Genomic DNA, 54,604 nt, shown 5'->3' on the forward strand with positions numbered 1-54,604 from the left:
ATTCGCCATCCTGCTCGAGCCCGGCCTCTCCGAACAGGAGGTGATGCTGGCCTTCCGCCGGGTGCTGCAGGGGCTGACCCAGCGCTTCGTCATCCGCGATGCGGCCTTCTCCCTGACCGCGAGCATCGGCGTCGCCTTCGCCCCGCCCGGCACCGATTTCGAGACGATGATGCGCAATTCCGACTTCGCCATGTATCAGGCGAAACAGGCGGGCGGCGGGCGCATCGCCCTGTTCGACGCGGCGATGCATCACGAGGCCGAGCAGGATTTCAAGCTGACGCAGGATCTCGCCCGCGCGGTCGAGCGCGGCGAGATCAGCGTCCTCTTCCAGCCGATCGTCGACATCCGCTCCGGCCGCGTCGTCGGCGCCGAGGCGCTGGCGCGCTGGCGGCATGCGGAGCACGGCGCGGTTCCGCCGAATCTGTTCATTCCGCTCGCCGAGAAATCCGGCGCCATCGAGCCGATCGGCGCCTATGTCATGGAAACCGCCTGCCGCGAGGCCGCCGCCTGGCCGGCAGCCCTGTCGGTCTCGGTCAACCTGTCGCCCGCGCAGCTCGGGCGGCCGGGCCTGGCCGAGCGGATCATGGATACGCTGTCCCGCACCGGGCTGCCGGCATCGCGGCTGGAGATCGAGCTCACCGAGACGGCGCTGTTGAAACGCGACGCCCCCACCCTCGCCTTCATGGACGCCATGCGCGCAGCAGGCGTCCGGCTGGCGCTGGATGATTTCGGCACCGGCTATTCCTCGCTCGCCCAGCTCAACCAGTTCCCGATCGACAAGCTCAAGATCGACCGCGCCTTCGTCAGCGGCGACGGCCCCCTGAAGCAGCGCACCGCCATCGTCCAGTCGATCGTCGCCGTCGCGCGCAGCTTCGACATGGAGACCACGGCGGAAGGGGTGGAGGATCGCGCGACGCTCTCCTGGCTCAGCCTGCAGGGCTGCGACCTCGCGCAGGGCTACCTGTTCTCGCGGCCGCTGGCGGCACCGGATTTCGTGAAATGCCTGGGCGACGGCATGGCGCGGCCCCTGGCCGATCCGGACGCCGGGCGCACTGAGGCTCCGGCCGGCGCGAGGCAGGCGCGAAGCGGCGCGAAGAGCTGAGGCGCGACGCCCGTCAGACCTGGATCAGCCGCTGCACCTGTCCGGGGTCGAGTTCGTCCATCGCTCCGGCGAGCACGACCTCGCCGCGATCCATCACGAACATCGTGTCGGCGAGCTCGCGCGCGAAGTCGAAATACTGCTCGACCAGCACGATCGCCATGTCGCCCTTGGAACGGAGATAGGCGATGGCGCGGCCGATATCCTTGATGATCGAGGGCTGGATACCCTCGGTCGGCTCGTCCAGCACCAGCAGCCGCGGCCGGGTGACCAGCGCCCGGGCTATCGCCAGCTGCTGCTGCTGCCCGCCCGAAAGATCGCCGCCGCGCCGGCCGAGCATCGACTGCAGCACCGGAAACAGGTCGAAGAGCTCGGCCGGCACATAGCGGTCCCGGCGCTTCAGCGGCGCGAATCCGGTCTCGAGGTTCTCCTTGACCGTCAGCAGCGGGAAGACCTCGCGGCCCTGCGGCACATAGGCGATGCCGGCCCGGGCCCGGTCCTCGCTGCGCAGGGTCGAGATGTCGAGCTCGTCCAGCCCGATCCGGCCGGCGGAGATCGGCTGGTGGCCGATAATGGCGCGCATCAGCGAAGTCTTGCCGACGCCGTTGCGGCCCATCACGCAGGTCACCTTGCCGGCTTCGGCGGTGATCGAGACGCGCCGCAGAGCTTGCGCCGCACCGTAATGCAGATCGATGGCGTCGACGCTCAGCATGGCGCGGGGACCTTTCGGCCGGCAGCGCGGCTTCGGGGCGGCCGGCGGCGCCTTTCGCTGCGCCGCCCATCCATCTCGCCGGGCTCGCCATCACGTCTACGCATGTCGCGGACCTTCCTCATCGTCCCAGATACACTTCGACGACGCGCTCATTGGCGCTGACCAGATCGAGCGGGCCTTCGGCCAGCACCGAGCCTTCATGCAGCACGGTGACCTTCACCCCGAGCTCGCGGATGAAGCCCATGTCGTGCTCGACCACGATCACGGAATGATCCCGGGCGATCTCCTTGAGCAGCACCGCCGTCTCCGCCGTCTCGCCGTCCGTCATGCCCGCGGCGGGCTCGTCGACCAGCAGCAGCTTCGGGTCCTGGGCCAGCAGCATGCCGATCTCCAGCCATTGCTTCTGGCCATGCGACAGCGAGCCTGCCAGCCGCTCGCGCGCATCGCCCAGCTTGATGATGCCGAGGATCTCGTCGATGCGCCTGGCATCGGCATTGGCGGTCTTCCAGAACAGGGTCCGGCCGACGCTGCGATTGGCCTTCAGCGCCAGCAGGATATTGTCCTCGATGCTGTGGAAATCGAAGACCGTCGGCTTCTGGAACTTGCGGCCGATGCCGAGATTGGCGATGGCCGCCTCGTCGAGCTTCGTCAGGTCGATCGACCCCGCGAACAGCACGGTGCCGGTATCGGGCCTGGTCTTGCCGGTGATGATGTCCATCATCGTCGTCTTGCCGGCGCCGTTGGGGCCGATGATCGCCCGCATCTCGCCGGGCTCGATGGTCAGCGACAGCCCGCGGATCGCCTTGAACCCATCGAAGGAGACGCTCACCCCGTCGAGATAGAGCAGCGCCGAGGTCAGCTGCTGGCTCGCCGGCGCGGCGGTGGAAATGGCGGTGTTCATCGGCTCACTCCGCTGCCGCCGGCGCGGTCGCCGCCGGCTCGCGCCCGCGTCTCCCGCGCCCGGCCGACCAGCCCTGCACGGCGCCCAGAATGCCCTTGGGCATGAACAGGGTCACGAAGACGAACAGCCCGCCCAGCGCGAACAGCCAATAGGGCGCCATGAAGCCGGAGGTGAAGATCGTCTTGGCGTAATTGACCACGACGGCGCCCAGAGCCGCGCCGACCAGCGTGCCGCGCCCGCCGATCGCGACCCAGATCACGGTCTCGATCGAATTGGCGGGGGCGAATTCGCTCGGATTGATGATCCCGACCTGCGGCACGTAGAGCGCGCCGGCGACGCCCGCCATGCAGGCCGAGACGGTGAAGACGAAGAGCTTGAACCGGTCCACCCTGTAGCCGAGGAAGCGGGTCCGCGATTCCGCGTCGCGAATGGCGATCACCACCTTGCCGAGCTTCGACACCACGATGCCGCGCGCGATCAGGAAGCCCGCCATCAGCATCAGACAGGTGATGGCGAAGAGCGCCGCCCGCGTGGTCTGCGCCTGCACGCTGAAGCCAAGGATATCCTTGAAATCGGTGAGGCCGTTATTGCCGCCGAACCCCATGTCGTTCCGGAAGAAGGCGAGCAGCAGCGCATAGGTCAGCGCCTGGGTGATGATCGAGAGATAGACGCCGGTGACCCGCGAGCGAAAGGCGAACCAGCCGAAGACGAAGGCGAGCAGCCCCGGCACCAGCAGCACCATCAGCATCGCGAACAGGAAGGAATCGAAGCCGTACCAGTACCAGGGCAGCTCCTTCCAGTTCAGGAAGACCATGAAGTCCGGCAGGATCGGGTTGCCATAGACCCCGCGCGAGCCGATCTGGCGCATCAGATACATGCCCATCGCATAGCCGCCGAGCGCGAAGAAGGCGCCATGGCCGAGCGAGAGGATGCCGCAATAGCCCCAGACCAGGTCGAGCGAGATCGCCAGCAGCGCGAAGCAGAGATATTTGCCCCAGAGCGACATCGCCGAGGTCGGGACGTGGAAGACGGAGCTCGGCGGCAGCAGCAGGTTGGAGAGCGGCACCAGCAGCATGATCGCGGCGACCAGGGCCAGGAAGACCGCGCCGCGCCGGTCCATGTTCTGCAGCAGAAAGCGCGCGATCATGCTTCCACCGCCCTGCCCTTCAGCGCGAACAGGCCGCGCGGGCGCTTCTGGATGAACAGGATGATGAAGACGAGCAGCGCGATCTTGCCCAGCACCGCGCCGGCATAGGGTTCGAGCAGCTTGTTGGCGATGCCGAGCGTCATCGCGCCGACCAGCGTGCCCCAGAGATTGCCGACCCCGCCGAACACCACGACCATGAAGCTGTCGATGATGTAGCTCTGGCCGAGATTGGGGCTGACATTGTCGATCTGCGACAGGGCCACGCCGGCCAGCCCCGCCACGCCCGATCCCAGCCCGAAGGTCAGCGCGTCGACGCGGCCGGTGCGGATCCCCATCGCCGAGGCCATCCGCCGGTTCTGGGTGACCGCCCGCATCTGCAGCCCGATCGGCGTCAGCTTCAGGATCGCCAGCAGGGCGGCGAAGACCAGCCCGGCGAAGACGATGATCCAGAGCCGGTTCCAGGTGATCGCCAGCCCGCCGAGCTCGACCGCGCCCGACATGAAGGCCGGTGCGCCGACCTCGCGATTGGTCGGGCCGAAAGCGGTGCGCACCGCCTGCTGCAGGATCAGGCTGATGCCCCAGGTCGCCAGCAGGGTCTCCAGCGGCCGGCCATAGAGGAAGCGGATCACGCCGCGCTCGATCGCGATGCCGACCAGGCCCGCCACGAGGAAGGCCAACGGCAGGGCGAAGGCCAAAGACCAGTCGAACAGCCATGGCGCCGAGCTGCGGATCACCTCCTGCACGATGAAGGTGGTGTAGGCGCCGAGCATCACCATCTCGCCATGGGCCATGTTGATCACGCCCATCACGCCGAAGGTGATGGCCAGCCCGATCGCGGCGAGCAGCAGGACGGAACCGAGCGACAGCCCGTACCAGAGGTTCTGCGCCGCCCGCCACAGCGCGAGCCGGCCCTCGATCTCGGCGATGGCACGCGCCTGCGCCTCCTTCAGCGCCGGCGTCGCATCGCCCGGCAAAGCCCGCAGCGTCGCCAGCGCCGCCTGGTCGCCGCGCTCGCGCAGCACCTCCATGGCGGAGAGCCGATCGAGCGGCGTCACATCCGGCTTCACCATCAGGATCGCCGCCTGGGCCTGGCGCAGCGCGGCCCGGGCCCGCGCATCGCTTTCCTTCGCCAGCGCCGCCTCGACCACCGGCAGCAGCGACGCGTCGCGCGATTTGAACACCGCATCGGCGGCAGCGGCGCGGCTCGCCGGATCCGGGTTCAGCAGGCCGAGCCCGCCCAGCGCCGCCTGGGTGACGCGGCGCAGATTATTGTTCAGCCGGACCGGCTGCAGCCCGGCCGGCTGCGCACTGAGCGGCTGCCCGGTCCGCGCATCCGAGAAGGAGCCGTCCCGGCCCTTGACGACGACGGCGCCGCCGCCCGCCAGCAGCCTGCCCTCCGCCAGCGCCTCGATGATCGGCGCGGCCTGGGGATGGGCGGTGGCGATCAGGCTTTCGACCGCCTTCGCCGTCTCGGAGAAACTGTCGGCGTTCAGCCTGGTGAAGATCTCGTCGGCCGGCTGCGCATGGGCCGAGGGCACCGCGACGGGCAGCGTGGCCAGGAGCAGGGTGCCCAGGAGCATCAGCAGGGACAGGAGGCGGGGCACATGCATCGGTCGATCTTCACCTGCAGCACGGAAAAATGGGCGTCGGGTTCTGGCCGAGGCTGGTCCGGCCCCGCTCCCGCGGGCGCCGGAAGCGCGGCCACAGGGAGGGCGGATCATCCGTCGCGGCGGGCCGTCACGGCCCGCCCGAGCGAGGTCTGGGCGGCGGGCGGCGCGTGGCCTCGCTCCCTTGCGGAAGCGAGGCCGGTCGCGATCGCCTGCGGCAGGGCGCTCAGGCGCCGCCGCACTTGCCGGTCTTGGTGTTGAAGTTGCCGCACTTCTTCTCGACCCAATCGCCGATCAGGTCCTTGGACCCGTCGAGATGTTTGGACCAGGCGTCGCCGGGAACCAGATCGGTCTTGGAGACCACGTCGAACTGGCCGTCCGCCTTGATCTCGCCGATCAGCACGGGCTTGGTGATGTGGTGGTTCGGAAGCATCTTGGAGACGCCGCCGGTCAGGTTCGGAGCCTCGATCCCGGGCAGCGCGTCGATGACCTTGTCGGCATCGAAGCTCTTGGCCTTCTCCACCGCCTTCACCCACATCGCGAAGCCGATGACATGAGCCTCCATCGGATCGTTGGTCACGGCCTTGTCGTTCTTCTTGAAGGCCTTCCACTGCTTGATGAAGGCGTCGTTCTCGGGCGTCTTGACCGACTGGAAATAGTTCCAGGCCGCGAGATGGCCGACCAGCGGCTTGGTGTCGATGCCCGCCAGCTCCTCCTCGCCGACCGAGAAGGCGACGACCGGGATGTCGGTGGCCTTGATGCCCTGATTGCCGAGCTCCTTGTAGAAGGGCACGTTGGCATCGCCGTTGATGGTCGAGACCACGGCGGTCTTCTTCCCGGCCGAGCCGAACTTCTTGATGTCGGAGACGATCGTCTGCCAGTCGGAATGACCGAACGGCGTGTAGTTGATCATGATGTCTTCCTTGGCCACGCCCTTGGCCAGGAGATAGGCCTCCAGGATCTTGTTGGTCGTGCGGGGATAGACATAGTCGGTGCCGGCCAGCACCCAGCGCTGCACCTTCTCTTCCTTGGCGAGGTAGTCGACGGCCGGGATCGCCTGCTGGTTGGGGGCGGCGCCGGTGTAGAAGACGTTGCGCTCGGATTCCTCCCCCTCGTATTGCACGGGGTAGAACAGGATCGAATTCAGCTCCTTGAACACGGGCAGGACGGATTTGCGGGAGACCGAGGTCCAGCAGCCGAACACGGCCGAGACCTTCTCCTTGGCGATCAGCTCGCGCGCCTTCTCGGCGAAGAGCGGCCAGTTCGAGGCGGGATCGACGACGACGGCCTCGAGCTTCTTGCCGAGAACGCCGCCCTTCTTGTTCTGCTCCTCGATGAGCATCAGCATGACGTCCTTCAACGTCGTCTCCGAGATCGCCATGGTGCCCGACAGCGAGTGCAGGATGCCGACCTTGATGGTCTCCTGCGCGGCGGCGGGCAGCAGCGAGCCCAGCATGGTGGCGCCGGCGAGTGCGGCGCCCAGAATGACACGGCGAGTGGTGTTCACGGATATGTCCCCCGAACCTTGGGTGATGCAGCGTCCGCCTGGACGCCGAGAGGCCTCCCTGGCCCTGCGAGGGGGATCGCAAGCCACGTGCCAACAGCCCGGAAGCACCGAGCGGCGCCGCAAAATCGCTCCGCTGAGCGTTGAGACTTCGAATTTTCTGCCTTGGCGACCGCGTTTTCCGGGTGAAACATGCGCCACGCCCGCAAAATGCCTGTTTCTTGGGCAGGAAGGCTGCGCGCTTTTGCGGCAGCGCAGCAAAATCCCCTCGCCGGCTCAAGAATTCGCGGCCGATTGCCGAAAGTGTCGGCTCAAATTTTGACGTTTACGACACTCCGAGAATCGCTCTAGCTTCAGGACGTCGGTAACAACTGAAAGGAGGTGATCCAGTGTCTCATTGTCATCAACCGCTGGTGCAAGGCGGTCGGACCTGGACTTCTTCTACCTGGGGCCCTTGTTCCGCGTGAGTTTTCGCACCTTCAGGCCCGGTTCGCCGGGTCGCGGTTCGACAATGGAAGGGCTGCCCTCGCGGGCGGCCCTTCTTTGCATTTAGAGGCAAATTCCCCGCGGGTTCTGGTAACGCGCCGGATCGCATGCCACATCAGAGCGATGAACCCGTCTTTGCATCCCATTGCGAGTCCCGGCCTTGCGCGCGCCTGAACCCAGCCGCGAGGCGATCCTCGACTTCATCGAGACCGAGCGCGAAGCCGGGCGCGAGGTCGGCCGCCGCGAGATCGCGAAAGCCTTCGGCCTGGATGCCGGCGGCAAGATCTGGCTGAAGCGCCTGCTGCGCGAGCTGGACGAGGAAGGCGCGACCAGCGGCGACGGCGTCGAGCGGCCCGTGCATCCGCGCGGGGCGCTGCCGCCGGTGCTGCTCTCAGAGATCAAGAGCAAGGATCGCGACGGCGACCTGGTCGCCGCGCCGCTCGAATGGAACGTCACCGATGACGGCGAGCCGCCGCGCATCCTGATCGAGCGCCCGCGCGAATTTCGCTCGAAGCGCGCGGCGCCGGCCGCCGGCGTCGGCGACCAGGTGCTGCTCAAGCTGACGCGGCTGCGCGGCGTCGACGGCTTCGCCTATTCCGGGCGCGTGCTCAAGATCATGGGCAAGGGCAAGGCCCAGATCCTCGGCATCTTCCGCGCCTTGCCCGATGGCAGCGGCCGGCTCGTGCCCATCGACAAGAAGGCGCAGGGCCGCGAGGCGCTGATCCCGCGCGGCCAGACCGGCGAGGCGCAGGATGGCGACCTCGTCTCGGTGGCACTGGCGCGCGAGACCCGCTTCGGCCCGCCCGAGGCGCGGGTGCGCGAGCGGCTGGGCTCGATCAAGTCGGAGCGGGCCGTCAGCCTGATCGCGATCCACAGCCATGGCATCCCGCACATCTTCCAGCCGGCGACGCTGGCCGAGGCCGAGGCGGTGAAGCCGGCCGGCACCGCGGGCCGCGAGGATTGGCGCGAGCTCGATTTGATCACCATCGACCCCGCCGACGCCAAGGACCATGACGACGCCGTCCATGCGGCGCCCGATCCGGATCCCGACAATCCCGGCGGCCATGTCGTCACCGTCGCCATCGCCGACGTCTCCGCCTATGTGCGGCCGGGCTCGGCGCTCGATCGCGAGGCGCTGGAGCGCGGCAATTCGGTCTATTTCCCGGACCGCGTCGTGCCGATGCTGCCGGAGCGGATCTCCAACGATCTCTGCTCGCTGCGCCAGGACGAGGATCGCCCGGCGCTGGCGGTCAGGCTCGTGCTCAAGGCCGACGGCACCAAGAAGCACCACAGCTTCCACCGCATCCTGATGCGCTCCTCGGCGAAGCTCTCCTATCAGCAGGCCCAGGCCGCCATCGACGGCAAGCCGGATGCGGTGACCGGCCCGATCCGCGACAGCATCCTGATGCCGCTCTGGGCCGCCTATGGCGTGGCCGCCCGGGCCCGCGACGGGCGCCAGCCGCTCGATCTCGATTTGCCCGAGCGCAAGCTCGTGCTGAAGCCGGACGGTGCCGTCGAACGCGTGATCGTGCCCGAGCGCCTGGCCGCGCATCGGCTGATCGAGGAGTTCATGATCCTGGCCAATGTCGCCGCGGCCGAGACTCTGGAGAAGCATGGCAGCATCCTGATCTATCGCTGCCATGACGAGCCCTCTCTGGAGAAGATGCGGGCGCTGGGCGAGGTTCTGGCTTCGATCGGCATCAAGCTGCCCAAGGACGGGGCGCTGCGGCCGGTGCTGTTCAACCGCATCCTGGCGATGATCAAGGGCTCGGAGAACGAGCTCCTGCTCAACGAGGTGATCCTGCGCACCCAGGCGCAGGCCGAATATGTCGCCGAGAACTACGGGCATTTCGGCTTGAACCTGCGCCGCTACGCGCATTTCACCTCGCCGATCCGCCGCTATGCCGATCTGATCGTCCACCGCGCCCTGATCGCCGCGCTCAAGGCCGGAGAGGACGGTCTGCCGCGCGCCACCACGCTGGCCGAGCTGCGCGAGGTCGCGACGCGGATCTCGGCGGCCGAGCGCCGCGCCATGGCGGCCGAACGCGAAACCACCGACCGGCTGATCGCGCATTTCCTCGCCGACCAGATCGGCTCCAGCTTCGATGGCCGCATCGGCGGGGTCAACCGCGCCGGGCTGTTCGTGAAGCTCGACGATACCGGTGCGGACGGCTTCATCCCCGCCTCCACCATCGGGGCGGATTACTACCGCTATGACGAGGCGGCCCATGCCCTGATCGGCGAGCGCAGCGGCGAAAGCTGGCGGCTCGGCGACCGGGTCCATGTGCGTCTGGTCGAGGCCGCCCCTGTCGCCGGCGCATTGCGTTTCGAGTTGCTCTCCGAGGGGCGGCGTGTGACACCCGGCCGCTCTGGAACGCGGGCAGCCCGCCCACCACTTCCAGCGCGCGGCAAAGGTAAGGCCTCTTTCGGTCCGGCCGGCCGCAAGAAACCCGGCAGGAGACGCTGATGTCGGTCCAGATCAACCATCTCGCCGGGCGGCCGGCCGAGCGCGACTGGCGCAGCGCCATCGGGCGCGGCATGACGGGACGCTGCCCGCATTGCGGCCAGGGGCGCCTGTTCCGCGCCTTCCTCAAGCCGGTCGATCATTGCGAGGCCTGCGGCGAGGCGATGCATCACCAGCGGGCCGACGACCTGCCGCCCTATATCGTCATCACCATCGTCGGTCATGTCATCGTCGGCGGGCTGCTGATGGCCGAGAAATACGCGAACTGGCCGATGTGGCTGCATCTCGCGCTGTGGCCGGCGCTGACCGTGCTGCTCAGCCTGGCCCTGATGCAGCCGGCCAAGGGCGCCGTCATCGGCCTGCAATGGGCGCTGCGCATGCATGGGTTCGGCGGCCTGCCCGATGCGCCCGAGCGCGAGCCGACAGCGAGGACGCGGCGGTGAACGACCATGCGGTGATGCTGACCCAGGCGGAGCGGGTGCGCACGCAGGTCAATCTGCGCCCCAAGGATGCGGCCACGATGCTGATCCTGGACCGCACCGCCGCCAAGCCGCGGGTGCTGATGGGCAAGCGCCATCCCGGTCATAAATTCATGCCCGGGAAATACGTGTTTCCGGGCGGGCGCATCGATGCCAGCGACAGGCTGATGCCGGCCACCGGCGCGCTGGAGCAGATCTGCGAGACGCGTCTGGTCGCCCGCACGGTGCGCCCGAGCATTTCCCGCGCCCGCGCCTTGGCCCTCGCCGCCATTCGCGAGACCTTCGAGGAAACCGGGATGCTCTTCGGCACCACCGATTACGGGGCGCCGGAGAAGGCGCCCGCGGGCAGCTGGAGCGAATTCGCCGGCCATGGCGTCTACCCCGATCTCGGCGCCGTCACCTTCGTCGCCCGCGCCATCACCCCGCCGCGCCGGCCCAAGCGCTTCGACACCCGCTTCTTCACCGTCGACGCCCAAGCCGTGGCCCTGCGCATCGACAATGTCGTCGGCCCGGATTCCGAGCTGATCGATCTGGTCTGGGTGGATTTCGACGAGGCCAAGCAGCTCGACCTGCCGACCATCACCAAGGTCATCATCCAGGAGGTCGAGGCGCGCATCGCCGGCGGCTTCGCCCCCTATCTGCCGGTGCCGTTCTTCTGGGAGAAGCATGGCAGCTTCGTCCGCGAGGAGCTCTAGCGAAAGGCGCCCCGCCTGCGCTGAATTTCCCTGCGGACCGCATTGAGCCTTGACTTCGGCAGGCTCTTGCGGCATCCCCACCCGACAGTTTGCCGGGGTCTTCCCGGCCGTTTTCTTTTGACGGGCCAGAGCGGCCCATGGCTCGAGGATTTACCCATGGCCAAGGCCGTGACCATCAAGATCAAGCTGCTTTCGACCGCCGACACCGGCTTCTTCTACGTGACGAAGAAGAACTCCCGGACCATGACGGAGAAGATGTCGAAGAAGAAGTACGACCCCGTCGCGCGCAAGCACGTCGAGTTCAAGGAAACCAAGATCAAGTAACGCCGAGAGGCGTCCTGATCCGAACCCTGAGAAAGCCGCTCGTCTGGGCGGCTTTTTCCGTTGCGGGCCGCCTCGTCCGAGACTGCCCTGCCCGTGCGGCATCGACGGGCGGGTCTGCGCGGACCAACGCGGAGACGGCCGGCGGCGCATCCGGCGGCGTGAGACCGTCCTGGCGCAACGGCGCTACATCCGCCGGAATTCTGCCCCTGACGGGCAGGAATGCCACGGTTTCAGCCCGCTTCGCCATTGGCAGTGCGCGGCATAATTGCATAGGTTCGGGCGCGGCCACAGGAGCCCTCGAGCGGGGCCGGCCGTCAGCAGCCAGGAGCAGGGCATGGAGCCAGCACAGCGCGAACCGGACCAGCAGCAACGGCCAGGCTTCCTGCGGGGGCTGCTCCGGCTGATGGTCCAGGCGGATTCCTCGCGCCGGTTCGGCGGCCGGGTCAAGGCGCTGGCCATTCTGGTCGCGCTGATCGCGGCCTTCGCGGCGCTCGGCTACGGCGTGCCCGCGGTGCTCTCGCAATATCTCTGAGACGAGGTGGCCGGCCGGAGAGGGTCTGAGGAGGCCAGATGATCCCCCGCCGGCCGGCCGGGCCTTCGCAATTCCAGGAGATGCGGCGGACCTGGGATCGCGAGGGCGTCTGCGAGCCGCCTCGTCGGCGGCATCCATGTCCGAACCCTCGCAGCCCGGGCGGCGCGAATCAATCGCTCAACGCGATTCACCAATCTTCATCGATATTTAACCTTAAACGCTAACCGCTTCGCCTCAGGCGGCGGCGAGCATCACCCGGTTGCGCCCCGCGGCCTTGGCCCGATACAGCGCGTCATCCGCCCGCTTCATCATCTCCGCCGGGGAGGCGTCGCCGGCGCGGCGGCAGGCCACCCCGATCGAGACCGTGACCGCGATCGAGCGGGCGCTCGACTGGATGGCGAAACCCGTCGATTCGACCCGCTCGCGGATCCGCTCGGCGACGGCGAAGGCGGCGTCGGCCGTCGTGTCCGGCAGCACCACGACCACCTCCTCGCCGCCCATCCGCGCCACCAGGTCGATCCCGCGCGTGCAGGCCCTGATGCGATCGGCGAATTCGCGCAGCACCTCGTCGCCGGCATCATGGCCCCAGCTGTCGTTGACCGATTTGAAATGGTCGACATCGAGCACGAGCATCGAAAGGGAGCGCGCGCGCAGCGCCGATTCATTGAACATCGCCGTCATCCGGCTGTCCATGAAGCGGCGATTATGCAGGCCGGTGAGCTGGTCCATCACCGCCATTTCCATCGAGGATTGCACGCTGTCGCGCAGCCTCTCGGTGAAGCGTTTGCGCCGCACCTGCGTGCGCACCCGCGCCAGCAGCTCGTTGCGATCGATGGGGCGGATCAGGAAATCATGGGCGCCGATCTCGAGCCCGCGCAGGATCCGGGCGCGGTCCTCGCTTTCCCCGAGCAGCAGCACCGAGACGTTGCGGGTGCGCTCCAGCGAACGCAGCTGGCTGCATAGCCTGAGCCCGTCATGGCCCTTCAGGTCGAGGCTGACGAGGATCGCGTCGAAATCGCCCTCCGCGGCCCGCACCAGCGCCATATTGGCGTCGGCCTCGCTCTCGACGGCATGGAAGGCCGAGAGCGCCGTCTGCAGCCGCTCCACCACCGCCTCTCGGTCCTCGATCAGCAGGATGCGGCCGTTCAGCCCGCTTTCCGCCGCGGCGGCCGCCAGCGGGTCGTTGATGCCAAGCCGCCGCGAGGCGAGCGCCCGGTTGCGCAACTCGTCCGTCACCGATTTCAGCCGGACCAGGCTGCGCACCCGCGCGAACAGCGCGGTGTCGTCGAGCGGCTTGGTCAGGAAGTCGTCGGCGCCGGCATCGAGCCCCTTCAGCCGGTCGCTCGGCTGGTCCAGCGCGGTCACCATCACGACCGGGATATGCGCCGTGGTCGGCCCCGCCTTCAGGCGCCTGCACACTTCGAACCCGTCCATGCCGGGCATCATCACGTCGAGCAGCACGATGTCGGCTTCGCCGCGCTCGCAGATCGCCAGGGCCTCCGGCCCGTTCAGCGCCGTGACGACCGAGAAATACTCCGCCGAGAGCTTGGCTTCGAGCAGCTTCACATTCGTGCTGATATCGTCGACTACGAGAACGCGCGCTGACATCGGGGGGCTTTCGCAGGCTCAGGCCGCGCCGGCATAGGCGCGCACGGTCTCCAGGAATTTGGCGACCGATATCGGTTTGGAGAGATAGGCCTCGCAGCCGCCTTCCCGGATCCGCTCCTCATCGCCCTTCATCGCGAAGGCGGTGACGGCGATGACCGGGATCGACTTGAGGTCGTCATCCTCCTTGATCCATTTGGTCACCTCGAGCCCCGATACCTCGGGCAGCTGGATGTCCATCAGGATCAGGTCGGGACGATGCGTGCGCGCCAGCTCGATCGCTTCGATGCCGTCGGCGGTCTTCAGCGTGGCGTAGCCATGAGCCTCCAACAGGTCGTTGAAGAGTTTCATGTTGAGCTCGTTGTCCTCGACGATCAAAACCGTCTTCATCATGCCGCCCCTGCAATCGCGCCCTGGACGCACCGGCCTGGCCGGAGCACACCGTTCTGGCGGCTTGTTTCATTTAGACGCTACCATGCGAGCCGTTGATGAAACGCAAACTCGATGGAAGATTCGGAAGGTTCATCATATCATGCGAGCAGATCGTAGCATCGAGGATGCAGAGGCACTGGCATTGCGGGCGCTGGGCTTTCTCGCCTCGGATCCGGCCCGGCTCGAGGTGTTTCTGGCCGAAACCGGGCTCGGACCGGCGAATTTGCGGGCGGCGGCGCAGGAGCCGGGCTTCCTCGCCAGCGTGCTCGATCACATCGCCGGAAGCGACTCGCTGCTCCTGGAACTTGCCGGAAACTTAAGCTTGAATCCCGAAACCATCGTGGCGGCACGCTCGCGGCTGGCCGGCCCGCCCCCGCTCGAATCGCCATGACCGGCGGGGCGCCTCCCCGCGCCTTCTGCCGCGACTGCCTCCGCGACCACGAGGAGGCGGGCAGGCCCGCGCAGCGCTGCCCCGCCTGCGGCTCCCCGCGGCTGCTGCGCCATCCCGAGCGCGACAGCCTGACGCTTGCCCATATCGATTGCGACGCCTTCTTCGCGGCGATCGAGAAGCGGGACGATCCATCGCTGCTCGACAAGCCGCTGATCATCGGCGGCGGCAGGCGGGGCGTCGTCTCCACCGCCTGCTACATCGCCCGTACCTATGGCGTGCGCTCCGCGATGCCGATGTTCAAGGCGCTGAAGGCGTGTCCGGAGGCGGTGGTGGTCAAGCCCGACATCGCGAAATACGTGGCCGTCGGCCGGCAGGTCCGGCAGATGATGCAGGAGCTGACGCCTCTGGTGGAGCCGCTCTCGATCGACGAGGCCTTCCTCGATCTGACCGGGACGGAGCGCCTGCACCATGCCAGCCCGGCCCAGACGCTGGCGCGCTTCGCCAAGCGGGTCGAGACCGAGATCGGGATCAGCGTCTCGGTCGGCCTGTCCTACGCCAAATTCCTCGCCAAGGTCGCCTCCGACCTCGACAAGCCCCGCGGCTTCTCCTGCATCGGCCGGGCCGAGGCCGTGAGCTTCCTGGCGGGCAAACCGGTCAGCCTGATCCCGGGGATCGGCCAGGCCAGCGCGGCGAAGCTCGCCCAGGCCGGCTTCAGGCTGATCGGCGATCTCCGCGACGTGCCGGTCGAGCGTCTCTTTCGGCTCGCCGGCAAGGATGGCCCGCGCCTGCAGAAACTCGCCAACGGCATCGACGAGCGGCGCGTCACCCCCGAGCGCGAGACCAAGAGCGTGTCGAGCGAGACGACGCTCGATACCGATCTCGCGAGCTTCGACGAGTTGGAGCCGGTGCTGTGGCGGCTCTGCGAGAAGACCTCGAAACGCTTGAAGGCGCAGGCGCTTGCGGGGCGAACCATCACCCTGAAACTGAAGAACGCCGATTTCCAGTCGGTGACCCGCGCGGTCCGCCTGCCGGAGCCGACGCAGCTCGCCGCAAGACTCTTCGCCGCCGGCCGCGAGCTGTTGAAGCGCGAATGCAACGGCCAGCGCTACCGGCTGATCGGGATCGGCGCCAGCGATCTGAGCCCGCCCGAGGAGGCCGATCACGGCGATCTCGCCGATCTCGCCACGCCGCGGCTGAAGGCCATGGAAGGGGCGCTCGACGCGCTGCGGGCCCGCTTCGGCGACGCCGCCATCGGCAAGGGCCTGAGCCTGCGCGCCCCGCAACGCGCGGCGGGAAGCGCGGCTACTTCGCGCAATCCGGCTGCGGCAGAAGATCCAGACGGGTGAGCGTGCCGCGCAGGGCGAAGCTGCCGTAATTCAGCCGGACCGCGCCGGTGACGCCGTTCTCATAGAGCTCGAAGGCGATGGTGTAGGCGGGGGTGGTCTCGCCCGAGCCGACCTTGAAATACGAGATCTTCACCGGCCAGCGCGCCAGGTTTTCGAATTCGGGGCGCTGCAGCGGCGCCTCGGAGGCCTTGCCCTCCAGCCGCTTGCCGATCACCGACAGGGTCTCGTAGACCTCCTTGCCGTTATTGGCCCCGTCATAGAGCCGGACGTTCAGCGTGTTCCGGCCGGCGCGCGCCGCCTCGATCACCGCCTTCATCTGCGCGTTGGGGAACAGCGCGTCGGCGGCCTCGCGATGCGTCTCGGCTTTCGGCGCGCGCAGTTTCACCTCATAGCCCTCGCCCTGCTTCTGGGCGGTGCCGTCGATGATCTCGGGCGCGCCGGCGCCGTTGGAGCTCTCGGTCTTGAAGCGATAGGAGGAGCCGTCGCCGGCCTCGAAGCTGGTGGTGCGGGCATCGATGGTGCGCGAGCCGATCTCGCTGCTGTCGAGCTGCGTCACCTGGCGGAAGGACAGCGCATAGCCCTCGCAGGCGTCGCCGGAAAAATCGAAGGCGATCCGGCCCTTGGCGGAATCGATGTTCTTGGAGGGTTCGGAGGCATCCAGCACCAGATCGTAGACGGCGCGATGCGGCACGAGCACTACCCGCCCCGCGGCCTGCGGCTGGGCGAAAGCGGGCGCCAGGGCCGCCGCAGCGCCGAAACCAACCAACCCCGCCAGTGCGATGCGCTTGAAAATCATGAAATCCGCCGCCGTGATGATGATCGGGCAGCCTAGGTGCAACGCCGCAATGGCGCAAACATGGCGGCGGGCGCAATCGCGTCGCCGGCCGCGCGAGGCGTGCGGCGCGGCTTGCGGCCATGCGGCCCATCGGCCATGAGTAACCGCCATCACAGCCCGGAGCCGGCCATCATGAATGCGATCGAATCGAGACTCGCCGAACTCGGCATCACCCTGCCCTCGCCCGCCGCTCCGGTCGCCAATTACGTCCCCTATGTGATCACCGGCCAGCTCCTGGTGATCTCGGGCCAGCTCTGCTTCGGCATGGACGGCAAGCTGGCGGACCGGCACAAGGGCAAGCTCGGCGCCGAGATCTTCAACGAGGCGGGGCTGGAGGCGGCGAAGCTCTGCGCCATCAACGTGCTGGCACAGGCCCGTGCTGCGCTTGGCGGCGATCTCGGCCGGATCCAGCGCTGCGTCCGTCTCGGCGGCTTCATCAACTGCGTCCCGCATTTCGCCGCTCTGCCGGCGATCATGAACGGCGCCTCCGATCTGATGGTCGAGGTGCTGGGCGAGAAGGGGCGCCATGCCCGCTCGACGATCGGCGTGGCCGAGCTCCCGGCCGATGCGGCGGTCGAGGTCGAAGCCATGTTCGAGATCGCCTGATGGGCTCCGGCTCCAGACCGGACCTCGCCTGGCTGGTCGCGCGGCCGATCGCCCATCGCGGATTGCACGATCTCGCCGGCGGCGTGCCCGAGAACAGCCTCGCGGCGGCCGAGGCCGCCATCGCCGGCGGTTTCGGCATCGAATGCGACGTCCAGCTCAGCGCCGATGGCGAGGCCATGGTCTTCCATGATTTCGTGCTCGACCGGCTGACCGCCGAGACCGGCGCGGTCGCCTCCCGCACGGCGCAGGCGCTGGCCGGCATCGCGCTGAAGGGCGGCAGCGGCCGCATCCCGAAGCTGGCGCAGTTTCTCGACGCCATCGGCGGGCGCACGCCGGTGATCGTCGAGATCAAGAGCCGCTTCGACGGCGACCTCGCCTTGACCCGGCGCACGGTCGAGATCCTGTCGGCGCGCAGGGCGCAGCCGATCGTGATCAAATCCTTCGATCCCGAAATCGTGGCCGCGACCCGCAGTCTGGCGCCGGAGCTGCCACGCGGCATCGTCGCCATGAACGACTATGCCTATGGCGACTACGACCATCTCGACGCAGCGCGCAAACACGCCTTGGCGAACCTCCTGCATTTCGAAGAGAGCCAGCCGCATTTCATCTCGTGGAAGGTGGCTGACCTGCCCTGCGCCGCGCCCTATCTCTGCCGCAATGCCCTGGGATTGCCGCTGATGACCTGGACCGTTCGCACATCGGAAGACCGCGACAAGGCGAGCCGCCACGCCGACCAGATGGTGTTCGAGGGCTTCACGCCTTGAGCGAGGCTGCGGCCGCCGATTTGCGGGTTCGCATCGCGACCAGCCTGACGCAGATCCCGGCCTCCGCCTGGGATGCCTGCGCCAATCCCCACGCGCTGCTGCCGCCGCTCGCCGCGGACGGCGCGCCGGATCCTCACGCGGAGGATCCGGACAATCCCTTCGTCAGCCATGCCTTCCTCAGCGCGCTGGAGGCGAGCGGCTGCATCGGCCGGCGCAGCGGCTGGTCGCCCGCCTATCTCCTGGTCGAGGATGGCGAAGGCCGGCTCCTGGCCTGCGCTCCGAGCTTCCTGAAGAGCCACAGCCAGGGCGAATATGTCTTCGACCATGCCTGGGCGGACGCCTATGAGCGCGCCGGCGGGGATTACTATCCGAAGGTCCAGGTGGCGGCGCCCTTCACCCCCGCCACCGGCCCACGGCTGCTGGTGGCGGACGGCCCGCATAGCGACGCCGCGCGGGCCGCGCTGATCGCGGGGCTGTCAGCGCTGTGCGAGCAGGCCGGCGCCTCGTCCGTCCACGTCACCTTCGCCCAGTCGGGCGATCTCGCCGCGCTGCGCGAGGCCGGCTATCTCGAACGCCATGACCTGCAGTTCCACTGGCTGAACGAGGGTTTCACCGATTATGACGGGTTTCTCGCCACCCTCGCCTCGCGCAAGCGCAAGGCGCTGAAGCGCGAGCGGCGCGAGGCGCTCGCTCCGGGGATCACCGTCGACATCCTGTCCGGTGCGGCGCTGACCGAGGCGGTCTGGGACGATTTCCATGGCTTCTACGAGGATACGGGTTCGCGCAAATGGGGCCGGCCCTATCTCAACCGCGCCTTCTTCTCGGAGATCGGGGCGCGGATGGGTGACAGGATCGTGCTGGTGATGGCGCGCCGGGCCGGGCGGAATATCGCCGGAGCGATCAATTTCCGCGGCGGAAACACGCTCTATGGCCGCAATTGGGGCTGCATCGAGCAGCATCCCTTCCTGCATTTCGAGCTCTGCTACCACCAGGCCATCGATTACGCGATCGCGCACGGGCTCGCACGGGTCGAGGCCGGGGCGCAGGGCGAGCACAAGCTCGCCCGCGGCTACCGGCCGGTGATCACCCGCTCCGCCCATTACCTCGCCAATCCCGGCCTGCGGCGCGCCGTCGCGGCCTATCTCGGCAATGAGCGCGCCCATATCGCCGCCGCGCAGCAGGCCCTCGCCGCCGAGAGCCCGTTCCGCAAGGACGGCGCCGGCGATGCCGCGCCTTGACGGCGACGCCACGCGCGCCGCACCCTGACCCGCCACAGCAACACCGGGCCGACCATGACCGCCTATGATCCTTCCAACGTCTTCGCCAAGATCCTGCGCGGCGAGCTGCCTTCCCACACCGTCTACGAGGATGAGGCGACCCTCGCGATCATGGACATCATGCCGCGCGCCGACGGGCATGTGCTGGTCATTCCGAAGGCCGCCTGCCGCAACCTGCTCGACGCCCCGGCAGAGGCGCTCGCCGCCGTCGCCGCGACGACGCAGAAGCTGGCCCGCGCGGTCAAGGCGGGTTTCGGCGCCGATGGCGTGACGATCCAGCAATTCAACGAGGCGGCCGGCGGACAGGTGGTGTTCCACCTGCATGTCCATGTCATGCCCCGCCATGACGGGGTCGCGCTGCGTCCCCATACCGGTGCGATGGAGAAAGGCGAGGTCCTGGCGGCGCATGCGGAGACGATCCGCGCGGCGCTGGCGCGGCTCTGACCCGCTCAGACCAGCAGCAGCCCGCCGCCGATCAGCGTCGCCTCACCGGCCAGCACGGCGAACATCACCCGGCGCCGGTCATAGGCCATGATCGCCAGCGTCACCGCCAGCGCGCCGACCCGCAACGCGCCCGGGATGGCGGCGAGCGCGCCCGGCGGCGAAACGATGAGCTTGGCGACGACCCCGGCGAGCAGCGCCGTCGCCACGCAGCGCACCCATTCCAGCGCCGGCGAATCCGCGTCGATCCGGCGTGCGAAAGCAACGGCCAGCCAGCGCCAGATCTCGGTCGGCAGCACGGCGAAGAGCAGCAGCGCGAGATAGGGCCAGAGCGGTCCGTCGAGCCAGGGGATCGGCTGGGTCATGCCGGCTTCGCCGCCCGGCGCCCGATCACGAAGGCGATGCTGCCGCCGATCACGCCCGCCACGATCAGGTCGAAGCCGCCGCCGATGAAGCGGTCGCAGAGCGGCGCCAGCAGCAGCCCGAGCGCCATCGCCGCGACATCGCCGCGATGGCGGATGCCGGCGCTGAGCGAGGCCAGGAAGAAGATCGGCGTCAGGCACAGTAGCCCCGCCGCGAAGGGGATCGGCAGCGCCCCCACCAGATAATAGCCGGAGAAGGTGCCGATCGAGGACACCGTCATGCAGGTCCCGGCGAAGCCCAGGAAATACGGCACGCGCTGATTGTCCGGCACATGCGGCAGCCGCCGCAGCCCTTCCGACCAGGCGGTGACGGCGACGAAATGCGCCAGGAACAATTGCTCCCAGACCCCCTGCCCCGGCCGGCGCAGCAGCGGCAGGATCGCCACCGTCATCGGCAGGAAGCGCAGCGAGGCGAAGCCGATCGCGATGGCGATGGCGCTCCAGGCCGCGCCGGCCGCGATCGAGGCGAAGAAGATCACCTGCGACGGCCCGGCCCAGACCAGGATGGTCGAGAGCACGGCGAGATCGACGGAATACCCGACGTCGCGGGCGAGCGAGCCGATCCCGACCAGCCCGAACCCGACCGCCCAGGCCGGGAAGGACAGGGCATCGCGCAGGCCGGCCAAAGCGACGCGCGTCGAAGTCCAGTCGGCGGAAACGGTCATGGGCGGGCGGTTACATTCGCTCTGGGAGGGACAGATCGCGGGCGCCTGGCCCCGTATCCTGTCCTAACCCGCGCCGCGCGCCCTGCCCAAGCCCGGCCGCGCGCGGTCAGCCCTGCATGCGGCGCAGGGGCCGGCGCCTCAGCGCCCGCCCTTCATCACGATCCCGATCAGCTCATTGCCGAAATCGATCAGTTCCTTGGGGATGCCGCCGACCGATTTGATGGCGAGATAGATCAAATAGATGAAGGCCGGCACGAGGATCCAGCCCAGCACCTCCTCGAACAGGATGCGCCGGCGCCGGCGCTGGTCCCGCTTTTCGAGCCAGCCCAGTTTGGGCTTGGGCTGATGTACGGCCGCATCGGGCTGGGCGTCGCCGGGCGCATAGACGTCCGGCGCTGATTTTCGTCTGAACAACACGTCATCAAGCCTTGGTCAGCGGAACCTTGGGAACGGAGCCCGAGCCACGCGGAGGCTTGGGCGCCTGCGACGAGGGCGACGAAGGCTTGCCGGGACCGTTGCCCTCGCCCTTCCCCTCGCCCTTGCCGCCGGCCCTGCCGCTTTTGGCGGGGCTCAACCCCGGCGAGACCGCATCCGCCGCCTCGCCCGCTTTGGCGCGCGGCCGGCGCCCGCGCTTGTCGGCGGCGTTGGCGACGTCCTTCTCCGGCTTGGGCTTGACCGGCCCGTCGGGGAATTCGAGCCCCAGCACCTTGATGCCGGTCTCCGACTGCACCACCACGACCTTCACGGCGCCGCCATTCTTCAGGCGCCCGAACAGCACCTCGTCGGCCAGCGGTGTCTTGATGGTCGACTGGATGAGCCGGCCCATCGGCCTCGCGCCCATGGCCTCGTCATAGCCGTTCTCGACCAGCCATTCCCGCGCCTCGTCCGAGAGCTCGATCGTGACGTTGCGGTCGGCCAGCTGCGCCTCCAGCTGCAGCACGAATTTGTCGACGACGCGGGCGACGACGGTCTTCGGCAGATGGCTGAAGGACACCACCGAATCGAGGCGATTGCGGAATTCCGGCGCGAACAGCTTGTTGATCGCCTCGGTATCCTCGCCCTCGCGCTTCTGCCGCGTGAAGCCATAGGCGCTGCGGGCCATGTCGGCAGCGCCGGCATTGGTGGTCATGATCAGGATCACATTGCGGAAATCGACCTGCTTGCCATTGTTGTCGGTCAGCTTTCCATGGTCCATCACCTGCAGCAGGATGTTGAACAGGTCCGGATGAGCCTTCTCGATCTCGTCGAGCAGCAGGACGGAATGCGGATGCTGATCGATCTTGTCGGTGAGCAGCCCGCCCTGGTCGAAGCCGACATAGCCCGGAGGCGCGCCGATCAGCCGCGACACGGTGTGGCGCTCCATATATTCCGACATGTCGAAGCGGATCAGCTCGACGCCCAGCGAGGAGGCGAGCTGGCGTGCGACCTCGGTCTTGCCGACGCCCGTCGGCCCGGCGAAGAGATAGCAGCCGATCGGCTTCTCGCCGTCGCGCAACCCGGCGCGCGCCAGCTTGATCGAGGATGACAGCGCCTCGATCGCCTTCTCCTGGCCGTAGACGGTGCGCTTCAGCGTATGCTCGAGATTGCGCAGCACCTCGGCATCGTCCTTGGACACGGTCTTGGCGGGGATGCGCGCCATGGTCGCGATGGCGGCCTCGACCTCCTTCACGCCGATGGTCTTCTTACGCTTGTTCTCCGGCACCAGCATCTGCGAGGCGCCGGTCTCGTCGATCACGTCGATCGCCTTGTCCGGCAGCTTGCGGTCGTGGATGTAGCGGGCGGAGAGCTCCACAGCCGCCTTGATCGCGTCATTGGTGTAGCGGAGCTTGTGGAACTCTTCGAAATAGGGCTTCAGCCCCTTCAGGATCTCGATCGCGTCCGGGATCGTCGGCTCGTTGACGTCGATCTTCTGGAAGCGCCGGACGAGCGCCCGGTCCTTCTCGAAATACTGCCGGTATTCCTTGTAGGTGGTCGAGCCGATGCAGCGCAGCCCGCCCGAGGCGAGCGCCGGCTTCAGCAGGTTGGAGGCGTCCATCGCCCCGCCCGAGGTCGCGCCGGCGCCGATCACCGTATGGATCTCGTCGATGAACATGATCGCCTTGGGATGGGCCTCGATCTCTTTCATCACCTGCTTCAGGCGCTCTTCGAAATCGCCGCGATAGCGCGTGCCGGCGAGCAGCGTCCCCATGTCGAGCGAGAACACCGTCGCGTCCTCGAGCACCTCCGGCACCTCGCCGCGGATGATTTTGAGCGCCAGCCCCTCCGCGATCGCGGTCTTGCCGACGCCGGGATCGCCGACCAGCAGCGGGTTGTTCTTCTGCCGGCGGCACAGGATCTGGATCGTGCGCTGCACCTCGGCCTCGCGGCCGATCAGGGGATCGATGCGCCCGTCGCGGGCCTTGCGGTTGAGATTGACGCAATAGGCCTCGAGCGCGCTTTCCTTCTTCTTCTTGTCCTTGTCGGCGTCGCCGGCGGCCGGATCGGCCCGCGAATCGCGCTGCTGCTCCGGCTCCTCATCGGCGCCCCGCACCGGCCTCGTCTCGCTCGCGCCGGGGCGCTTGGCGATGCCATGGCTGATGTAGTTGACCGCGTCGTAGCGGGTCATGTCCTGCTCCTGCAGGAAATAGGCGGCATGGCTCTCGCGCTCGGCGAACATCGCGACCAGCACATTGGCGCCGGTCACCTCCTCGCGGCCCGAGGATTGGACATGGATCACGGCGCGCTGGATCACGCGCTGGAACCCCGCCGTCGGCTTGGAATCGTCGCGCCCGTCGGTGACGAGATTGGTCAGCTCCGCGTCGATATAGTCGACGAGGTTGCGCCGCAGCGTGTCGAGATCGACGCTGCAGGCGCGCATCACCGCTGCGGCGTCCTGATCGTCGACCAGCGCGAGCAGGAGATGCTCCAGCGTCGCATATTCATGATGGCGTTCATTCGCGAGGGCCAGGGCCCGGTGAAGCGCCTGTTCGAGACTGCGCGAGAAACTCGGCACTGATAGCGCTCCTATGTCGATTCCAGAGAGGTATTCGAATCCAAGACTACTTCTTCTCCATCACGCATTGGAGCGGATGCATGTGCTTTCGCGCAAGGTCCATCACCAGGGTGACCTTCGTTTCGGCGACCTCGTAGGTAAAAACGCCGCATTCCCCGACGCCATTCTGATGCACATGCATCATGATCTGCGTGGCTTCCGCGCGGTCCTTGTTGAAGAAGCGCTCGAGGACGTGGACCACGAACTCCATCGGCGTGTAATCGTCGTTCAGCAGCAGCACCCGGTAGAGATTGGGCTTGCGGGTGCGGGTCCGGGTCAGGACGGCCGTTCCGGCGCCTTCGCGCCCGCCATCGGGGGGACCGGCCGGACCCTTGGGCCGATCGGCCAGGCGCAGCGGCGTCCGCCCGGCATCGCCGCCGGCGGGGCCCGCACCCGTCACATCTGCCTTGTTCGTCACCACTGACACGCGCGACTCCGCTTCGGTTCGTAAGCCGACATAATGCGTCGCATCGGAATTTACAGACCTCCGCCTCGCTTCGCCAGTCCGTTTGCAGCGGGTACTGACGCGCGATGCCGGCGGCCGGCGGGTTGACCGCAGCCTCGGCCCAGCCCTAAGCCCGCTGCTGCAGGAGAGCTGGAACATCGTCATGAACGCGAACGCCATCGTCACCATCGGCGCCGACCTCGCCCGGCCCGTGCGCTTCGGCAACCGCCTGCCGCTGGCCCTGATCGCGGGGCCCTGCCAGATGGAAAGCCGCGACCACGCGCTCGAAATGGCGCTGGCGCTGAAGGAGATCGCCGAGAAGCTCGGCATCGGCCTGGTCTTCAAGACCTCCTTCGACAAGGCCAACAGGACGAGCGCCAAGGGCCAGCGCGGCATGGGGCTGCAGGCCGCGCTGCCGGTCTTCGCGGAGATCCGCGAGCGCACCGGGCTGCCCGTGCTGACGGACGTGCACGACGCCGCCCAATGCGCCCCGGTGGCCGAGATCGTCGACGTGCTGCAGATCCCCGCCTTCCTCTGCCGCCAGACCGATCTGCTGCTCGCCGCCGCCGCCACCGGGCGGGTCGTCAACGTCAAGAAGGGCCAGTTCCTGGCGCCCTGGGACATGGTCAATGTCGCCGCCAAGGTCACCGAGGCCGGTAACCCCAATGTGATGCTGACAGAGCGCGGCGCCTCCTTCGGCTACAACACGCTGGTCTCCGACATGCGCGCCTTGCCGATCATGGCCGAGATCGGCGCCCCCGTGATCTTCGACGCCACCCATTCGGTGCAGCAGCCCGGTGGCAAGGGCTCCTCCTCCGGCGGCCAGCGCGAATTCGTCCCCGTCCTCGCCCGTGCGGCGGTCGCGGTGGGCGTCGCCGGCGTGTTCGTCGAGACCCATCCCGACCCCGACCGGGCCCCCTCGGACGGGCCGAACATGGTCCCTCTCGCGCAGTTCCCTGCGCTGATCGCAGAGCTGCAAAGCTTTGATCGCCTTGCCAAGGCTCTGCCGCAGCCTAGGCTGGCGCATGCCTGATGCGCCCGCCGCCGTCCCGCCCGATCCCGCCAGACCGGACATCGCCCAGCTGCGCCGCCTGATCCTGGTGCTCGGCGCCTGCGGCTTCGCCTCCACCTTCACCATGCGCATCGTCGACCCGCTGGTGCCGACCCTGGCCGAGGCCTATGGCCGCACCATCGTCGAGGTGGCGGCGATGGCGACCGGCTTCTCCTTCTCCTACGCCATCGGCCAGCCCTTTCTCGGACCGATCGCCGATTCCGTCGGCAAGCTCCGCACGATCTCGGTGTGCCTCGGGCTCTTGGCGCTGCTCTCGGTTCTGGCGGCGCTGTCGGCGAGCTTCGAAATGCTGACCGTGGTGCGCGCCGCGACGGGTATCGCCGCGGGCGGCGTCATCCCCATCGCCATGGCCGCGATCGGCGATCGCGCCCCGATGGCGGAGCGCCAGATCATGCTCGGCCGCTTCCTCGTGCTGATGATCGTCGGCCAGATGGCGGGCGCCGCCTGCTCGGGGCTGATCGCGGAATATGTCGGCTGGCGCGGCGTTTTCGTCGCGGCGGGCAGCATCGCGGCGCTGGCGGCGCTGCTCGTCGTCTTCATCCTGAAGCCCCGGCCGGATGCGAGGCGCGCTCCGCTCAGCTTCAAGGGCGCTATCGCCAATTACGCCGCCGTCTTCGCCAATCCGCGCACGAAACTGCTCTATGGCCTCGTCATCACCGAAGGCAGTTTGATCTTCGGGATGCCGCCCTATGTCGCGGCTATTTTGCAGGAGCGCTCCGGCATCGGCCCCTCTCTGGCGGGGCTGGTGATCGCCGGAACGGGCGTCGGCGGCATCCTCTACGGCATCCTCACCCGCATCCTGGTCGAGCGGCTCGGGCCGGCGCGCATGGCGGTGCTGGGCGGGGCGCTGATGGCGACCGGCTATGTCCTGTTCTCGCTGCCCTTCCTGCCCTGGTGGACGGCGATGGGCTTCTTCGTGTTGAACGGCTTCGGCTTCTTCCTGATGCACGGCACCTTCCAGGCCCAGGCGACCGAGCTCGCCCCCACGGCGCGCGGCTCGGCCGTGGCGCTCTTCGCCTGCGTCCTGTTCCTGGGCCACGCCATCGGCCCGGTGGCCATGGGTGCGGCGCTGCACCTGCTCGGATCGACCGGGGCGATCCTGCTCTTCGCCTGCGGCATCGGCCTGCTCGGCTTCATGACCCCGCGGATCATGCCGCTCGGCCAGCGCCGCTGAAGGCTCAGCGGCCGCGATAGGGTGCGACGCCCTGGTCGGGGATCCAGACGCCCTTGGGCGGCTCGCCCGTCTGCCAGAACACGTCGATCGGGATGCCGCCGCGCGGATACCAATAGCCGCCGATGCGGAACCAGGTCGGCTGCAGCAGCTCGACCAGCGTCTTGCCGATCCCGACCGTGCAATCCTCGTGGAACGCGCCATGGTTGCGGAAGGCGCCGAGATAGAGCTTGAGCGATTTCGACTCGACCAGCCACTCCCCCGGCAGATAGTCGATCACCAGGATGCCGAAATCCGGCTGGCCGGTCACAGGGCAGATCGAGGTGAATTCGGGGCAGGTGAAGCGGGCGAGATAGCCGGTGCCGGGATGCGGGTTCGGCACGCGGTCGAGCCTGGCCTCGGCGGGCGAGGCCGGCAGCGCGGACATCTGCCCGAGCTGAAGGGTGGCGGCATCGAGGGTCATCCAGAGATCTCCAGGCCGCGCGCGGTGAGTGTTTTGCCCGCGCGGTGACGGTTTCGTTTCGGGAGGCTTTACCGATCGCCTTCGCGAAACGCTACCCACCCCTTCCCGTGCCCGCCCCGCTTGGCTAGAAGCGGGCATCTCTTCAGCCTCCGGAGCCCTCTCATGACCGCGATCATCGACGTTATCGGCCGCCAGATCCTCGACAGCCGCGGCAACCCCACCGTCGAGGTCGATGTCGTGCTCGAGGATGGCTCGATGGGCCGGGCGGCCGTGCCGTCGGGCGCCTCCACCGGAGCGCATGAGGCGGTCGAGCTGCGCGACGGCGACAAGAGCCGCTATCTCGGCAAGGGCGTGCTGAAGGCGGTCGAATCCGTCAATGTCGCGATCGCCGAGGCGATCGTCGCGATGGACGCCGAGGACCAGACGCTGATCGACCAGACCATGATCGATCTCGACGGCACCGCCAACAAGAGCAAGCTCGGCGCCAACGCCATTCTCGGCGTCTCGCTCGCGGTCGCCAAGGCGGCGGCGGAAGCCTCCGGCCTGCCGCTCTACCGCTATGTCGGCGGCACCGCCGCCAGGCTGCTGCCGGTCCCGATGATGAACATCGTCAATGGCGGCGCCCATGCCGACAACCCGATCGATTTCCAGGAATTCATGATCATGCCGATCGGCGCACCCTCCTTCTCGGAGGGGCTGCGCATGGGGTCGGAGATCTTCCACACGCTGAAGAAGGCGCTGCACGACGCCGGCCACAACACCAATGTTGGCGACGAGGGCGGCTTCGCCCCCAATCTGAAATCGGCCGAGGCGGCGCTGGATTTCGTGATGCAGGCGGTGGAGAAGGCCGGCTACAAGCCGGGCGAGGACATCGCCATCGCGCTCGATTGTGCGGCGACCGAGTTCTTCAAGGACGGTGCCTATGTCTATGAGGGCGAGCGCAAGACGCGCGATCCCAAGGCGCAGGCGAAATACCTCGCCAGGCTGGTCGGCAGCTACCCCATCGTCTCGATCGAGGATGGCATGGCCGAGGATGACTGGGACGGCTGGAAGGCGCTGACCGACCTCGTCGGCTCGAAATGCCAGCTGGTCGGCGACGACCTCTTCGTCACGAATGTCACGCGCCTCTCGCAGGGCATCAAGGCGAAGACCGCCAATTCGATCCTGGTGAAGGTCAACCAGATCGGCTCGCTCACCGAGACGCTGGCCGCCGTCGAGATGGCGCAGCGCGCCGGCTATACCGCGGTGATGTCGCATCGCTCCGGCGAGACCGAGGATTCGACCATCGCCGATCTCGCGGTCGCGACCAATTGCGGGCAGATCAAGACCGGCTCGCTCGCCCGCTCGGACCGCACCGCCAAGTACAACCAGCTCCTGCGCATCGAGGAAGAGCTCGGCGCCCAGGCCCTCTATGCCGGGCGCGGCGCGCTCAAGGCCGTGGCCTGAGCGCTACCAGCGCGGCAGCAGGCCGGCAGCCTGGGCGACCGTCCAGGCCCCGGCCGCACCGACGGCGCCCGCGGCACCGCTGACCACCCCCCTCGCGCCGGCGACGGTGGCGGTGAGCGGCTTCTTCAGCGTCTCCAGGACGCCGGGATTCTCCGCCGGGCCGCGCTCCGCCGGCTCCGGCGGCCGGAGCATCGGCGGCTCGGCGGCGGCGACGAGTTCGCGCCGTCTGTCGCCGGCGAGCTTCACGCTCTCCGCCGGCTGCCGCTTGGCGACACGCGGCTGGGGCGCGCGCACCGCCGGCTGCTCAACGCCATCGCGCGACCAGTCGAGCCTCAGCGGCATGGCGAGCGCCGCCTGACGCCGCGACCCTGAACAGCTGCGCGAGATCCCGCCCCTGCTGCGGCTGAACGCCATGGCGCTGCTGCAGCTTGCCGTCGGGCGCGATCGCCGGAGCCCATGTGATCAGGCTCTCCGCCGGGGCGGATGCGCTCGCCGGGGCGCGCTCGGGCCCGGCCGCGAGCAGCGTCACCGCCGCGCCGGCCGCCGCCAGAACGAAAAGCCCCTGCAAGGCGAAGCGGCGCAGAATTCGGGGATGCAATCGGGAGGGCGCGCTGGCGATCATCTCGGTCCGGTCCTGGTGACGCTGCGACGAGACCGCCCCGCTCCGGCGCCAGAATGGCTGAAAAGCGGCGCGATCATGGCCGTGCACGACCCCTCGCCCCGGGCTGCGCTGCAAGGTCAGACCGGAGCCGGCTCCGGCCCGGTATAGCGCGCCCGCGGCCGGATCAGCCGGCCGGTCTCGATCTGCTCCAGCGCATGGGCGATCCAGCCCGTACAGCGCGCGGCGGCGAAGATCTGCAGCGGCGCGTCCTCCGGCAGCGACAATCTTTCGGCCAGGGCCGCGAGGGCGAAATCGATGTTCGGCGGCTGGCCGCACAGCGCCTGGGTCGAGCGGCGCGTCTCCTCGAGCCGATCCGGCAGCTCGAAGGCCGACAGCAGCGCTGCGCCGCGCGGATCGCCATCGGGATAGAGCGGATGGCCGAAGCCCGGCGGGGCCGCGCCCTGCGCCAACCGCGCCCGCACCGCGGGCTCGATGCCGATCCGCCCCGTCTCGGCCAGAAACCCCGCCACCCGCAGCGTCATCCCGCCATGCAGCGGGCCCGACAGCGCCGCGAGCCCGGCGAGCACGCTGGCCGCGAGCGAGGCGCCGGTCGAGGCCGCGACGCGGACGGCGAAGGTCGAGGCGTTGAGCTCATGATCGGCGAGCAGCACCAGCGCCCGGCGGATCAACTCGCAGCCGGCCGCGTCGCAGCCCCAGCCATGGCCGAGGCGCAGATGGATCGGCCCTTCGCCCGGCCCGCCCGCCACCGCATCGACGAGCGCATCCAGCACGGAGGCCGCTTCGAAATAAAGCGCGCGCGGGGTGCGCCCGGCGCTGGGCGGATCGGTCGCGGCGCGCGCCGCGATTGTGCCGAAGAGCCGCTGCAGCCCGCTACCCGGAGCGATCGGCGTCGCCAGCGTCGGGAAACGCGCATCGCCGCAGGCCCAGAGCAGGCGCGCCACATCCTCGAGCCGCGCCGTTCGCGCCAGCTCGGCCGCGTCCCGCCCCCGATACCACAGCCGCCCCTGAGTGATGGTGGTGATACTGGAGGCGAGCACCGGTTCGCCGAAGGAAATCGCCTCCTCGGCGATCGCCGCGCTGCGCCGGCCACGCGCCTTGCGCTGCTCCAGCTGCGCGACGTCGGAGCGCCGATACAGCCTGCGGCGCGGATCCTCGGGATCGTCGCGGGCCTCGATCCGGCCGCGGCTGACATAGGCGTACAGCGTCTGCGGCTTCAGCCGGAGCCGGTCCATCGCCTCCTGCGCCGTCAGCCACTCGCTCATCGCCATACATTGATTCACTTGTTCAAGATTGATTCTAGCGCCGCGCGCGCCGACCATCAAGCTGCAGATCGAGGAGAAGACGATGTCTGACGGGCTTGAGAATGTCGTGGCCGCGCATACCGTGCTGTCGGAGGTGGATGGCGCGGCCGGGCGGCTGGTCATCCGTGGGTTCGAGCTGGAGGTGCTGGCGGGCCGGCTCGGTGTCGCCGCCGCGGCCGAGCTGATGTTCTCGGGCTTCTTCGACGGGCTGCCCCGGGGGCCGGCCCTGGCCGAGGCGCTCGGCAAGGCGCGTGCGGCGGTCTTCACCGAAATCGGCGGCCTCGATGCCGGGCTGCTCGCGCTCTCGCCGATCGAGGCGGTGCGCGCGCTGATGGCGCGGCTCGAGGATGGCGACGATCTGGCGACCGCCTTGCGCTGGCTGGTCGCGCCGGCGGTCTTCACCCCGGCGGTGATCCGGGCCCGCGCCGGCCGCAAGCCGGTCGCGCCCGACCCTCATTTGCCCCATGCCGCCGATATTCTCCGCATGCTGCATGGCCGCCCGGCCGGCGCAGCCGAGGCCGCGGCGCTCGACGCCTATCTCGTCACCGTCTGCGATCACGGGCTGAACGCCTCGACCTTCGCGGCCCGTGTCGTGGCCTCCACCAGGGCCGGGCTCGGCTCCGCCGTGCTGGCGGGGCTGAGCGCGCTGAAGGGACCGCTGCATGGTGGGGCGCCGGGCCCGGTGATCGCCATGCTCGACGAGATCGGCGAGGCCGCCCGGGCGAGGCCCTGGCTGGAAGAGGCCCTGGCGCGGGGCGACCGGCTGATGGGCTTCGGCCACCGCATCTACCGGGTGCGCGATCCGCGCGCCGATGCGCTGAAGCGGGCGATCACCCGGCTCGATGCGGCCTCCGGCCGGCTGGCCTTCGCGGAGGCGGTCGAACAGGCGGCGCTGGCGATCCTGCGCGAGCGCAAGCCCGCCCGCTCCCTGCAGACCAATGTCGAATTCTACACCGCCCTGCTGCTGGAGGCGCTGGACTTCCCGCCCGACAGCTTCACCTGCGTCTTCGCGATGGGCCGGGTGATCGGCTGGCTGGCCCATGCGCAGGAGCAGATCGCCGGCGGGCGGCTGATCCGGCCGCAATCGGTCTATGTCGGCCCGACGCCGCAGCGCGCCGCCTGATCCAGCCTGAGCGGAGCGTCTGCCGCTCAGGCGCCGCGCGCATGCCCAAGCCCGAGCTTAAGGTATAGATCGGTGCTGCAGCGATGCCTGTCGAGAGCCGCCCTTCGGCTGTCGGATCGCCGCAGACAGCGAGCGCATGGATCAGATCGTCAAGGCCCCGACTCAGGATGCGCGGCGCGACCGGCTGCGCTGGCGCATGGCCTTCTTCGCCATGGCCGGCGCGATGATCATCTTCGGCGCGAATTTCGCGGTCAGCCGCCATGCCGTGCTGAACGGCCTGAGCTCGCATGATCTCCTGGCCCTGCGCTTCCTCACCGCCGGCCTGCTGCTGCTGCCGAGCTTCCTGGCCGCAGGGGGGCTGAAGGATTGCGGCGGCGTCGGCTGGGTCCGCGGGCTGGTGCTGGCCGCGATGAGCGGCTTCCCGATGAGCTATCTGCTGCTCACCGGCCTGACCTATGCGCCGGCGGCGCATGGCGCGACCATCGGCCCGGGCACCGTCACCGTGATCGGCGTGATCGGCGGCGTCGTTCTGTTCGGCGCGGCGCTGACGCGGCAGCTGGTGCTGGGCGTCTTCGCGGTGCTCGCCGGCCTCGCCTGCCTCGCCATCGCCGGCACCACCAACACCAACCCGACCATCCTGCTCGGCGATCTCTGCTTTCTCGGCGTCGGCCTGCTCTGGGGCGGCTATCCCCTGGTCATCCAGATCTGGAAGGTCAACGGGCTGAAGGCGACGGCGATCGTCTCGGTGCTGTCGATGCTCTATCTGCCGTTCTACGCGCTGTTCTTCTTCCGCGGCTTCGACGTCGCGCCCTGGTGGGTGATCATCGCCCATGGCATCAATCAGGGCGTGCTCAACGTGGTGATGGGGCTGTGGATCTGGGCCTGGGCGACGCCGATCCTCGGCCCGGCCGTGGTCGGGCGTTTCCCGCCGACGATTCCCGTGGTCGGGACCATCCTGGCCGTGCCGATCCTCGGCGAGATCCCGACCGGGCTGCAGGTCGCCGGCATCACCCTGATCATCGGCGGGCTCTTCGTCGCCTCCTGGCGCTCAGCGCGCGCCGCGCGTTAGCCGCATCAGCGCCAGGTTCCAGCCGATGCAGATGGCGAGGCCGAGCGACAGCGCCAGGCCGGAGCCGAGCGGCAGCGCCGCCAGATGCACCGCCGCCAGCGCGACGCCGAAGCCGATCAGCGCCAGCGCGCCATTGGCCATCACGGCGGCGGTGGCGGGCCCGCCGATCCGCGGCTGCAGCATCACGATCAGGCTCGAGAGCACGATCGGCAGCGCCGCCAGCGAGCCCGACCATGTCGGCCCGACATGCGAGCTCAGCGTCGTCACCGTGCCCGCCAGCGCCGCGACGAAGGCGGCGCGCATCGGGATCAGATACCAGGGCCGCTCCGGCGGCTGCTTCGGACGCGCCGCGAGATAGGGCCGGAACATCAGGTGCAGCCCGCCATAGACCGCCACCGTCGCCGCCAGCAGCACGGGGAAGGACGGCGCCAGGGCCCGCAGCAGGAGCAACGTCGCGATCCAGGCCGCCAAGGCGGCCGCCAGGCACAGCGCCGTGCCGAAACGCTGCGCCAAAAAAACATAGGCGAAGCTCAGCCCGGCATTGGCTAGGTTGGAGGCCATGCTGCCGAGTGCCCCCTGCGCGATGAAGGCGGCGTCGTGATCGAGCGCCAGGAAGACATAGACCGGCCCGGCCGAGATCGGCAGCGTCGCGATCATCGCGGCGATCATCGGCCCGCTGCGCTCGGCCAGCAGCGAGCAGCCGACGACGACGGCCGCGGCCGTCGCCATCTTGAGCGCCAGCATCACCAGCCAGGGATCGATCACGCCGGCTCGCCCCGGGCCCAGCCTTCCTTGGTCTCGGCGACGAAGTCGGCCAGCCGCCCCTGCGCGATCGCGGCGCGCAGCCCCGCCATCAGCTCCTGGTAATAGGCGAGGTTCACCCAGGTCAGCAGCATCTTGCCGAGCATTTCCTCGGCCTTGACCAGATGATGCAGATAGGCCCGGGCATAGCTATTGGCGGCGGGGCAGGAGGAGCGCTCGTCGATCGGCCGCGGATCCTCGGCGTGCTTGGCGTTCTTCAGGTTCATCCGGCCGAAGCGGGTGAAGATCTGGCCATGGCGGCCGGCCCGCGTCGGCATCACGCAGTCGAACATGTCGACCCCGCGCAGCACCGCCTCGACCAGATCATCGGGCGTGCCGACGCCCATCAGATAGCGCGGCTTCTCCTGCGGCAGATGCGGCTCCACCGTCTCGATCATCGCCAGCATGATCTCCTGCGGCTCGCCGACCGCGAGCCCACCGATCGCATAGCCCTTCAGATCCATCGCCACGAGTTCGCGCGCGCTCTCGACCCGCAGCGCCGGCACGGCCCCGCCCTGGACGATGCCGAACAGCGCCCGGCCGGCCGGATTGCCGAAGGCCGCCTTGCAGCGATCGGCCCAGCGCAGCGACAGGCGCATCGCCTTCTCCGCCACTCTGTCCTCGCAGGGCAGCGAGACGCATTCGTCGAGCTGCATCACGATGTCGGACCCCAGCAGGTTCTGGATCTCGACCGAGCGCTCGGGCGTCAGCACATGTTTGGAGCCGTCGATATGCGATTGGAAGGTGACCCCCTCCTCCGTCAGCTTGCGCAGCTGCGACAGTGACATCACCTGAAAGCCGCCGGAATCGGTGAGGATCGGATGCGGCCAGTTCATGAAGCGGTGCAGCCCGCCCAGCCGCGCCACCCGTTCCGCGCCCGGGCGCAGCATCAGGTGATAGGTGTTGCCGAGCACGACGTCGGCGCCGAGCGCCCGCACCTGCTCCGGATACATGCCCTTGACGGTCGCGGCCGTCCCCACCGGCATGAAGGCCGGCGTGCGGATGGTGCCGCGCGGCATGCGGATTTCGCCGGTGCGGGCCGCGCCGTCCCGCCCGAGCAGATGAAAGCAGAATTCCGTGGTCATGCCGCGGGCTTAGCCCGAAGCGCGGCCGCGCAAAAGAGCGGCCGCGCCATCGCCGCCATGCGCTGCCGGCTCAGCCCAGCGCCGCCGCATAGAGCTCCGGCTTGAAGCCGACGAGGCGCCGCTCGCCGAGATCGAGCACCGGGCGCTTGATCAGCGACGGGTTGGCCAGCATCAGCGCCACGGCCTTCTCGGCGTCGAGCCCGGTCTTCTCCGCCTCCGGCAGCGCGCGGAAGCTGGTGCCGGCGCGGTTCAGCACCGTCTCCCAGCCATGTTCGGCGACCCACCCCAGAAGCCGCGTCTTGTCGATGCCGCTCGCCTTGTAGTCGTGGAAGACATGGACGATGCCGCGCTGCTCCAGCCAGGCCCGCGCCTTCTTCATCGTGTCGCAATTCTTGATGCCGTAGATGGTGATCGCCATGCCGTGTCCTCAGGCCTCGCTCTTGCGGATCTTGTCATAACGCTTGACCACCCGCTCCCGCCTCAGGCGCGTCAGCCGCTCGGTCCAGAAAATGCCGTCGAGCTGGTCGATCTCATGCTGCAGGCAGATCGCCAGCAGCCCTTGCGCCTCCGCGACATGCTCCCGCCCGTCGAGATCGTGATAGCGCAGCGTGATCGCCGCCGGCCGCTCCACCTCATCGGTCACGCCCGGCATCGAGACGCTGCCCTCGACATGGCGGATGCGCTCCGGCGAGGCCTCGACCACCCGTGGATTGACGTAGACCCGCAGCGCGTCGTCCGGAAGGTCCAGCACCACCAGTCGCAGCGCGATCCCGCAATGCGGCGCGGTGATGCCGATGCCGGGCGCCGCCCGCATCGTCTCCGCCAGATCCTGCGCCAGAGCCCGCAGCCCTTCGTCGAAGGCGGTGACCGGGCGCGCCGCCTGCCGCAGCCGCGGATCGGGAAAGCGGATGATCGGCAGCGGCGGCATGTGCTCTCTCAGCGCCCGGTGACGGACACGCCGATCAGCAGCGGATGCAGCCAGAAAGCGAAGAGCCCATAAGCGACGAGGCCGATGGCGATGGCGATGACGTCGTTGCGCCCGAAACCGGGCGTTCCGCCCGCGGCGAGCTGCGCCGCCGCCTCCGGCCGCCGCTTGGCCGAGATGCGCGCCATCACCGCCCAGGCGAGGAAGGAGCCGAAGAGCAGCATGCTGCCGAGATCGCCATTGGCGATGAGATGGGCGCTCGCCCAGATCTTGACCGCCAGCAGCATGGGATGCCGCGCGGCGGCCTTGATCCGGCCGGGCAGATAGAGCGAGGCGACGAGAATGAAGATCGGCAGATTGAGCAGCGCCGCGACATGGCGGGTGAAGGCCGGCGGCTCCCAGACAGGGATATAGCCATTGGCGCGATAGGCGCCGAAACCATAGACGATCAGCACGAAGCCGAGCAGCGAGACGAGGCTGTAGAGCGCCTTGTAGCCACCATCGCCGAAGCGCGCGATCAACCCGGCGCGTAAATCCCGCTTCATCGAGACGGCATGCCCGCCGAGAAACAGGATGAGTCCGAGCACCAACAGCAGCATCGTCGCGATTCCCCAGCTTGGAACGGGTCGAGACCATGCCGTCATCCCGGCGGGTTTGGCCAGAGGGCGTTTCGGCGCGGAGCGCGCGGGCCGGGAGGCGGCAGGGGCTCGTCGACGGCGCGCAGCGCCACCTCACATCGCGGCGGCGAGTTCGGCGAGTTTCGCGATGGTGTTCATGTTGCGGGCCGTGCCGCTCGCCGCGGCCGGGATCGCGAGCTTCGAGCGGCCCATGCCCGCGCCATAAGCCACATAGATTTCGCGCTTGCCCAGGCGGACCTCTTCATCCTGTCGGCCCTTCAGCCTCTGCAACGTATCGGCGGGCGGCGCGGCATCCAGGCATATCGCGACCGTCCGGTCCGGGGGCGCGTCAGGGAATGGGTTGGCCTCGAAAATGTGCCTGATCTCGTCGGCGCTGCGGATGACGACCCCGACCGGCCGGCCGGCATGAATCAGCAGACGCTCCTCGAGCGCGGCCTTGACCTCACGCTCGGAGCCTGCGGCCGAGAAGACGACATTGCCGCTGGCGATATAGGTCCGGACGGCCTGGAAGCCGGCTGCCTCGCACATCGCCTTCAACGCGGCCATCGGCAACCGGCCCGTCCCGCCGACATTTATCGCCCGCAGCAGAGCGACATAGACGGTCATGTAAGCGCGCCTTCCGTCGAGGCAGCGGCGCGCGATCCGGCAGAGGTCACGGCAGGCCGGGTAGGATCGACGCCGCGCGCCGACGGCCCCCGCCTCACTTCCCGCGATCGGGTTTCGCCATCTCTCGCCGATGACGGATTCGCGTCGTGCAAACTGGCCGTTTCAAGCCTCATCGCCTTGTCTGCGCCATTCTACCTTGGCCGATGCTCAAATCGTCCGAGCTATACCGTCATAGGCGTTTTCTGCCAATCGGCGACAAGCCCAGCGGCTCGAACCCTTCTAGGAAAATTGTAAGCTTCGTGCTACATATTCGGTCAATCGGTCGTGCGAAGGTTGCAAATGCCGACACCTCACAATCCTCCCGCCGCGGTACGGCGCGCGCTGTGCAAGCTTGGCTCGGACATCCGCGATGCCCGTCGGCGTCGGCGGCTGCCCATGTCCGTCGTGGCCGAACGAGCCTTCACGTCGCGTTCGACCCTCCAGAAGATAGAGGCGGGCGACAGCGGCGTCAGTATCGGGATCTATGCCGGCGTCCTTCAGGCGCTCGGTCTCCTCGACGGATTGGGCGAGATCGCCGATATCGCCAACGACAGCGTCGGGCAGGCGCTGTCCAGCGCCGCATTGCCGAAGCACGCCCACCCCAAGCGATCGACTGGCGCGCCGCGCGATGGCTGATTTCGAGGTTCATCTCGACCGTGCCGGCCACACGCGACCGATCGGACTTGCGCGGAGCAACCGCGTCCGCGGCGCCGAGACCATCATGTTCGAATATGACCGCGCATGGCTCGAAGACCCGGATCGCTTCTCGCTGGAGCCGGCTCTAGCCCTGACACGCGGCGCCTTCGCGCCGCCCGCTGGTCTCGCGACCTTTGGCTCCATCGGCGATTCTGCACCCGACAGCTGGGCCGCCGCCTCATGCAACGCTCGGAGCGGCGTAGCGCCGATCGCGATGGCCGCGCCGTGCGCAGTCTGGCCGAAAGCGACTACCTGCTCGGCGTTGCCGACGAGACGAGGCTTGGCGCCCTTCGCTTCCGCTGGATTGGCGAAGAACATTTTCAAGCGCCGATCCGCGCCGGTGTGCCCGCCCTCATCGACCTCGGCCGACTGCTCCAGATCACCGAACGCATCCTGCGCGACGATGAAACCGATGAGGATCTCGAACTCATCTTCGCGCCCGGCTCATCGCTCGGCGGAGCACGGCCCAAAGCGTCGGTGGTTGACCAGCATGGTCATCTCTCGATCGCCAAATTCCCCAGGGAGACCGACGACTATAGCATGGAGACATGGGAGGAGATCGCCCTGCGACTGGCCGGCCGGGCCGGCATCGCCACGCCGATCCACGAACTGATCGATGTCGCCGGCAAGAAGGTCATGCTGTCCCGGCGCTTCGACCGCGACGGCGCGGTCCGGATCCCCTTCCTCTCGGCCATGGCGATGATGGGCGCCAAGGATGGCGAGCGCGGCAGCTATCCCGAGATCGTCGATGCTCTGGCCGAGCACGGCGCCCAGGGGAAGACCGATGCCCACGCCCTTTATCGCCGCGTCGTCTTCAATGTGTTGATCTCCAATGTCGACGATCATCTGCGCAATCACGGCTTCCTCTGGCTCGGCAAGGCCGGATGGTCGCTATCCCCCGCCTATGACCTCAATCCTGTGCCGACTGACATCAAGGCGCGGGTGTTGACGACCAACATCGACCTCGATGAGGGCACCTGTTCGCTCGACCTGCTGGAGGAGGCCTCGGAGTTCTTCGCCCTGACGCTGGCGCAAGCTCGCAGGATCATCAAAGACGTGGCCACCGTGACCGCAACCTGGCGCCAGACCGCGAAGGCGGTCGGCGCACGGTCGGCCGAGATCAACCGTATGGCCAGCGCCTTCGAGCATGGCAGCCCCGTCAACGCCACCACCGTCGGCCTGGACGTCGCGGATATCGAAACCCGTGGCATTCGCGAGGTGCTTCAAACGTCGGCGCCGCCTATGGCGCATGATCCATTCTCGATGCGCACCTGACTCTGCTTCGGCGAGCAGATGCGCGATGCGATGAAGCGCCGCCGCGAGCATCTCATCGGCCGGCACGATGCCGCCCGTCAGCCGGATGGGGGCATCACCTGTCGTCGCGATCGTGTTTCCACCCTGCGCGAGCACGAGGTCGCCCACGTCGGCGGCGAACTTGCTGCGGCGAAGGGCCTGCCGTTCTGAGCGGCAAGGACAGCGAGACGGCCAGCGGCATCGTGCGGGCCGGATCAAAGTCTCGGCAGTTGGAACGGCGGCCGGGTTGGGGCTGTAGCTGTCACCCGACCGCCTACGCGCCACGATTGACTTCGCTGCCCCCATACCCTAAACCTACACCCAACGTCAGGTTCAGGAAGCGGTGCATTTGTCCTCCCTCATGCAGATCGGTGAGCTGTCGGAGCGCGCGAAGGTCAGCCATCGCACGATCCATTACTACGAGCGGCTCGGATTGGTGAAACCGGCCGAGCGCGAGGGCGTGGGCTATCGCTATTATGACGAGGTCTCGGTCAAACGGCTGGAGAAGATCGCGGCGCTGAAGCGCCTGGGCCTGAGCCTCGACGAGATCGCCGCCGTCATCGACCTCTATTTCGAGGAGGCGAGCGGCATCAAGGGCAAGGAAAAGGTGCTGGAGATCCTTCAGGCGCAGCTCGCCAAGGCCGATGCCCAACTCTCCGAGCTCACCGAGTTCAAGCGCGACGTGGAAACGAACATTGCCCGGATGCAGGCCCTGATCGCGGAAGCGAAGCAGGGATAAGAGCGAGGACGGGGATCGATGTCCCATCAATCTACAGCTGACGTCATGTTACGATCTGACCCGGGCCGCCTCACCGGCCGCCATGTCGCGCTGCTGGCGCTCCTGATGGCCTGCGGCTTCATCGTGGTCGGGCAGCTCTACATCACCATCCCGATGATCGCCGGCATCGCCGCCGGCTTCGACATCGCGCCTCGACATGCGAGCCTGATCGGCACGGCCTTCGGCGTGGCCTATGCCGCCGGCTTCCTGCTCCTCGGCCCTCTCTCCGATCGCTATGGCCGCAAGCGCATGCTGCTGATCGGTCTCGTGATGACGGCTGTCGCGACGGCGCTGGTCGGCATCGCCGGCAGCTTCGGTCTGCTTCTGGCCGGTCGGGCGGCTCAAGGGCTCGCGGCCTCGATCTTTCCGCCGGTCGCCCTCTCGCTCGTCACGGAAGAATTGCCGCCGGCCCAACGCCCGCTCGGCGTGTCTCTGATGAGCTTCGCCTTCCTCGGGGCCGCCCCCTTGTCGCAACTCTTCGCGGTCCAGACTGGCGGCAGCCTGTCCGTCATCATGTTGGCGCTTGCGCCGCTCTATCTGCTCGGCGCGCTGGGTCTCCATCTCGTCGTCGCGTCGAAGCACGCCGCGCCCCTCGCCGGCAATGCCGCAGACGGCGATCGTTTCACGTCGCTTTTGGGCGATCGAGGCATCGTCGCGGCCTGGGTGGCAGCCGTCACCGTGCTGTTCGGCTTCGTCTCCTTCTACAGCGGTCTGGAGCTGTTCAGCCCGGGCATCGGGGTCGATCTGCAAACGGTGCGTCTGATCGGCCTGCCGCCGCTGCTGCTCAGTTTCGCGGCCGCGCCGGTGACACGACGCTTCGGCGCTCCGGTCACGGCCCGTCTCGGCCTTGCGCTGGCGGCGCTGGCGATCGGCATCGGAGCCTTTGCTTCGCCCGGCGCGGTCATCCTGGCCAGCGCCACCCTCTCGGCAGGCGTCGCCTTCGCCGTTCCCGGCCTGATCGCGACCGTCGCCGGACGCGCGACCAACGCCAATCGCGGCCTCGCTCTGGCCATCTACAGTTTCGCGCTGTTCCTCGGGGCCAGCTTCGCGCCGCCGGTCGCCCAGGCTCTCGCCGGGATCGGCATCGTCCCGCTCCTGCTGCTGCCAGCCGCGTTGCTGCTGACGGCCATCCTCGTCCTTACCCTCGGCATAAGCCGGCCTCGCCCCTCTCGCTCGCGCTGAAGGAGACCTCGCCATGCCCCGCATCCGCCCCGCCACCCTGCTCGCCGCCTTCGCCATCGTCGCAGGCAGCGCCGCCACCATCGCGCTGGCAGACACACAGAAAGGAAAAGCCATGCCGACTTCCATCACCGCATCGCAGCCCGCCGCGACGATCGCCAACGCATTCATGCCGGACGGCTATCGCGAGATTGCCCGCCGCGCCGTCAGCGTCGATCGGCAAAAGGCGGAACTCGTCCGCTATGAGCGGGTGGACCGCCGCAACGCTGGGCTCGGCGGCGAGCATTTCAGCACGGTGATTAGCCATGACGGCCGCCTCAAGGGTTTCGCCCGCATCGACCTCGATTTGGTCGGCGGTCGGCTGCCTTCGCGCGAGGACACGCAGGCCATCGCCATGGATTTCCTGCGCAAGGCCGCGCCGGACCTGCTGACAGGCCTGAAGATCAGTTGGATCGAGCCGCATGACGAGCCGCTGCGCGTCACCCGCAATGGCCGCACGGAAGATCTGAGCCTGACCGGCATGAAGGTGAAGATGCGCAACAGCGCCGATGGTCTCTGGATGTGGGTCATCGTCGGAGCCGACCGCAAGGTCATGGTGTTCGAGCGCGACATCGACTGGATCCCCTTCCCCGGCCGTCGCGGCACGGAAAAATGGCTGCACGATTCCTGGCTCGTCGAAAACGGCCACGCGCTGCGCGCCGCGGAATAATCAGCCGACGACCGATTATTCCCGACCCTCGATGTGCAGGAAGCAGCGATCCGAAGAGAGAACCGCGAACCTGCGGGCGCGGCGCCGTTCGCGACAGCTTGACCGTCGACCGCCATCTATCGCATTCGGGCCGTCGATAGCAGGGTTTGCCCGGTGATCGACGACGAAACACGTCGCGAAAAGCTGCTTGGCCTCAGCTCGTTGTAGAGAGCTATCGGCGGCAATCGACGGCGCTCGACCAGGCCCGTCTCACTCCCACTCGATCGTGCCCGGCGGCTTGCTCGTCACGTCGTAGACGACACGGTTGATGCCTTTGACCTCGTTGATGATGCGGGTCGCGGTGCGGCCGAGGAAGGCCATGTCATAGGGGTAGAAATCCGCCGTCATCCCGTCGACCGAGGTCACGGCGCGCAGGGCGAGCACATGGTCATAGGTGCGGTAGTCGCCCATCACCCCGACGGTGCGGACCGGCAGCAGCACGGCGAAAGCCTGCCAGATCTGATCGTAGAGCCCGGCCTTGCGGATCTCCTCGAGATAGATCGCGTCGGCCTTGCGCAGGATGTCGAGCTTCTCGCGGGTGATCTCGCCCGGGCAGCGGATCGCCAGTCCGGGCCCCGGGAAGGGATGGCGGCCGACGAAGGCTTCCGGCAGGCCGAGCTCGCGGCCGAGCACCCTGACCTCGTCCTTGAACAGCTCGCGCAGCGGCTCCACGAGCTTCATCTTCATGCGCTCGGGCAGGCCGCCGACATTATGATGCGACTTGATCGTGACCGAGGGTCCGCCGGAGAAGGAGACGCTCTCGATCACATCGGGATAGAGCGTGCCCTGGGCCAGGAAATCCGCCCCGCCGAGCTTGCGCGCCTCCTCGTCGAAGACCTCGATGAAGAGCCGGCCGATGGTCTTGCGCTTGGCCTCGGGATCGGCGCCGCATTTGGCGAGCTCCGACAGGAAGAGCTCCTCCGCTTCGACATGGACCAGCGGGATGTTGTAGCTGTCGCGGAACAGCGTCACCACCTGCTCGGCCTCGGCCTGGCGCATCAGCCCGTGATCGACGAAGACGCAGGTCAGCTGGTCGCCGATCGCCTCATGGATCAGCACGGCGGCGACGGCGGAATCGACGCCGCCGGACAGGCCGCAGATCACGCGGCCGCCGCCGACCTGGTCCTGGATCTTCTTGATGGTCTCGGCGCGATAGGCCGACATGCTCCAATCCGGCGTGCAGCCGCAGATCTCCACCACGAAATTGCGCAGCAGCCTCGCCCCATCGGGCGTATGCACCACCTCGGGGTGGAACATGGTGGAATAGAAGCGCCGCTCCTCGTCGCTCGCCACCGCATAGGGGGCGTTTTCGGAGGTGGCCTTGACGGTGAAGCCGGCCGGCAGCTGCGTGACCCGGTCGCCATGGCTCATCCAGACGGGGTAGCGGCCGCCCTCCTCCCAGATGCCGGAGAACAGCGCCGAGGGTTTGACGATCTCGACATCGGCCCGGCCGAATTCGGCGGCATGCCCGCTCTCGACGCGCCCGCCCAGCTGCTCCGCCATCGTCTGCTGGCCATAGCAGATGCCGAGCACCGGCAGCCCCGAGGAGAACACCTCCTGCGGCGCGCGCGGGCTGCCCTCATCCGGGACCGAGGCCGGCCCGCCGGAGAAGATCACGCCCTTCGGCCGGATGCGCCGGAACGCCTCGGCGGCCGATTGGAACGGCGCGATCTCGCAATAGACACCGATCTCGCGCACGCGGCGCGCGATCAGCTGCGTCACCTGGCTGCCGAAATCGATGATGAGGATGGAGTCGTGGGTCTTTTCGCTCGTCATCCGGCTCGGTTAAGCCATCGCAGCCCGGCGCGCAACGGCCCCCGAGCTCGCAGCCGCCCGCGCCCTGCTCTCCGGCTCAGCCCGGCGCGCGCAGCACGCTGAGATAGAAGCCGTCGGTCCCGGTCCGCAGCGGCGAGAGCTGCAGCCCGTAGCGCGTGGCGAAGCCGGCGAGCAGGGCGAAATCCCCCTCCGGCGCCGCCAGCAGCGCGTCGATCGCCAGGCTGCTCAGCCCGGGCTGCCGCGCCAGCAGTGCCGCGATCGCCTGGTCGTTCTCCTCGGGCAGCAGCGAGCATGTGATGTAGGCGATCCGCCCGCCCGGCTTCACCAGCTTCGCGGCGCGGTCCAGCACCTGCGCCTGGTCCTTGATCCGCTCCGCCAGGGCGCCGGGCCGCACCCGCCATTTCGCGTCGGGATTGCGCCGCCAGGTGCCGGAGCCGGTGCAGGGCGCATCGACCAGCACCAGATCGACCTGCCCGGCCAGATCCTCCAGCGGCTCATGGCCGCGCGAGCGCGGGATTCGGATCTCGACGATGCCGGCGCCGGAGCGGCCGAGCCGCTCATGCAGCGGCGCCAGCCTGCGGCTGTCCAGATCGGTGGCGTAGAGGCGGCCCTGATTGTTCATCAGCGCCGCGAGCGCCAGGGTCTTGCCGCCGGCACCGGCGCAGAGATCGACCACCAGCTCGCCCGGCTGCGGCGCCGCCAGCAGCGTCACCAGCTGCGAGCCCTCGTCCTGGATCTCGAACCCGCCGGAGAAGAAGGCCGGCTCGGTCTGCAGCGAGGGGCCGCGCCCGTCATGGCCCGGCTGGAAGCGCAGCGCATCGGGCGACCAGGCGCCGGGCTCCGCCCCGAGATGCCGGAGTTCGTCCAGCAGCCGATCCCGGCTGGTCTTCAGCCGGTTGACGCGAATGTCGACGGGAGCGCGCATGGCCAGCGCCTGGCCCTCGCGCACCGCATCGGGGCCGAACGCCGCCGCCAGCGATGGCCAGAGCCATTCCGGCACGTCGGCCTGCACCCAATCGGGCGCCCGATCCAGCGCGAAACGCTCGAGCGCCGCCGCTTCCTCGGGCGACAGCGGCGCCGGCGCATGCTTCTCGCCGGTGCAGAGCTGGCCGATCTCGGCCGCACTGAGCCCGCGCAGCCCGACCAGCATGCCGAGCACCAGCGCGCGCGGGCTCTCCGCGCCCAATACATAGGCGCTGGAGGCGCGCCGGCGCAGCGCGTCATAGACCAGCGAGGCCACCGCCGCTCGGTCCTTCGACCCGGCGAAGCGCCGCGCCAGCCCCCAATCCTTCAGCGCGTCGGCGGCGGGGCGGCGGCGCTGGATCAGATCCTCCAGCACTTCGATGGCGGCGCTGAGGCGGGCGGCTGGGGTCATGGCGGCTTTCGTCTGGAATTCGTCGATTTCTAGGCTGCGACGAAAGGCTTGACGCCAAAGCCGCGACGGCGGAAGACGCGGCGGCCAGCCTGGCGGCGAGCTGCCCTGCCTCGCCCGGCCCCAACGCGTCGATGCCGGTCTTCCCGGAGCGATTCACCGTTTCGGCCGCAAGTGCAAGGCGCATTTGCGAGTCGGGGAAGCCCGGCCCGCAGGAACGGGATAGAGACCTCGATGATCAACGCCGCCCGCCTTACCCTCGCCGGCCTGCTCGCGCTCGCCCTCGCCGGCTGCGCCGCCACTCCGCAGCCCGACCTGACCCCGCCGCCCGCCAAGCGGCTGGACGCCAAGACGACGCTGGAAAACCGGCTCTGAGCGGGCGCCGCCATGCCGTTCAGGCGTAGCCGAGCGGCACTTCGGTCGTGTCCTTGATCTCTTCCATGACGAAGCTCGCGGCGACATCGACCATGTCGACGCGGGCGATCAGCTTCTGATAGAGCCGGTCATAGGCTGCGACATCGGTCACCCGGGCGCGCAGGATGTAGTCGATCTCGCCGGAGGTGCGATAGGCCCCCACGATCTCCGGCAGCGCCTGGATGGCGTCGCGAAAGCGCTGCGACCACTCGGCGCTGTGCTGCCCGGCGCGGATCCGGATCAGCACGGTCAGGCCGGCCTTCAGTCGCGCGGCGTCGAGCAGCGCCACCCGGCCTCGAATGATGCCCGCCTCCTCCAGCAGCTTGACCCGGCGCCAGCAGGCATTGCGCGACAGATTCACCCGCGAAGCGAGATCCTCGACGCTATGCGTCGAATCGCGCTGCAGCTCCCTGAGGATCGCCCGGTCGAATTCATCGATCGCCATGAAGCGGGATTCCATCTCACCAGATGCTCTCTCCGCGATAATTTATCCCAGGATTTGCCGAAGTCACCTGTGAAGTTGGGAAAGCTTCCGCCCGGCTTCGGGCATAATCTGCCGATCAGCAGGAGGCATCCATGGCAGAGCGCGGCGTCACCGACATCTTCACCCGGCATCCCGCTTCGGTGGGCGAGAGCTATACCGAGCATTTCGGCGTCGCCATCCGCTATTCCGGCCGGATGTTCGCGGCCGGTTTCTGCGCGCTGGTCCATGCCTTCCTGCCCTTCCTGTTCGAGAAGACGGCGAGCGGCATCGTGCGTCGCATGGTGGCCGATATGGACCGCCGCACCGGCACTCCGGCCGCCGCGCCGCAGATCGTCCCGGCGGAATAGGAGCCGGCCCGGTCAACGCAATGTCACATCCCGCCTCTTAAGCTGGACGCCTGAGGAGGAGATGCCGACATGACGCGATTTCTGGTTTCCGCCGTGCTCGCTTTGGGCACGGCCATGACGTTACCCGCACAGGCCCAGCCGGTGCCGACGCTGAACGGCGAACGCCCGCTGGTCATCGGCCATCGCGGTGCGCCCGGCACCCTGCCCGAGCATACGATCGAGGGCTATAGACTCGCCATCGCCCAGGGCGCCGATTTCATCGAGCCCGATCTGGTGTCGACCAAGGACGGGGTGCTCGTCGCGCGGCACGAGCCGATGCTCGGCGGCACCACCGATGTGGCGAGCCGGCCGGAATTCGCCGACCGGAAGACGACCCGCAAGGTCGACGGCGTCGACACCACCGACTGGTTCGCCGGCGACTTCACCCTCGCCGAAATCAAGACCCTGCGGGCGAAGCAGGCCTTCGCCGATCGCGACCAGTCGCATAACGGCCAATACGCGATCCCGACCCTGCAGGAGGTCATCGACCTCGCCAAGGCCGAAAGCGCCCGCACCGGTCGCGTCATCGGCATCTATCCCGAGACCAAGCACCCGATCTTCCACGCCGCCATCGGCCTGCCGCTCGAGGACCGGCTGCTCCAGGTGCTCAAGGCCGCGGGCTGGACGGCGAAGACCTCGCCCGTGATCATCCAGAGCTTCGAGACGGCTAATCTCAAATATCTCCGCGGCAAGACCGAGCTGCGGCTGGTGCAGCTGGTCGATGGCGACGGTGTCGACAAGGATGGCGCGGTCATTCTCGCGGCGCCCTATGACAAGCCCTATGATTTCGTCGTGACCGGCGACAAGCGCAGCTTCAAGGATCTGGTGACCGCCGAGGGGCTGAAGGAGATCAGGCGTTACGCCGACGGCGTCGGGCCCTGGAAACCCTATATCCTGCCCGGCAAGCAGGTGATCGAGAACGGCAAGCCGAAGGATCTCAACGGCGACGGCGCGATCGACGAGCGCGACAGGGTGCTCGGCGCGCCGAGCTCGCTGGTGAAGGACGCCCATGCGGCGGGGCTGTTCGTCCACACCTGGACCTTCCGCAGCGAGCCGAAGCGGCTGGCGTCCGATTTCAAGAACGATCCGGCGGCCGAGTACAAGGCCTTCTACGCGCTCGGCATCGACGGGCTGTTCTCGGATTTCCCCGAGGCTGCGGTGAAGGCGCGCGAGGCACGCTGAAGCCCGGCCAAATATGACGAAGGCCCAGCCGCTTTCGCGGCCGGGCCTCTGTCGACGCTTTGCGCCGTTCTACTGCCGCGAGCGCTGCATGGTCCAGAAGAGCAACATCGCTCGCAAGCCTTATGTCGTAATCAATCGCAGACTTCGCGCGTCCGCCTGACCTCGCCGCGCGGGGTCTCGCGGACCACCGTCTCGAGGCGGCAATCGCTGCGCACGCGACGACGCTCCCAGCGCTCGGCACGCTCCTCGCGACGGATCTCGCGCTCGATGGCGCGGTCGCGCGGTGAACGCGGGTCGACGGTCACGCCGCCCGGGCCGATTTCGAGTGTCTGGGCATAGGCGCCGCCGCCGGCCATCATCGCCGCGACGAGCGCAGGAATCATGATCTTCATGGATCTCTCCTCCGTTCGTGGCGGATGAACCGAGGAGAGAGCGAGATGTTCCGCCCTGCCCGCTCCTGCGTCCCCGGGACGCAGGGGCGGGATCAGTGCAGGATCTGGCTGAGGAAGAGCTTGGTGCGCTCGTGCTGCGGGTTCTTGAAGAACTCGTTGGGCTCGTTCGCCTCGACGATCTGGCCGGCATCCATGAAGATGACGCGGTCGGCCACCTGCCGGGCGAAGCCCATTTCATGGGTCACGCAGAGCATGGTCATGCCCTCATCCGCCAGCGAGACCATGGTGTCGAGCACCTCCTTGACCATCTCCGGATCGAGCGCCGAGGTCGGCTCGTCGAACAGCATGATCTTGGGGCTCATGCACAGGGACCGGGCGATGGCGACGCGCTGCTGCTGGCCGCCGGAGAGCTGGCCCGGATATTTCGCCGCCTGCTCGGGGATCTTGACCCGCGTGAGGTAGTGCATGGCGATCTCCTCCGCATCGCGCTTGGGCATTTTGCGGACCCAGATCGGCGCCAGCGTCAGGTTCTCGAGGATCGTCAGATGCGGGAACAGGTTGAAATGCTGGAACACCATGCCGACGTCGCGGCGGATCTCGTCGATCTTCTTGAGATCGTTGGTCAGCTCCGTCCCGTCGACGATGATCTGCCCCTTCTGGTGCTCCTCCAGCCGGTTGATGCAGCGGATCATGGTCGATTTGCCCGAGCCGGACGGGCCGCAGATCACGAGCTTTTCGCCGCGCGACACTTTCAGGTTGATGTCGCGCAGCACATGGAACTCGCCATACCATTTGTTGACGCCGATCATCTCGACGGCCGTGTCGGTATTCAGTGAGGTGACCTTGAGGGCCGCCGGACGGGTGCTGGTGGTTTCTGCCATGGCCATGAGGGCTGGTCCCTTTTTTCAACGCTTCTGACCGGCGGCAAGCCGCTGCTCGACCGAGATCGAATAGCGGGACATGCCCCAGCAACACAGGAAATAGAAGATCGCGGCAAAGGCATAGCCCGTTGCGCGCGTGGTCGGCGTCGCCCATGTCGGATCGACGAGCGTCGCCTCGATGGTGCGCAGGAAGTCGAAGATGCCGACGATGGCGACCAGCGTCGTATCCTTGAACAGCCCGATGAAGGTGTTGACGATGCCGGGGATGACGATGCGCAGCGCCTGCGGCAGGATGATCAGGCGCATCATCTGCCAATAGCCGAGGCCGAGAGACATCGCCCCCTCATACTGGCCCTTCGGGATCGCCTGCAGCCCGCCGCGGATCACCTCCGCCATATAGGCGGCGGCGAACAGCGCCACGCCGACCAGCGGCCGCAGCAGCCGGTCCGGCGAATATTCCTGCGGCACGAACAGCGGCAGCATCGTATTGGCCATGAACAGCACGGTGATCAGCGGCACGCCGCGCACGAACTCGATGAAGATCACCGAGAGCAGCTGGATGATCGGCAGGCGCGAGCGCCGGCCGAGCGCCAGCACCACCCCGAGGGGCAGCGAGAACACGATGCCGACCGCCGCGATCAGCAGCGTCACCATGATGCCGCCCCAGAGCCCGGTATCGACCCGCGGCAGCCCGGCCGATTGCGCCAGCATCGCCATCACGCCAAAGACGACGAGCGCGAGCAAGATCAGCATCTTCTGGCCCTGGAAGCGCTTCCATGGCGGCAGCGAACGCTCGACGGCCAGGAAGGCCGGGCCGATCCAGAATTCCGCCAGCCCCGGCGCGAAGGACAGCACCAGGAACAGCGCCATCAGCACGATGGTGATGATGATCAGCGTCCGCAGGAAGGCTTCCGCATTGGCGCCGCCGAGCAGCAGCACATAGGCGGCGATCGGCAGCAGCACGAAGAAGAAGAAGGCGCCGATCTTCTTCTGCGGGGCCCGCTCCCAGAGCAGCCAGACGATGCCGATCGCGAACATCGCGAAGACGATGTTGACGCGCCAGCGCTGCGACACCGGATAGGAGCCGTAGGTGAAGTACTGGTAGCGGTCGAGCACATAGGCCCAGCAGGCGCCCACCGGCCGGCCGATCTTGTCCGCCAGGCAGGCATCGCGGCCGGCCCCGGTCCAGACGGCGTCGAGCAGATAGAAGCGCACCAGCTCCGGCACCGTCGTCACCACGATATAGACGCAGACCAGCGTCATCAGCGTGTTGATCGGCCCGGAGAACAGGTTGGCGCGGATCCAGGCCCAGGGGCCGGCCACCGAGGCCGGTGCCGGCTGCTGTTCCAGGGCCTCGCGGCGGACGAAGGCGTAGGGCGCGTTTTCGGTCGTTGCGTCGGTCATGATGGCGCCCTCACCGCTCAACCAGCGCCATGCGCTTGTTGTAGATATTCATGAAGAACGACGTGACCAGCGAGATGGTGAGATAGACCGCCATGGTGATCGCCACCACCTCCACGGCCTGTCCGGTCTGGTTCAGCACCGTGCCGGTGAAGACCTGGACGAGGTCGGGATAGCCGATCGCCACGGCGAGCGAGGAGTTCTTGGTGAGGTTGAGGTAGTTCGAGGTGAGCGGCGGGATGATGACCCGCATCGCCTGCGGGATCACCACGAGCTTCAGCGTCGGGCCGGCCCGCAGGCCGAGCGCGTTGGCGGCCTCCGTCTGCCCGCGCGACACCGCCAGGATCCCGGCGCGCACCACTTCCGCGATGAAGCCGGCGGTATAGGTCGTCAGCCCGATCAGCAGCGCCACGAATTCGGGGTAGACCTGCATGCCGCCGGTCAGGTTGAAGCGGCCCTGCTGCGGCAGGTCGAAGGTCAGCGGCCGGCCGCTCGCGAAATAGGCCAGCAACGGCAGGCCGATCAGCAGCGCCAGTGTGATGGTACCGTTCGGAAACTGCCGTCCCGTCCGCTCCTGCTGCCGCTTCGACCAGGTGTAGAACCCGATGGCCAGGACCACGGCGATGAAGAAGGCGATCACCACATACTGGAAGGCCGGCGCGAAGATCGGGTTCGGCATGATCAGGCCGCGATTGTTCAGGAAGATGCTGCCGGGCAGCGCGATCGAATTGCGCGCATCGGGCAACGGCTTCAGCACGGCGTTGTACCAGAAGAACAATTGCAGCAGCAGCGGCAGGTTGCGGATGACCTCGACATAGATCATCGCCAGCTTCGACAGCACCCAATTGCTCGACAGCCGCGAGACGCCGATGAAGAAGCCGAGGAAGGTCGAGAGCACGATGCCGATCGAGGCGACCAGCAGCGTGTTCAAGAGGCCGACCAGGAAGGCCTGGCCATAGGTCGAGCCCGAGGCGCTGAAGGGGATCAGCTTCTGGTTGATGTCGAACCCGGCCGCATTGTCCCAGAAGCCGAAGCCCGAGGCGATCTTCTGCGCGCGCAGATTGGTGATGGCGTTGTCGGCAGCGGAATAGAGCAGGAAACCGACCACGGCCAGGAGGCCGATCTGATAGGCATAGCCACGGATCTTGGGGTCGTAGAGCAGAGAGGCCCGGGCTGGCTTGGCCGTTTCGGTCTGTATCGTCGCCACGTGTGTCCCTTTGTCTTGTCGTCAGGCCCGATACGAGCCGGCAGTCCATGATCCGGCCCATCCCGGTGCCGCCCGCCCGCAGCGCGGGAACAGCCGAGGCCGTTCCCGCGCCGCTCGCGGCGCGGGCGTGGCGCTCAGCGGATCGGCGGCGCGTATTGCAGGCCGCCCTTGGTCCAGAGCGCGTTCTGGCCACGGGCGATCTTCAGCAGCGAACCGGCGCCGACATTGCGCTCGAAGGATTCGCCGTAATTGCCGACATGCTTGATGATCCGGTAGGCCNGTCATTGGGCAGGCCGATCGCCTCGCCGAACTTGCCCTCCGTCCCGACGAAGCGCTTGATCTCCGGATTGCTGGATTTCAGCATCTCGTCGACATTCGCTTTGGTAATGCCGAGCTCCTCGGCGTTGACCATGGCGAAATGCGTCCACTTCACGATGTCGAGCCAATTATCGTCGCCATGGCGGACGGCCGGCCCGAGCGGCTCCTTGGAGATGATCTCCGGGAGCACGATGTGGTCGGCCGGCGTCGACAGCTTCAGGCGCTCGGCATAGAGGCCGGACGCGTCGGTGGTGAAGGCGTCGCAGCGGCCGGATTCATAGGCCTTGATCGTCTCGTCGGCCGAGGCGAAGGCCACGACCTCGTATTTCATGTTGTTGGAGCGGAAGAAGTCGGCGAGGTTCAGCTCCGTCGTCGTGCCCTGCTGGGTGCAGACCGAGGCGCCGGCGAGCTTCATCGCGGAATCGACGCCGAGCTTCTTGCGGACCAGGAAGCCCTGGCCGTCATAATAGTTCACGCCGGCGAAGTTCAGGCCGAGCGACGTGTCGCGCGACATCGTCCAGGTCGTGTTGCGCGAGAGAAGGTCGACCTCGCCGGATTGCAGCGCCGTGAAGCGATCCTTCGAGGACAGCGGCACGAACTTGATCTTGCTCGGATCGTTGAAGATCGCGGCCGAGATCGCCCGGCAGAGATCGACGTCGAGGCCGCTCCAATTGCCCTGGGCATCGGGAATGCCGAAGCCGGCGAGGCCGGGTCCGACGCCGCAGGTCAGGCTTCCCCGGCTCTTGATCTGGGCGAGCAGCCCGCCGGTCTGCGCCTGTGCGGTGTGCGAGGTGAAAGTGAGCGCGGCCGCGGCGAGTGCCGCAGCGAAAATGGTCTTCATGGCTGTTCCCCTGTTGCGGAGCGGGTTGATCCCGCTCTCGGTATGCTGATGTCAGATACCGGAGACGGTCGGCGTCTCCAGCAAACTCCGTGCCGCTCCTTTCCCGGCCGCGTTGGAATGGGTGGACGGGCGGCGATCGGCCGCCCGTCCGAACTCAGCTCAGCGAATCGGCGGAGCGTATTGCAGGCCGCCCTTGGTCCAGAGCGCGTTCTGGCCACGGGCGATCTTCAGCAGCGAGCCTGCGCCGACATTGCGCTCGAAGGATTCGCCGTAATTGCCGACATGCTTGATGATCCGGTAGGCCNATCGGGGGTCAGGCCGATCGCCTCGCCGAACTTGCCCTCGACGCCCAGCAGGCGCTTGATCTCGGGGTTGGGCGACTTCATCATCTCGTCGACATTGGCCTTGGTCACGCCGAGTTCCTCGGCATTGAGCATGGCGTAATGCGTCCACTTGACGATGTTGAACCAGACCGGGTCGTTGTTGCGGGTCGAGGGGCCGAGCGGCTCCTTGGAGATGATCTCCGGCAGCACCATGTGGTCGTCCGGCGCGGTCAGCTTCAGGCGCTCGGCATAGAGGCCGGAGGCGTCCGTGGTGAAGGCGTCGCAGCGGCCGGCATCATAGGCCTTGATCGTCTCGTCGGAGGAGGCGAAGGCGACGACCTCGTATTTCAGGTTGTTGGAGCGGAAGAAGTCGGCGAGGTTCAGCTCCGTCGTCGTGCCCTGCTGGGTGCAGATCGACGCCCCCGACAGCTGCAGGGCGGAGTTCACGCCGAGCTTCTTGCGCACCAGGAAGCCCTGGCCGTCATAATAGTTCACGCCGGCGAAGAGGATGCCGAGCGAGGTGTCGCGCGACATCGTCCAGGTCGAGTTGCGGACCAGCAGATCGACCTCGCCCGACTGCAGCGCCGTAAACCGGTCCTTGGCCGAGAGCGGGATGAACTTCACCTTCTCGGGATCGTTGAAGATGGCGGCCGAGACGGCGCGGCAGAGATCGACGTCGAGCCCGCTCCACTTGCCCTGGCCGTCCGGGACGCCGAAGCCGGCGAGGCCGGTATTGGATCCGCAAATCAGCTGGTTGCGCGACTTCACCTGGGCCAGGGTCGACGGCGCCTGCGCCATCGCAGCCGTCGAGGCCACCGCAAGCCCGAGCCCTGCCACCGCAGCTGCCCAAATCATTTTCATGTGCTCTCTCCCATTGAGGTGGATCGCCGGTCCTCCGGCCATCCGTCGGACCGCACGTCCGAAATTCACGTCTTCTGCATAGAAATCGAGCAACAGCGGTCCGCCGTCCGATTGCCAGAGCCCGGCATGAGCGTCAAGCAAGGCAGGCGGCGCATCCGGCGCCCTTTCCCCGGCGGCCATCACATGCGAGTTTCGCGGGGCGGTCAAGACACACCCGCATGACGAACAATCCTCTCCACCTCGTTGGTCCCATGAAAAAACTTGCCAGAGCCGACTTTGATCGCTTGCGCGAAAAGACCCGTCTTGTCCTTGCCGGGCGTGATCCCGAGGACAGCTACGGATTCGTCAACACGCCGATCGTGCGCGGCTCGACCGTGGTCTATCCGACGATGGAGGATTTCCTCCAGCGCAAGGCCCGCTACAGCTACGGCACCAAGGGCAACCCGACGATCGACGCGCTCGAGGCCGCGCTCAACACCATGGAGGGCGGCGCCGGCACGGTGGTCTGCCCCAGCGGGCTGATGGGCTGCACCCTGCCTCTGCTCGCGACATTGTCGGCCGGCGATCATCTGCTGATGACCGACAGCGTCTACCGTCCGACGCGGATGTTCTGCGACAGCATGCTGCGCCGCATGGGGGTCGAGACCACCTATTACGACCCGGCGCTCGGGGCCGACATCGCGGCGCTGTTCCGGCCCAATACGAAGGCCGTCTGGACCGAGGCGCCGGGCTCGCAGACCTTCGAGATGCAGGACATCCCGGCCATCGTCGAGGCCGCCCATGCCCATGGCGCGCTGGTGATGATGGACAATACCTGGGCGACGCCGCTGTTCTTCGACAGCCATCGCTTCGGCGTCGACATCTCCGTCCAGGCCGGCACCAAATATTACGCCGGGCATTCGGACGTGCTGATCGGGACCGTCTCCGCGCGGACGCCGGAGCTCTACCGCACCATCCGCGACGCCTGGGAGGCGCTGGGCGTGATCATCGCGCCGGAGGACGCCTTCCTGACCCTGCGCGGCATCCGCACGATGCGGCTGCGCCTGCAGGAGCAGATGCCGGCCGGCATCGCGATGGCGCAATGGCTGGCGGCACGCCCGGAGGTGGCGCGGGTGATGCACCCCGCTCTGCCGGACGATCCCGGCCATGCGCTGTGGAAGCGGGATTTCACCGGCGCCTCCTCGCTCTTCGCCATCGAGCTCGAGCCGGTCGCGATGCAGGCCGTGGGCGCGATGCTCGACGGCCTCTCTCTGTTCGGGATGGGTGCATCCTGGGGCGGCTATGAGAGCCTGATCCTGCCCTTCGACTGCACGCCCTACCGCACGGCGACGAAGCCCGCCTATCGCGGCCCGACCATCCGGCTGCATATCGGGCTGGAGGATCTCGAGGATCTCAAGGCCGATCTCGACGCCGGCTTCGCGAGGCTGCGCGCCGCCGCCTGAGGCTGGTGAGATGCGCCGGCAAGGCGGGCGCCGGCGGGCCTAGCCCTCGCCGGCGCCCG

The 54,604-nt window shown here is 67.9% G+C and carries 54 protein-coding genes and 7 pseudogenes; 27 read left to right on the forward strand and 34 right to left on the reverse strand.

Annotation, left to right across the window (positions count from 1 at the left end; genetic code table 11):
- The coding region (locus ASG72_RS21055; protein WP_162246257.1) for a GGDEF domain-containing phosphodiesterase at positions 1–1,102 on the forward strand (1,102 nt) is incomplete at its 5' end.
- A gap of 13 nt (positions 1,103–1,115) precedes the next feature.
- Here ASG72_RS21055 and urtE read toward each other — a convergent pair.
- The 5 genes from urtE to urtA all read right to left on the reverse strand — a co-directional run bounded on the left by urtE (position 1,116) and on the right by urtA (position 6,922).
- The gene (gene urtE / locus ASG72_RS16270; protein ID WP_056714172.1) at positions 1,116–1,811 is read right to left on the reverse strand and encodes an urea ABC transporter ATP-binding subunit UrtE; all 696 of its coding nucleotides are present in this window, start codon (positions 1,809–1,811) and stop codon (positions 1,116–1,118) included.
- 118 nt (positions 1,812–1,929) lie between these two features.
- Positions 1,930–2,712, reverse strand: a complete 783-nt coding sequence (urtD, locus tag ASG72_RS16275) for an urea ABC transporter ATP-binding protein UrtD (RefSeq protein WP_056714174.1) — start codon at positions 2,710–2,712, stop codon at positions 1,930–1,932.
- A 4-nt stretch (positions 2,713–2,716) separates the two neighbouring features.
- A complete protein-coding gene (urtC, locus tag ASG72_RS16280; protein ID WP_056714177.1) occupies positions 2,717–3,859 on the reverse strand; it encodes an urea ABC transporter permease subunit UrtC in 1,143 nt (380 codons plus the stop codon).
- Complete coding sequence (urtB, locus tag ASG72_RS16285) at positions 3,856–5,469, reverse strand: urea ABC transporter permease subunit UrtB (protein WP_056714180.1); 1,614 nt, start codon at positions 5,467–5,469, stop codon at positions 3,856–3,858. Before urtB ends, urtC begins: the two co-directional genes overlap by 4 nt.
- A 223-nt stretch (positions 5,470–5,692) precedes the next feature.
- Positions 5,693–6,922 carry an urea ABC transporter substrate-binding protein gene (urtA, locus tag ASG72_RS16290; RefSeq protein WP_082540390.1) on the reverse strand — a complete coding sequence of 410 codons (1,230 nt, stop codon included), beginning with the start codon at positions 6,920–6,922 and terminating at the stop codon, positions 5,693–5,695.
- A gap of 694 nt (positions 6,923–7,616) precedes the next feature.
- Between urtA and rnr the strand changes: the two genes are divergently transcribed.
- From rnr to ASG72_RS20865, 5 genes are all read left to right on the forward strand, one after another.
- Positions 7,617–9,923: a ribonuclease R gene (gene rnr, locus ASG72_RS16295; protein WP_244488829.1), complete on the forward strand. Its 2,307-nt coding sequence runs from the start codon at positions 7,617–7,619 to the stop codon at positions 9,921–9,923.
- On the forward strand, positions 9,923–10,363 hold the full coding sequence (locus ASG72_RS16300; protein WP_056714183.1) for a DUF983 domain-containing protein: 441 nt from the start codon (positions 9,923–9,925) through the stop codon (positions 10,361–10,363). Before rnr ends, ASG72_RS16300 begins: the two co-directional genes overlap by 1 nt.
- Complete coding sequence (locus ASG72_RS16305) at positions 10,360–11,094, forward strand: NUDIX domain-containing protein (protein ID WP_082540392.1); 735 nt, start codon at positions 10,360–10,362, stop codon at positions 11,092–11,094. Before ASG72_RS16300 ends, ASG72_RS16305 begins: the two co-directional genes overlap by 4 nt.
- A 156-nt stretch (positions 11,095–11,250) precedes the next feature.
- A complete protein-coding gene (gene rpmG, locus ASG72_RS16310; protein WP_038367996.1) occupies positions 11,251–11,418 on the forward strand; it encodes a 50S ribosomal protein L33 in 168 nt (55 codons plus the stop codon).
- 334 nt (positions 11,419–11,752) lie between these two features.
- Positions 11,753–11,950, forward strand: coding sequence for a hypothetical protein (locus ASG72_RS20865; RefSeq protein WP_156396004.1), 198 nt, complete (start codon positions 11,753–11,755; stop codon positions 11,948–11,950).
- Positions 11,951–12,184: 234 nt separating this feature from the next.
- On the opposite strand, the gene ASG72_RS16315 is transcribed toward ASG72_RS20865, so the two are convergent.
- Together ASG72_RS16315 and ASG72_RS16320 are read right to left on the reverse strand one after the other, a co-directional pair.
- Positions 12,185–13,558, reverse strand: a complete 1,374-nt coding sequence (locus tag ASG72_RS16315; RefSeq protein WP_056714186.1) for a PleD family two-component system response regulator — start codon at positions 13,556–13,558, stop codon at positions 12,185–12,187.
- Positions 13,559–13,576: 18 nt separating this feature from the next.
- The gene (locus tag ASG72_RS16320; protein WP_056714188.1) at positions 13,577–13,948 is read right to left on the reverse strand and encodes a response regulator; all 372 of its coding nucleotides are present in this window, start codon (positions 13,946–13,948) and stop codon (positions 13,577–13,579) included.
- Positions 13,949–14,087: 139 nt separating this feature from the next.
- On the opposite strand from ASG72_RS16320, the gene ASG72_RS16325 reads away from it, so the two are divergent.
- Both ASG72_RS16325 and ASG72_RS16330 read left to right on the forward strand, forming a co-directional pair.
- Positions 14,088–14,378, forward strand: coding sequence for a DUF3572 domain-containing protein (locus tag ASG72_RS16325; protein ID WP_056714191.1), 291 nt, complete (start codon positions 14,088–14,090; stop codon positions 14,376–14,378).
- The gene (locus tag ASG72_RS16330) at positions 14,375–15,724 is read left to right on the forward strand and encodes a DNA polymerase IV (protein WP_082540393.1); all 1,350 of its coding nucleotides are present in this window, start codon (positions 14,375–14,377) and stop codon (positions 15,722–15,724) included. The genes ASG72_RS16325 and ASG72_RS16330 overlap by 4 nt, the downstream gene beginning before the upstream one ends.
- On the opposite strand, the gene ASG72_RS16335 is transcribed toward ASG72_RS16330, so the two are convergent.
- Entirely contained in the window at positions 15,681–16,520 is an 840-nt protein-coding gene (locus tag ASG72_RS16335) for a cell envelope integrity EipB family protein (RefSeq protein WP_162246258.1), read from the reverse strand. The two genes, ASG72_RS16330 and ASG72_RS16335, sit on opposite strands and share 44 nt — an antisense overlap.
- Before the next feature lie 171 nt (positions 16,521–16,691).
- Here ASG72_RS16335 and ASG72_RS16340 point away from each other — a divergent pair, with 171 nt between their 5' ends.
- The 4 genes from ASG72_RS16340 to ASG72_RS16355 are packed head-to-tail and all read left to right on the forward strand — an operon-like array spanning position 16,692 to position 19,650.
- Positions 16,692–17,165 (forward strand): RidA family protein, encoded by a 474-nt coding sequence (locus ASG72_RS16340; protein ID WP_056714196.1) that lies wholly within the window; start codon positions 16,692–16,694, stop codon positions 17,163–17,165.
- Entirely contained in the window at positions 17,165–17,929 is a 765-nt protein-coding gene (locus tag ASG72_RS16345; RefSeq protein WP_056714200.1) for a glycerophosphodiester phosphodiesterase family protein, read from the forward strand. Before ASG72_RS16340 ends, ASG72_RS16345 begins: the two co-directional genes overlap by 1 nt.
- The gene (locus ASG72_RS16350) at positions 17,926–19,167 is read left to right on the forward strand and encodes a GNAT family N-acetyltransferase (RefSeq protein ID WP_056714202.1); all 1,242 of its coding nucleotides are present in this window, start codon (positions 17,926–17,928) and stop codon (positions 19,165–19,167) included. The genes ASG72_RS16345 and ASG72_RS16350 overlap by 4 nt, the downstream gene beginning before the upstream one ends.
- Before the next feature lie 54 nt (positions 19,168–19,221).
- The gene (locus ASG72_RS16355; protein WP_056714205.1) at positions 19,222–19,650 is read left to right on the forward strand and encodes an HIT family protein; all 429 of its coding nucleotides are present in this window, start codon (positions 19,222–19,224) and stop codon (positions 19,648–19,650) included.
- Positions 19,651–19,655: 5 nt separating this feature from the next.
- Here the strand turns inward: ASG72_RS16355 and ASG72_RS16360 are convergent, their stop codons facing one another.
- The 5 genes and pseudogenes from ASG72_RS16360 to clpS form a co-directional block, all read right to left on the reverse strand.
- A complete protein-coding gene (locus ASG72_RS16360) occupies positions 19,656–20,012 on the reverse strand; it encodes an AzlD domain-containing protein (protein WP_056714208.1) in 357 nt (118 codons plus the stop codon).
- Positions 20,009–20,734: an AzlC family ABC transporter permease gene (locus ASG72_RS16365; RefSeq protein ID WP_056714211.1), complete on the reverse strand. Its 726-nt coding sequence runs from the start codon at positions 20,732–20,734 to the stop codon at positions 20,009–20,011. The genes ASG72_RS16360 and ASG72_RS16365 overlap by 4 nt, the downstream gene beginning before the upstream one ends.
- A gap of 138 nt (positions 20,735–20,872) precedes the next feature.
- Positions 20,873–21,151, reverse strand: coding sequence for a hypothetical protein (locus tag ASG72_RS16370; protein WP_156396005.1), 279 nt, complete (start codon positions 21,149–21,151; stop codon positions 20,873–20,875).
- A 193-nt stretch (positions 21,152–21,344) separates the two neighbouring features.
- A pseudogene (gene clpA, locus ASG72_RS16375) lies at positions 21,345–23,726 on the reverse strand (ATP-dependent Clp protease ATP-binding subunit ClpA); the annotation flags it as partial.
- Between the two features lie 46 nt (positions 23,727–23,772).
- A complete protein-coding gene (clpS, locus tag ASG72_RS16380; protein ID WP_244488849.1) occupies positions 23,773–24,120 on the reverse strand; it encodes an ATP-dependent Clp protease adapter ClpS in 348 nt (115 codons plus the stop codon).
- A gap of 253 nt (positions 24,121–24,373) precedes the next feature.
- On the opposite strand from clpS, the gene kdsA reads away from it, so the two are divergent.
- Both kdsA and ASG72_RS16390 read left to right on the forward strand, forming a co-directional pair.
- The gene (gene kdsA / locus ASG72_RS16385; RefSeq protein WP_056714216.1) at positions 24,374–25,243 is read left to right on the forward strand and encodes a 3-deoxy-8-phosphooctulonate synthase; all 870 of its coding nucleotides are present in this window, start codon (positions 24,374–24,376) and stop codon (positions 25,241–25,243) included.
- Positions 25,236–26,456: an MFS transporter gene (locus ASG72_RS16390; RefSeq protein ID WP_056714218.1), complete on the forward strand. Its 1,221-nt coding sequence runs from the start codon at positions 25,236–25,238 to the stop codon at positions 26,454–26,456. The genes kdsA and ASG72_RS16390 overlap by 8 nt, the downstream gene beginning before the upstream one ends.
- Before the next feature lie 4 nt (positions 26,457–26,460).
- Here ASG72_RS16390 and queF read toward each other — a convergent pair whose 3' ends face one another.
- Positions 26,461–26,916, reverse strand: a complete 456-nt coding sequence (gene queF / locus ASG72_RS16395; RefSeq protein ID WP_056714221.1) for a preQ(1) synthase — start codon at positions 26,914–26,916, stop codon at positions 26,461–26,463.
- Positions 26,917–27,078: 162 nt separating this feature from the next.
- On the opposite strand from queF, the gene eno reads away from it, so the two are divergent.
- Positions 27,079–28,362 (forward strand): phosphopyruvate hydratase, encoded by a 1,284-nt coding sequence (eno, locus tag ASG72_RS16400; RefSeq protein WP_056714226.1) that lies wholly within the window; start codon positions 27,079–27,081, stop codon positions 28,360–28,362.
- A gap of 3 nt (positions 28,363–28,365) precedes the next feature.
- Here eno and ASG72_RS16405 read toward each other — a convergent pair whose 3' ends face one another.
- From ASG72_RS16405 to ASG72_RS16415, 3 genes are all read right to left on the reverse strand, one after another.
- Positions 28,366–28,704 carry a hypothetical protein gene (locus ASG72_RS16405; RefSeq protein ID WP_056714229.1) on the reverse strand — a complete coding sequence of 113 codons (339 nt, stop codon included), beginning with the start codon at positions 28,702–28,704 and terminating at the stop codon, positions 28,366–28,368.
- Entirely contained in the window at positions 28,667–28,984 is a 318-nt protein-coding gene (locus ASG72_RS16410; RefSeq protein ID WP_156396006.1) for a hypothetical protein, read from the reverse strand. Before ASG72_RS16410 ends, ASG72_RS16405 begins: the two co-directional genes overlap by 38 nt.
- 116 nt (positions 28,985–29,100) lie before the next feature.
- On the reverse strand, positions 29,101–30,252 hold the full coding sequence (locus tag ASG72_RS16415) for a citrate synthase family protein (protein ID WP_244488830.1): 1,152 nt from the start codon (positions 30,250–30,252) through the stop codon (positions 29,101–29,103).
- 76 nt (positions 30,253–30,328) lie between these two features.
- Between ASG72_RS16415 and ASG72_RS16420 the strand changes: the two genes are divergently transcribed.
- A complete protein-coding gene (locus tag ASG72_RS16420) occupies positions 30,329–31,408 on the forward strand; it encodes a citrate synthase/methylcitrate synthase (RefSeq protein ID WP_056714892.1) in 1,080 nt (359 codons plus the stop codon).
- A gap of 136 nt (positions 31,409–31,544) precedes the next feature.
- The gene (locus ASG72_RS16425) at positions 31,545–32,477 is read left to right on the forward strand and encodes a DMT family transporter (RefSeq protein ID WP_056714234.1); all 933 of its coding nucleotides are present in this window, start codon (positions 31,545–31,547) and stop codon (positions 32,475–32,477) included.
- On the opposite strand, the gene ASG72_RS16430 is transcribed toward ASG72_RS16425, so the two are convergent.
- The 6 genes from ASG72_RS16430 to ASG72_RS16455 all read right to left on the reverse strand — a co-directional run bounded on the left by ASG72_RS16430 (position 32,457) and on the right by ASG72_RS16455 (position 36,532).
- A complete protein-coding gene (locus ASG72_RS16430) occupies positions 32,457–33,242 on the reverse strand; it encodes a hypothetical protein (protein ID WP_244488831.1) in 786 nt (261 codons plus the stop codon). The two genes, ASG72_RS16425 and ASG72_RS16430, sit on opposite strands and share 21 nt — an antisense overlap.
- The gene (tgt, locus tag ASG72_RS16435; protein WP_056714238.1) at positions 33,239–34,363 is read right to left on the reverse strand and encodes a tRNA guanosine(34) transglycosylase Tgt; all 1,125 of its coding nucleotides are present in this window, start codon (positions 34,361–34,363) and stop codon (positions 33,239–33,241) included. The genes ASG72_RS16430 and tgt overlap by 4 nt, the downstream gene beginning before the upstream one ends.
- A gap of 70 nt (positions 34,364–34,433) precedes the next feature.
- A complete protein-coding gene (locus ASG72_RS16440) occupies positions 34,434–34,781 on the reverse strand; it encodes an arsenate reductase (protein WP_056714240.1) in 348 nt (115 codons plus the stop codon).
- Positions 34,782–34,790: 9 nt separating this feature from the next.
- On the reverse strand, positions 34,791–35,291 hold the full coding sequence (locus ASG72_RS16445) for a peptide deformylase (RefSeq protein ID WP_056714242.1): 501 nt from the start codon (positions 35,289–35,291) through the stop codon (positions 34,791–34,793).
- An 8-nt stretch (positions 35,292–35,299) separates the two neighbouring features.
- Positions 35,300–35,887 (reverse strand): NnrU family protein, encoded by a 588-nt coding sequence (locus tag ASG72_RS16450; RefSeq protein ID WP_056714245.1) that lies wholly within the window; start codon positions 35,885–35,887, stop codon positions 35,300–35,302.
- A 132-nt stretch (positions 35,888–36,019) separates the two neighbouring features.
- Positions 36,020–36,532, reverse strand: coding sequence for a DUF1697 domain-containing protein (locus tag ASG72_RS16455; protein WP_056714249.1), 513 nt, complete (start codon positions 36,530–36,532; stop codon positions 36,020–36,022).
- A gap of 339 nt (positions 36,533–36,871) precedes the next feature.
- Here ASG72_RS16455 and ASG72_RS16460 point away from each other — a divergent pair, with 339 nt between their 5' ends.
- From ASG72_RS16460 to ASG72_RS21140, 6 genes and pseudogenes are all read left to right on the forward strand, one after another.
- Positions 36,872–37,207, forward strand: coding sequence for a helix-turn-helix transcriptional regulator (locus ASG72_RS16460; RefSeq protein ID WP_056714251.1), 336 nt, complete (start codon positions 36,872–36,874; stop codon positions 37,205–37,207).
- Positions 37,200–38,416: pseudogene (locus ASG72_RS16465) on the forward strand (HipA domain-containing protein); the annotation flags it as partial. The gene ASG72_RS16460 and the pseudogene ASG72_RS16465, both read left to right, overlap by 8 nt.
- Before the next feature lie 141 nt (positions 38,417–38,557).
- Positions 38,558–38,731 (forward strand): annotated as a pseudogene (locus tag ASG72_RS20420) (DUF3363 domain-containing protein); the annotation flags it as partial.
- A gap of 178 nt (positions 38,732–38,909) precedes the next feature.
- On the forward strand, positions 38,910–39,299 hold the full coding sequence (locus ASG72_RS16470) for a MerR family transcriptional regulator (protein WP_200939951.1): 390 nt from the start codon (positions 38,910–38,912) through the stop codon (positions 39,297–39,299).
- 45 nt (positions 39,300–39,344) lie between these two features.
- Positions 39,345–40,520, forward strand: a complete 1,176-nt coding sequence (locus ASG72_RS16475) for an MFS transporter (RefSeq protein ID WP_056714255.1) — start codon at positions 39,345–39,347, stop codon at positions 40,518–40,520.
- A 13-nt stretch (positions 40,521–40,533) separates the two neighbouring features.
- Positions 40,534–41,226 (forward strand): hypothetical protein, encoded by a 693-nt coding sequence (locus ASG72_RS21140; protein WP_082540398.1) that lies wholly within the window; start codon positions 40,534–40,536, stop codon positions 41,224–41,226.
- Between the two features lie 249 nt (positions 41,227–41,475).
- Here ASG72_RS21140 and guaA read toward each other — a convergent pair whose 3' ends face one another.
- Positions 41,476–43,041, reverse strand: coding sequence for a glutamine-hydrolyzing GMP synthase (gene guaA, locus ASG72_RS16485; protein ID WP_056714257.1), 1,566 nt, complete (start codon positions 43,039–43,041; stop codon positions 41,476–41,478).
- A 76-nt stretch (positions 43,042–43,117) separates the two neighbouring features.
- The gene (locus tag ASG72_RS16490; protein WP_056714258.1) at positions 43,118–44,416 is read right to left on the reverse strand and encodes an RsmB/NOP family class I SAM-dependent RNA methyltransferase; all 1,299 of its coding nucleotides are present in this window, start codon (positions 44,414–44,416) and stop codon (positions 43,118–43,120) included.
- A gap of 231 nt (positions 44,417–44,647) precedes the next feature.
- On the opposite strand from ASG72_RS16490, the gene ASG72_RS21145 reads away from it, so the two are divergent.
- Complete coding sequence (locus ASG72_RS21145) at positions 44,648–44,788, forward strand: hypothetical protein (RefSeq protein ID WP_200939952.1); 141 nt, start codon at positions 44,648–44,650, stop codon at positions 44,786–44,788.
- A gap of 19 nt (positions 44,789–44,807) precedes the next feature.
- Here the strand turns inward: ASG72_RS21145 and ASG72_RS16495 are convergent, their stop codons facing one another.
- On the reverse strand, positions 44,808–45,272 hold the full coding sequence (locus ASG72_RS16495) for an Lrp/AsnC family transcriptional regulator (RefSeq protein WP_056714901.1): 465 nt from the start codon (positions 45,270–45,272) through the stop codon (positions 44,808–44,810).
- Positions 45,273–45,403: 131 nt separating this feature from the next.
- Between ASG72_RS16495 and ASG72_RS16500 the strand changes: the two genes are divergently transcribed.
- A complete protein-coding gene (locus ASG72_RS16500) occupies positions 45,404–45,658 on the forward strand; it encodes a DUF6356 family protein (protein ID WP_056714259.1) in 255 nt (84 codons plus the stop codon).
- A gap of 69 nt (positions 45,659–45,727) precedes the next feature.
- On the forward strand, positions 45,728–46,879 hold the full coding sequence (locus ASG72_RS16505; protein WP_056714262.1) for a glycerophosphodiester phosphodiesterase: 1,152 nt from the start codon (positions 45,728–45,730) through the stop codon (positions 46,877–46,879).
- A gap of 131 nt (positions 46,880–47,010) precedes the next feature.
- Here ASG72_RS16505 and ASG72_RS16510 read toward each other — a convergent pair whose 3' ends face one another.
- The 8 genes and pseudogenes from ASG72_RS16510 to ASG72_RS16535 all read right to left on the reverse strand — a co-directional run.
- Entirely contained in the window at positions 47,011–47,271 is a 261-nt protein-coding gene (locus ASG72_RS16510; protein WP_056714264.1) for a hypothetical protein, read from the reverse strand.
- A 92-nt stretch (positions 47,272–47,363) separates the two neighbouring features.
- Positions 47,364–48,152, reverse strand: a complete 789-nt coding sequence (locus tag ASG72_RS16515) for an amino acid ABC transporter ATP-binding protein (RefSeq protein WP_056714903.1) — start codon at positions 48,150–48,152, stop codon at positions 47,364–47,366.
- 24 nt (positions 48,153–48,176) lie between these two features.
- On the reverse strand, positions 48,177–49,556 hold the full coding sequence (locus ASG72_RS16520; protein ID WP_056714267.1) for an amino acid ABC transporter permease: 1,380 nt from the start codon (positions 49,554–49,556) through the stop codon (positions 48,177–48,179).
- A gap of 10 nt (positions 49,557–49,566) precedes the next feature.
- Positions 49,567–50,760, reverse strand: a complete 1,194-nt coding sequence (locus tag ASG72_RS16525) for an amino acid ABC transporter permease (RefSeq protein WP_244488832.1) — start codon at positions 50,758–50,760, stop codon at positions 49,567–49,569.
- Between the two features lie 134 nt (positions 50,761–50,894).
- Positions 50,895–51,039: pseudogene (locus ASG72_RS21330) on the reverse strand (amino acid ABC transporter substrate-binding protein); the annotation flags it as partial.
- Between the two features lies 1 nt (position 51,040).
- Positions 51,041–51,919: pseudogene (locus tag ASG72_RS16530) on the reverse strand (amino acid ABC transporter substrate-binding protein); the annotation flags it as partial.
- Positions 51,920–52,078: 159 nt separating this feature from the next.
- Positions 52,079–52,223, reverse strand: a pseudogene (locus ASG72_RS21335) (amino acid ABC transporter substrate-binding protein); the annotation flags it as partial.
- Between the two features lies 1 nt (position 52,224).
- Positions 52,225–53,103 (reverse strand): annotated as a pseudogene (locus ASG72_RS16535) (amino acid ABC transporter substrate-binding protein); the annotation flags it as partial.
- 251 nt (positions 53,104–53,354) lie between these two features.
- Between ASG72_RS16535 and metC the strand changes: the two are divergent.
- Complete coding sequence (metC, locus tag ASG72_RS16540) at positions 53,355–54,545, forward strand: cystathionine beta-lyase (protein ID WP_056714269.1); 1,191 nt, start codon at positions 53,355–53,357, stop codon at positions 54,543–54,545.
- The last annotated feature ends 59 nt before the right edge of the window (positions 54,546–54,604 follow it).

Source organism: Allobosea sp. Leaf344, assembly GCF_001426225.1.
Lineage (GTDB): Bacteria > Pseudomonadota > Alphaproteobacteria > Rhizobiales > Beijerinckiaceae > Allobosea.

Excerpts from the sequence above, each read along its gene's own strand:
- urtE (WP_056714172.1), bottom strand. The coding sequence starts at position 1,811 with ATGCTGAGCGTCGACGCCATCGATCTGCATTACGGTGCGGCGCAAGCT.
- urtD (WP_056714174.1), bottom strand. The coding sequence starts at position 2,712 with ATGAACACCGCCATTTCCACCGCCGCGCCGGCGAGCCAGCAGCTGACC.
- urtC (WP_056714177.1), bottom strand. The coding sequence starts at position 3,859 with ATGATCGCGCGCTTTCTGCTGCAGAACATGGACCGGCGCGGCGCGGTC.
- urtB (WP_056714180.1), bottom strand. The coding sequence starts at position 5,469 with ATGCATGTGCCCCGCCTCCTGTCCCTGCTGATGCTCCTGGGCACCCTG.
- urtA (WP_082540390.1), bottom strand. The coding sequence starts at position 6,922 with ATGCTGGGCTCGCTGCTGCCCGCCGCCGCGCAGGAGACCATCAAGGTC.
- ASG72_RS16300 (WP_056714183.1), top strand. The coding sequence starts at position 9,923 with ATGTCGGTCCAGATCAACCATCTCGCCGGGCGGCCGGCCGAGCGCGAC.
- rpmG (WP_038367996.1), top strand. The coding sequence starts at position 11,251 with ATGGCCAAGGCCGTGACCATCAAGATCAAGCTGCTTTCGACCGCCGAC.
- ASG72_RS20865 (WP_156396004.1), top strand. The coding sequence starts at position 11,753 with ATGGAGCCAGCACAGCGCGAACCGGACCAGCAGCAACGGCCAGGCTTC.
- ASG72_RS16315 (WP_056714186.1), bottom strand. The coding sequence starts at position 13,558 with ATGTCAGCGCGCGTTCTCGTAGTCGACGATATCAGCACGAATGTGAAG.
- ASG72_RS16320 (WP_056714188.1), bottom strand. The coding sequence starts at position 13,948 with ATGATGAAGACGGTTTTGATCGTCGAGGACAACGAGCTCAACATGAAA.
- ASG72_RS16325 (WP_056714191.1), top strand. The coding sequence starts at position 14,088 with ATGCGAGCAGATCGTAGCATCGAGGATGCAGAGGCACTGGCATTGCGG.
- ASG72_RS16330 (WP_082540393.1), top strand. The coding sequence starts at position 14,375 with ATGACCGGCGGGGCGCCTCCCCGCGCCTTCTGCCGCGACTGCCTCCGC.
- ASG72_RS16335 (WP_162246258.1), bottom strand. The coding sequence starts at position 16,520 with ATGATTTTCAAGCGCATCGCACTGGCGGGGTTGGTTGGTTTCGGCGCT.
- ASG72_RS16340 (WP_056714196.1), top strand. The coding sequence starts at position 16,692 with ATGAATGCGATCGAATCGAGACTCGCCGAACTCGGCATCACCCTGCCC.
- ASG72_RS16345 (WP_056714200.1), top strand. The coding sequence starts at position 17,165 with ATGGGCTCCGGCTCCAGACCGGACCTCGCCTGGCTGGTCGCGCGGCCG.
- ASG72_RS16355 (WP_056714205.1), top strand. The coding sequence starts at position 19,222 with ATGACCGCCTATGATCCTTCCAACGTCTTCGCCAAGATCCTGCGCGGC.
- ASG72_RS16360 (WP_056714208.1), bottom strand. The coding sequence starts at position 20,012 with ATGACCCAGCCGATCCCCTGGCTCGACGGACCGCTCTGGCCCTATCTC.
- ASG72_RS16365 (WP_056714211.1), bottom strand. The coding sequence starts at position 20,734 with ATGACCGTTTCCGCCGACTGGACTTCGACGCGCGTCGCTTTGGCCGGC.
- kdsA (WP_056714216.1), top strand. The coding sequence starts at position 24,374 with ATGAACGCGAACGCCATCGTCACCATCGGCGCCGACCTCGCCCGGCCC.
- ASG72_RS16390 (WP_056714218.1), top strand. The coding sequence starts at position 25,236 with ATGCCTGATGCGCCCGCCGCCGTCCCGCCCGATCCCGCCAGACCGGAC.
- queF (WP_056714221.1), bottom strand. The coding sequence starts at position 26,916 with ATGACCCTCGATGCCGCCACCCTTCAGCTCGGGCAGATGTCCGCGCTG.
- eno (WP_056714226.1), top strand. The coding sequence starts at position 27,079 with ATGACCGCGATCATCGACGTTATCGGCCGCCAGATCCTCGACAGCCGC.
- ASG72_RS16405 (WP_056714229.1), bottom strand. The coding sequence starts at position 28,704 with ATGCCGCTGAGGCTCGACTGGTCGCGCGATGGCGTTGAGCAGCCGGCG.
- ASG72_RS16410 (WP_156396006.1), bottom strand. The coding sequence starts at position 28,984 with ATGATCGCCAGCGCGCCCTCCCGATTGCATCCCCGAATTCTGCGCCGC.
- ASG72_RS16415 (WP_244488830.1), bottom strand. The coding sequence starts at position 30,252 with ATGGCGATGAGCGAGTGGCTGACGGCGCAGGAGGCGATGGACCGGCTC.
- ASG72_RS16420 (WP_056714892.1), top strand. The coding sequence starts at position 30,329 with ATGTCTGACGGGCTTGAGAATGTCGTGGCCGCGCATACCGTGCTGTCG.
- ASG72_RS16425 (WP_056714234.1), top strand. The coding sequence starts at position 31,545 with ATGGATCAGATCGTCAAGGCCCCGACTCAGGATGCGCGGCGCGACCGG.
- tgt (WP_056714238.1), bottom strand. The coding sequence starts at position 34,363 with ATGACCACGGAATTCTGCTTTCATCTGCTCGGGCGGGACGGCGCGGCC.
- ASG72_RS16440 (WP_056714240.1), bottom strand. The coding sequence starts at position 34,781 with ATGGCGATCACCATCTACGGCATCAAGAATTGCGACACGATGAAGAAG.
- ASG72_RS16445 (WP_056714242.1), bottom strand. The coding sequence starts at position 35,291 with ATGCCGCCGCTGCCGATCATCCGCTTTCCCGATCCGCGGCTGCGGCAG.
- ASG72_RS16450 (WP_056714245.1), bottom strand. The coding sequence starts at position 35,887 with ATGCTGCTGTTGGTGCTCGGACTCATCCTGTTTCTCGGCGGGCATGCC.
- ASG72_RS16455 (WP_056714249.1), bottom strand. The coding sequence starts at position 36,532 with ATGACCGTCTATGTCGCTCTGCTGCGGGCGATAAATGTCGGCGGGACG.
- ASG72_RS16460 (WP_056714251.1), top strand. The coding sequence starts at position 36,872 with ATGCCGACACCTCACAATCCTCCCGCCGCGGTACGGCGCGCGCTGTGC.
- ASG72_RS16475 (WP_056714255.1), top strand. The coding sequence starts at position 39,345 with ATGTTACGATCTGACCCGGGCCGCCTCACCGGCCGCCATGTCGCGCTG.
- ASG72_RS21140 (WP_082540398.1), top strand. The coding sequence starts at position 40,534 with ATGCCCCGCATCCGCCCCGCCACCCTGCTCGCCGCCTTCGCCATCGTC.
- guaA (WP_056714257.1), bottom strand. The coding sequence starts at position 43,041 with ATGACGAGCGAAAAGACCCACGACTCCATCCTCATCATCGATTTCGGC.
- ASG72_RS16490 (WP_056714258.1), bottom strand. The coding sequence starts at position 44,416 with ATGACCCCAGCCGCCCGCCTCAGCGCCGCCATCGAAGTGCTGGAGGAT.
- ASG72_RS21145 (WP_200939952.1), top strand. The coding sequence starts at position 44,648 with ATGATCAACGCCGCCCGCCTTACCCTCGCCGGCCTGCTCGCGCTCGCC.
- ASG72_RS16495 (WP_056714901.1), bottom strand. The coding sequence starts at position 45,272 with ATGGCGATCGATGAATTCGACCGGGCGATCCTCAGGGAGCTGCAGCGC.
- ASG72_RS16500 (WP_056714259.1), top strand. The coding sequence starts at position 45,404 with ATGGCAGAGCGCGGCGTCACCGACATCTTCACCCGGCATCCCGCTTCG.
- ASG72_RS16505 (WP_056714262.1), top strand. The coding sequence starts at position 45,728 with ATGACGCGATTTCTGGTTTCCGCCGTGCTCGCTTTGGGCACGGCCATG.
- ASG72_RS16510 (WP_056714264.1), bottom strand. The coding sequence starts at position 47,271 with ATGAAGATCATGATTCCTGCGCTCGTCGCGGCGATGATGGCCGGCGGC.
- ASG72_RS16515 (WP_056714903.1), bottom strand. The coding sequence starts at position 48,152 with ATGGCAGAAACCACCAGCACCCGTCCGGCGGCCCTCAAGGTCACCTCA.
- ASG72_RS16520 (WP_056714267.1), bottom strand. The coding sequence starts at position 49,556 with ATGACCGACGCAACGACCGAAAACGCGCCCTACGCCTTCGTCCGCCGC.
- metC (WP_056714269.1), top strand. The coding sequence starts at position 53,355 with ATGAAAAAACTTGCCAGAGCCGACTTTGATCGCTTGCGCGAAAAGACC.